Raw genomic sequence first — 57,671 nt, forward strand, 5'->3', positions numbered from 1 at the left:
AAAACGCTGGAAGAAGTGACCAATAATGCGGTCTTCCCTTCTGATAATGATGAAATGGTCTTGGTAAAGAATATCGAATTTTATTCGTTATGTGAGCATCATTTATTGCCTTTTCATGGTCGTGTACATATTGCCTATCTCCCTTCTGGCAATGTTTTAGGACTGTCTAAATTTGCCCGTATCACAGAAATGTTTGCTCGCCGTTTACAGATTCAAGAACAGTTGACCAAGCAAATTGCAGATGCAGTGGCTGAAGTTACTCAAGCACGTGGTGTTGCTGTGGTCATTGATTCAGCGCACATGTGTATGATGATGCGTGGTGTCAGCAAACAAGAATCGACCACACGTACCGTGTCATTTGTCGGTGATTTTAAAACAGATAAAGAAGCACGTCGTGAGTTTTTATCTGCCGTGCCTGAAGCACATTAAGACTAATCATTCAGCAAGTAATATAAATATCAAAGCCTCATTTTATTGAGGCTTTATTTTACGATAGGGTTTTACAATGTCTTTAATTTGGTTGGCAGGTCATGGTTTAACGAGCAGTGAAACCACTATCGATTATCCTCGTGCAGAGCGATTGATTAAAGGAAATCCAAAACGACTCACACAAAGTTTGTATGAACATCCCAATATGAATTGTGGTATTTGGCAATGCGAGGTCGGTGCATGGGATATTCAATTTGCAGACAATAAACAGGAATTTTTTCAGGTGATTGAAGGTTCTGTACGTTTGCATGATAAAAACACATCATCATTTGTAGAAATTAAAGCTGGTGAAGCAGGAATTATCCCACCTTCATTTATCGGTACATTTGAAGTGATTGAAGCAGTTAAAAAATATTTTGTTGTGGTTGAAGTTTGAGTCAGTAAAGTTTGTAATTATTTTTTGATGATCAGCGCATTCAAATATAAGCTTTTTTATATTTTTTGCTTTCCTATAGCTTATATTTGTAAAACATTCGCTTATTGTCCACTGAAAACTATATGATTTAAATTATCTCAGCCTTATACCATATTTTAAATGAAAAATTTACTGATCTTTATTTCAGCGTTAACTGCCACTAGCGCCTTTGCCGACAATCTAAATGCCAACGAATTAAAAGATGTGCAAAGTGTCATTAAATTATTTAAAAATAAAAATATCACCGCGATTTCAAACAACATTACCTATCCCTTACATCGTGAAGAACCCATCCCAAGTATTGCCAATGCAACCCAGATGAAACAACGCTTTAACCAAGTGTTTGATACTCAACTTATTCAAGAGATCGCCAACTCAAAACTATCACAATGGGAAAGCATGGGTTGGCGTGGTGTAATGCTCAATGGCGGCACAATATGGTTAGATGGTCATAAAATTAAAGCCATCAACTACAGTAGTGATGCTGAACAAAAATATAAAGCGCAATTGATTTCACAACAGAAAAATCAATTACATTCATCACTTAAAAATTTTAAAACACCTGAATTACAGTTTAAAACCGCCAAATTTCAAGTGCGTATAGATGCCATGCCCAATGGTAAATACCGTTATGCATCTTGGGGAACAAAACAGTCGCAAGCGACAAAACCTGATCTGATTTTAAATCAAGGTCGTGTTGAAATGGATGGTTCAGGCGGCAATCACCACTACATTTTTAACAGTGGTACATATCAATATGTAGTTTATCGTAATGTTTTAGGTGCAAGTGAAACACCAGATGTCACATTAGAAGTCACTCAAAAAGGCAAAAAGATCCTTTCTCAAGCAGGCAAATTATTTAAATAGTTTGTATCAATGATTGAACTGAATCATTTTTCTCAAGTTTTTTCTAATTCATACAGATTTAAAGCGAGTCGAGTAAATCACCATAATGATCTACTCGATAAGCTGTTCAAAATCATGTGCTGTACGATATATCACAAACACACAGCCAATCCTTTAAATATGATATTTGATTATTTTTTTTCAGCCAATTGATAAATCAATTGTTCCATTTGTTGCATGTATTGACGGTTCTCATGGTCCCACGGATGGAAGTTTGGACGGAAATAATCGATATAATTTCCCAATTGCTTTCTTAATACACCAATGCCGCCAAAGGTATAATGATAGGTCTTTTTCCAGCTGGATAAATCGCTTAACTTCCCTTCTCCTTTAACAATGGTCAAAAATACAGGAATCACTAAGCCCCAGAACACAATCGTTGCGACCACCAATCCAAAACTACGAACAGCATAGGCATAAGGACCATGCCCCATTGCAGTATTCCATACATCAAAAGCCACAGCTTTATGTTCTGTTTCTTCAAAAGCATGCCAACGCCAAATATTGGCATAATGTTCTTCAGCCCCTTCAAATAACTCAGGTGTCCGTAATACAGAATCTGCCAATAAAGCGGTAAAATGTTCTAATGCAATTGTTCCACTGAGCCAAAAATATGCAGGTAAATGCTGTTTAAGCAGACCAAAAATCTCTAAAACCAATGCTTCAAATTTTGGTGCAATCGGTGAGCGTGCAAATAAGGCTTGGTTATATTCTTCATGCTCACGTCCATGCATTGCTTCTTGACCAATAAAAGCCGTCACCGCTTTTTGTAATTCTGGGTCTTGGACTAAATCACGATGTGCCCTTACCGCATCAATAAAGAAGCGTTCGCCAATAGGCAAGACAATAGAAAACGTATTTAGCAATGCGGTAAAAATTGGACCTGCGGCGGTATGCCAATCTGCGATTCGCTCTGCGGGTAAATTAAATCTGACATCACGGCGAATAGGTAATGGCTCATGATACACACTCGATTTAATAAATTTTTTTAAAATGCCCATGGTTGATCCTGCCTCTGGCTGATTATCATTTTTTTAATTTAGCTGGTGCGCTTATTAGAATTTTACTTAACTGGGTATAATTCCATAGGTCATTTCGACTCATTTACATGTCATTGCATCTCTTTTTTTCTGATATTTCGATCGAATAAGTCTCTCGAAGTATGTCGATATATGCTTGCGATACCATCAACAGCATGATCTAAATTGTGTAAAAAGTGGATCGTCCAAATGCCTTTTTCAGTTCAAAAATAGACTTTGCTGATATGCCACATCAAGCATATTCAATAAAAACGCTGAGTTATGACTGGAATTAAATGTAGGATATTTCTGAGAAATACACTTGGTTTTTGATTTATTTTTTAAACTTAAAGGTTTTCACAACACTTAGGCTTGAATAAATACTCTAGTATTTACAAAGCAGTGTCTTAAGCATCAAGGTACTGCTTTGTTCAAGATATAAAAATTTAGCCGTTAGAATAATAATTTTTTGCGATGCTCATCGCTTTGTAATGGAACAACGTGGTCATCTTTTAAATCGACCCCTGAAAGTTGTAATTTAAATGAATTCCGCATCAACGCCATTAAACGCTGTGTGGCAATTTGAATACTCAGCCCTGCCGGTCGTACATTGGAAATACAGTTTCGGCTTGAATCCATACTGCCTTTTCGCGCTTTCCATGTGTAATACACTCCCATACTGTCAGGTGAGCTTAGACCAGGCCGTTCGCCAATCAACATAATCAATAAGGGTGCATTAAAACTTTGTGCAACTTCATCGCCTAATGCCACACGACTCCCAGTTGCAAGCACAATCGGCGCCAGTTTCCAGCCTTCAGCATCAATATGTTCACGTAAGGAATTGATATAGGCAATGGCATTCTCTTCTATTGCACGTGCTGATAAGCCATCACCAACCACGATACATACATCATATTGCTGTGGGTGCTGTTGCACATAAGTCGTGAGTTGAGTTTGGGCCTGTTCTGATAACTCACGGCCCAAATCAGGACGCTTTAAATATACTTCTTTGTCAGTTGCTTTACTTTCCACAATGAGACTTTCAAATTTTAAATCTCTAAGCCGAGCTTGCATATTTTCAGTATCTAATTGGTGAAAAACAGCATCTTTGGCCTGTGCATGCGAGAGTTGAAACTTAAGCAATTCCTGAGTTGGAATGCTACATCCTACTCTTCCCATCGCAATTCGGGCATCAGTATATTGTTTTAACTTATGCCAAGGATCTTCATGAAAACCATTTGGAAAAGTTTCAAGTTTTGAGAGCTTCATGGTTTACTCTCCTTTTTATGATAATAATTTAGCAAAGTTTTTTGGCATACTGCTTGGCCAATGAATTTGCCGTTGTTCTTGGTGCAAAATTCCTTGCTGATCTAACCAAGCCGAAAACTCAGGGGCCGGTTTTAATCCCATTAACTGACGTAAATATAAGGCATCATGGAAAGATGTGGTTTGATAATTCAACATCACATCATCCGAGCCTGGAATTCCCATGATAAAGTTAATTCCTGCAGCACCAAATAGCGTGAGTAACACATCCATATCATTTTGATCTGCGTCGGCATGGTTGGTATAACAAATATCACAACCCATAGGTACACCGAGTAATTTGCCACAGAAATGATCTTCTAAACCTGCACGAATAATCTGTTTCCCATCATACAAATACTCTGGACCGATAAACCCAACCACAGTATTGACCAATAATGGATTGTATTTACGTGCCACGGCATAGGCTCGTGCTTCAATGGTTTGCTGGTCCACACCATGATGCGCATTACTGGATAAGGCACTGCCCTGTCCAGTCTCAAAATACATCACATTTTGACCAATTGTGCCTCGGTTGAGTGCTAAAGTCGCCTCATAACCTTCCTGAAGTAAATCCAAGGTAACACCAAAGCCTTCATTGGCCAGTTGTGTGCCTGCAATGGATTGGAACATTAAATCAATTGGAATATTACGTTCTGCAAGTTGAATCCCTGAGCTGATATGGGTTAACACGCAGGATTGTGTTGGTATTTCATATTCTTGAATAATATGGTCGAGTAACTTCAATAACTCTGACAAATTATGTAAGTTGTCTGTGGCTGGATTAATCCCAATCACAGCATCACCATTACCATACATCAAGCCATCCAATAAGCTGGCCGAAATCCCCAATACATCATCGGTTGGATGATTTGGTTGTAAGCGGGTTGATAAATGACCTTTTAAACCAATCGTATTGCGAAATTGTGTCACCACTTCACATTTACTCGCAACCAGAATTAAATCCTGATTACGCATAATTTTACTCACAGCAGCAACCATCTCTGGCGTTAAACCCTTGGCTAAATTGGCCAATTTTTCAGAAGTTGCATCTTCACTCAGCAACCAATTGCGAAAATCACCTACAGTAAAGTGCGCAATTGGCGCAAATAAATCAGCACGATGTTCATCAATAATTAAACGCGTAATATCATCTTTGTCATAGTCGATGACTGTTTCATTTAAAAAAGTTTTTAACGGGACGTCAGCCAAGGCCATCTGTGCTGCCACACGTTCCGTTGCATTACTGGCTGCAACACCAGCCAACTCATCACCAGAACGTAATGGGGTTGCCTTAGCCATTAAGGTTTTTAAATCTTGGAAAATATATTGTTGCTGAGCAACGCTATAACGATAACTCATAATTATAATTCCTGTTCTGCTGCCTTAATGCTGGCAAATTCTTCTTCTGGTGTGCCTGAAATCAGATGATGACGACTATAAACAAGAAAATAAACAATGAAGACCACATAGATGCCCAAAGCGATAAACCAGACTTTAGGATCGACCAAGAAACCCGCAACCACGGCGACAATTGATAAGATCAACGCAATACTGGAAGTAAAAATACCACCAGGTGTTCGATATGGACGATATACATCAGGTTGTGAAATACGTAATTTGATATGCGCCATCATCATTAAAACATAAGAAATCGTCGCACCAAATACCGCAATCAAAATCAGTAAATCACCCTGTTTGGTCAATGACAATAAAAAGCCAATAATCCCCGGAATAATCACGGCTAAATATGGCGATTTATTTTTGTTGGTCAATGATAAAGACGTCGGTAAATAACCCGCACGAGAAAGTGCAAAAATTTGCCGCGAATAGGCATAGATAATCGAGAAGAAACTCGCGATTAAACCAGCTAAGCCAACAAAGTTTACAAAGTTCGCCAACATGCCGTGTCCATATACTTTAACCAGCGCATCCACCAAAGGTGCACCTGAATCTTTAAGTACACTTGCACCTGCTGCACCTGCACTCAATATTAAAATCAAGATGGCAAAAGCAGCCAAGATCAGCATTGCACCAATCAAACCGCGTGGTAATGATTGAGCCGGATCCTTGGCCTCTTCAGCAGCTAAAGGAACACCTTCTACAGCAAGGAAAAACCAGATTGCATACGGTACTGCTGCCCAGATCCCTATATAACCTTGGGGTAAAAAGCTACTCGCACCGGCTTTAGATGAGTCAACTGCAATATCGAATAGATTGGCACTGTTAAAGTGAGGAATCATCGCAACAAGGAACACCACCACTGCAACTACTGCGATCGCAGTAATCACAAACATGATTTTAAGTGCTTCACCTGCACCTTTTAAATGAATCCCCATAAAAACCAAATAACAGATTAAATAAATTAACCATCCGCCAACTCCAAATAAGGATTCACAATATGCACCAATAAAGGTCGCGATTGCTGCCGGAGCGATAGCGTATTCGATCAGAATCGCTGTTCCTGTTAGATAACCGCCAAATGGTCCAAAAGCCATACGGGCAAAACTATATCCACCACCTGCTGTAGGAAGCATGGTCGACATTTCTGACATTGAGAGGCATATACATAGATACATAATCGCAGCAAAAATCACTGCGACAAACATACCACCCCAACCGCCTTGTGCGATACCAAAGTTCCATCCAGCAAAGTCACCTGAAATCACATAGGCAATCCCTAAACCGACCAAGAGTAACCAGCCAACAGCACCCTTTTTTAATTCTCGTTGAGCAAAATATTCTTTGGAATCTTCTGTTTTTACGATAGTTGATTGTTCATTTCGAGCGTCCATCATCGTTCCTTTTTAATTTGCCTTCTTTTGTATAAGCAAAAAAAGTGCCTTTCCTTGGATGACGTCAATGTTTTTTGTTCAATCCCATGAACATAACGTCCTGTCAGTTGTTAAAAACTGCTTTTAAATGAATCTACCAAACAAAGGTAGGAGAAAAGTTGAATAGCCCACATGATAGAGAATCGGAAAAAGTTATTGAAAATTGAATAATTAAAAGAAAAATAATGAAATTTATATATTTTATTTACTTTGTTATTTGTTTATTTAATTTAAGATATTATTTAGTATATATGCATAAATGGATTATGCGATGGACTCAAAACCACATGCTAAAAAGCCAACAATCAAAAATGAAAATTTAACCTCTACTCAAGCAATCTCACGTTCCCAGCAAGCTTTACAATTAGCACTGATTCAATGTCAGCAGGATTTACTCAACACGGCGCTGCTCGCTGCTGTTGTTATACAAATCAGAGATCTGCAAAAAAATCTACTGTGGTGTTCAGCCAATACAGATCCATTCGCAGAATTCCAGCAAGATCAAGATTTAGAAACAAAGCCAGATCACTATATTTATAGTGCGCCTATTCTTGATTTAACATCAGGGGAAACATGTGGTGAAGTGGTTTTATTTCACAGTTTAAATCAAGCAAATATTTTTGGACAATTGGCCGTTACGCAATGCGCCGAGATCATTGCACAAAAATTATATACTCAGCCCTTTAATTGTTTAACTATCCATGCATTTTCAGTACCACAGAAAATAATGATCAATGATCAGTCGATCCTTTTAACGCCACGGCAGTTTGAAATCATCTGTATTTTGATTCTAAATCCTTTGGGCTTAACTCTAGAACAGCTACATATTTATCTCTATGGTGATGAACAGATCAGTTTAAATACGCTTAAATCTGAGATTTCTTATTTAAAAAATAAGGTGGGTGAATTAATCTGTGCAAGAACCTATCAGATACAGGCAGAAATTCACGCGGATTTTAAAGAGTTGGAAGATGCTGTCGATGCGGGTTATCTTGATACAGTCAAGCAACTGTACCAAGGTCATTTCTTTATAAAAACCAAAAGCCCTTTTCTAAACAATTGGCAGCAGATTCTAAGTATGAGGATCAATAATCTACTTGTATAAACATCATTGGCTTGCGATCGATTAATACTTATCTCAAAGGCTCATTCTCAAAGCCCTACTCTCGAAATAACATTCTAAAATCCGATTTGTCAGATCTACCTTTAAAAATAATGTACAAAGCCTAAACCAATTTTTTGCCAATCAAGTTGGTTTTGTTGTTGGTACTCCCAATTGACGTTTAATGAATTTTGACGATTGAGCGAATATTGCAGTGTGCTCTGGATACGCAAATTCCACTCACTTGAATCTTGCCAATAGGGTAATTCGACTTGAACAATACTGTTTAAACGATCAGACCATACATTTTGACAGCCCAATGTTGGTCCTAGTCCAACGCGCCAGCCTTTATCCAATGATGTACCTGCTTGAAGCTGTGTTTGCAATTCCGCATAACAAAGATGCTTACGATCATCATCTGCAAGGGTATAACCAGATTGGGCTTTTGCACTGACCACACCATGTTGTTGCTGGTCACTGAATTGTCCATTTTGAATGGCTTCTTGCTGCCAGCCCAAAGTAAAACCCCAAGTTATTGGCATTTTAAACGGGGTGATGGGGTTATAAGAGTTTACCGTTAATACATCGAGATGTTCCAGTTTAAGTCGATCATCTCTCCATTGCGCGGCACCGTCCAGAAACAACAATTGCGTGCCTGTACGGAAGCCGCCCTGCGGATCTTTTAGTTCGTGATAAGCCTGACGATGACCAATTTGTACAAATTTTTCACCCTGAACCTCACCTGCTTCCACGGACCACTTACGTGAATCATGTCCATTGACTGGATCAACTTTGGGACGCACAGGCGCTAAACGTTGTTTCTCTATAGGGATTTGACTACGTAAGCCTAGCAGTTGTCTAAAACGCGGTTGAGTAAAGCTTGCATCGACCTGACGAGCAACGAATTGTAAATATAAATCGTCATAGGCCATTTCTAATATTTTTGCACGATCTTGATCATCATAATCAGCGATAGCCGCTTGCATCTGTTGTGGTTCTAATACCGCAATTGCATGGGCTTTTTTTGCCAATGCATGACCATGTTGTTTGGCCTGCGAATTTAATTGTGTTTCTAACGCTGGACGATATACCGCTTCTCGTACTAATCCCTGTTGCTCTACGGCTTTAATAGTTTCAATCGGGATCGCTGCATATGTAAATTGCTTGCGTAAATTCGAGCTTGGACGGACTAAATCAATCAAACCCAATAAACGATAGGCACAATTATCATTGACAAAATAATAAGGAAAACTGACTTTTTGCATTTCCCAAATATGTTTTACCAAAAAAGCGGTCTCTTCAGGATTTAAATTCAGTTCATATTCCCAAAGATCACGGCTTTCAAAATCACCATATTCTTTCACCTTGCGATAATAAGGCATTAAAGAATATTCACCAGGATATTTCCCAACTAACCCTTTCCATGCATAAGACCAATTGTCATCGCTGTTTACTGTGGCTGCATAATTCACAGCATAAGAGACTAAGTTGAGCTGCTTTTGATCTTTAGGATCGAGACGAAGCAAGGTATGTCCAAACATTGAGCTTGGATTGCCCATAAAATCAGTCGCATAAATTAAGGTCACTTGGTAGGGTTTGATTTGTGCATACCATTGATCAAACTCAGGACAGGACACAACGGGTAATTGTTGTTGTGAAATATTTAGTTGTTGCATCAGCCATTGACTACGTGCAGGAAATTTACAACGAATGGATTGATTGGCAGCAGCGACTTGAAATAGTGCAGTGATATCTGCATTCATTTCATTTTGGATGTTCTGTCGACCATCTTGAGCAAAGAAATAGCCAGAATAACTGACTTCGCTTTGATTTGTGTTTTTGTGACTTGTGTTATTGTGATTTAAATCTTTAGCAGAAGCATCTTCTGCATAAAGTAAGCGTTTCCATGTGATATGACTGGCTAATTGTTTTTGTTGTGCCAGTTTTAACGCATTTTCTAATGCCTGCTGATTCTCTAAAAGTGATTCCGCATGCGAATGAACGGTAAACAATGAACTGAGTAAGCTTAAACTAAGTACTAAATATTTCATTCAATCATCAATTTATATAGATATATTATAAAACTGCGCAATTAAGAAATGTTGGTTCAATACAAGAGTTCGCCCAATGTTCACTCATGCTTGATTCATTTTTTAATAATATGTATTTGATAAAATTTAAAGAAAAAAACCCTGCAACAAGGCAGGGTTTTTGACGCAATTAAACGTAAGCTTTTAACACTTCGTCTTTTGCCATCACTTGTTGTAGTGACGCTAATACTTGTAGTGAATTTTGATTTTCTGCTGAATAAATACTTGCAAAGTTTGACTTCGCCACAGCATTGAAACGTGCTTTATCTGCATCTTTAACATTTAACAATGAAGCAAGTACATTTAGGCTTTCACCTTGTCCTACAGCCATATCACGAGCAAGTGCTTCTGAGTTTTCATTGGTAAAGGTCACAACTTGCGCAGTCACTTTACCATTGCCATTACAACCTAAAGTACCAAACGTAATACCTAATAATTGGTTAGTTAAAAGACCATTGGTGGTTGCCGCTAAAATCTTAGGTATTTTTCCAGATTGACCAGCCCAAACTTGCGAGCCTAAACCACAACCCACATCTGGATCAGCCATAGCAACACTTGAACCCGCAGCCAATACAGCAGCCAAAGCGATTTTTTTTAACATATAATTCTCCAGAATTTTCATATGCATTGTTTTAATTCAACATATGTAAATTGTTATTTTCCATTGTGTGTAAGTTTGATTACACCTATTTAGATTTATCACATAAATTCAGATATGCAAATCTAAATGTGACAATTACGAAATTATTTATTGTACTTTTTTAATGACCAATCACCATTTTTATTACGATTTCCAAGAATTTTAAGCACCAAAACCAGACTCAAAAGTAACAGTAAATACCACGAACCTAGCTTGCCCCACCCCACCATATGCCATGCATCCACTTGACTTGGATACAACCAAATTTTATTAAAAGTGCTAATATTTTCAGCAACCCAAATTATAAATGCCAAAACAACCAATACTGGTAACATCGGAAGCTGAAATTCATGCTGTTGTAATTTAAAGCGAATTTTTGTTTTCCAAAAAATTACTACACTCCAAATGAACAATACATTGCGAAAATCTGGAATAAAGAATTTGCTCATAAAATTGATATATGACAATACTGCCAGACTCAACATATTGGCAAAACTAGGCAAATTTAAAAAAGAAACCTGATACAAACGTAGTGAACGTGCAAAAAAACTACCAACTGCCGAATACATAAATCCTGCAAATAAAGGCACGGTCAAAAGTTTAAAAACGGCAGGTTGCGGATATTGCCAAGAAGCAATTTGCGGGTGTGTTAAAAATATTTCCATCCCCATGGCCATGATATGAAATAAAGCAATGACTTTCGCTTCTGCCCAGGATTCTAGTTTTAAATACAATAAGCAGGCTTGAATGATCAACGCATAAAACAATAAACAGTCATAACGAAACAAACCATAAAATTCATGACTGCCCATACGTGCCGTAATGACAAATGCAATCAACAATAAAATACCAAATAAGGCAGCCGATGCTGCCTTAAATAGAAATTCATATAATGCTTTAAAATAGATCATAAATGCATTTACAACAATAAGTTAACCTAAATATTTGGCACTGTATTGGTGTACAGTGTCAATAAATGCTTTTGGTTTTTCAGGGTCAACCCATTGAGTAATACCATGACCTAAGTTGGCAATATAACCGGTTTTCTCACCATTGGCATAAGCATCATCCAACATGGCTTTGGTTGCTTTTTCAATAGAATCAGCTGAACCATACAAGGTTGCTGGATCTAAATTTCCTTGTAGCGCTGCACGCCCATTGACGGTTTGGCGCGCCACGTTTAACGGGGTTGTCCAATCTAAGCCAAATGCATCTGCACCTGTTGCAATCATTGGCTCTAACCATTGACCACCGCCTTTGGTAAATAAGATCACAGGTACTTTGCGCCCTTCATGCTCTCGTTTTAATCCTGCAACAATTTTCTGCATATATTTGAGTGAAAATTCTAGATATTCACGATGCGCTAATGCGCCACCCCAGCTATCAAAAATTTGTACAGCTTGAGCACCAGCCTCAATTTGAGCATTTAAATAGTCAATTACAGCATCGGCTAAACGATCTAATAAAGCATGTAAAACTTCAGGTTGTGCATACATCATCTGTTTGGTAAAACGGAAGTCTTTGCTTGAACCACCTTCCACCATGTAGGTTGCCAAGGTCCACGGACTACCCGAAAAACCAATTAAAGGCACTTGACCACCCAAAGCTGAACGAATGGTTGAAACCGCATTCATCACATAAGCCAGATCAGATTTGGCATCGAATTTGGGTAAATTTGCCACATCCTGTTCAGTACGAACTGTTTTATGGAATTTAGGGCCTTCACCTGTTTCAAAATAAAGCCCTAAACCTAAAGCATCGGGAACAGTCAAAATGTCTGAAAATAGAATTGCGGCATCAAGCTCATAACGGCGCAAAGGCTGTAAAGTCACTTCACAAGCAAATTCTGTATTTTTACAAAGAGAAAGAAAATCACCTGCTTTCGCACGTGTTTCACGATATTCTGGTAAATAACGCCCAGCCTGACGCATCATCCAAACCGGAGTCGTATCTACAGGCTCACGCAATAAGGCACGTAGAAAACGATCATTTTTTAAGGTCGTCATTTACTTTCCCAATCAAAAATTAAATTCGCCCCATCATAGCAAAAAGGCCTGCTACATAACCATTTCTAGAAAATTTTTCTCAATAAAGTTTTATTTGCTTGCTTTGATTTAAATTTCGTTTGGTATACGAAAATAAAACAAAACCAGCTGACAGAGAAAATGTCTATAGAAAAAAATGATTAACACAAAACAAATACTGCAACACCTTATAATTTCTGCAATACTTATACAGATTTTTAGTCATAAATTATGAATAATTCTTAAGGTTGATCTACATGTTCGTTCGCTCAATTCTTGCTTTGAGTTTAAGCTGTTTATTAACAGGTACAGCTTTTGCTGCATCTACAGCTGAGCAACCTCTAACGCCTAAAAAAGTTGCTGCTCCCGTTGAAGATCCTATTGATCCACTTGCTATTGACAGTTCTGCTTCAAGTGTAGAAACACAGATAAGCCAGCAAGAGCAACAAGACTTAGACAAAGCTGCAAACACGCTACAAAATTTAGAAAAAACTGAGGATAAAAACTCAGGTACTGCTATTGCCCCATCGGCTCCACAGACCACGACTGCAAAAACGGCAAGCAATCCCAACGCGCCTAAAGCATCTTGGACTTTAGATGGAATCAACAATGCAGAATGGTACGAAAATATTGGCAAGGGTCAATTCCCTGTCTATGCTCGTGCCCATGTCATGTTAAATAATGCACATGCTTCACCTGGTGCAATTGATGGTTCAAGCGGTATGAATACGCTGAAAGCCATTGCTTCATTCCAACAAATGAATGGCATTAAACCAACGGGTGAGCTGACCAAAGAAACTTGGGATGCATTAATTTCTCAACAAGGCAATAAACCTGCTTTTGTGGAATACACGATAACTGCTGAAGATCTAAAAGGTCCTTATGCAAAATCAATTCCACGTGATTATGCTTTACAAGCAAAAATGCCAGGTTTGTATTACACCCGTGTCACCGAAATGCTGGGTGAAAAATTCCATATGGATGAAGAGTTCTTAAAGAAACTTAATCCTAAAGCAACATTTAACAAAGTTGGTGAAAAGATCGTTGTCACCAATATCCGTAACGAATTGCCTGAAAATATCCATTTAATTGTGGCGCATAAAGGCGCGAAACAATTGTATTTATTTAATGCGCAAAACCAAATGGTCGGCTCATTCCCTGCCACGATTGGTAGTTCTGATACACCATCGCCAACAGGAACGTATAAAGTTACCGGTGTTGCACGCAACCCTTGGTATAGTTACTCGCCAAGTAACTTTGTACAAGGCAAAAACTTGAAACCATTATCATTACCACCTGGTCCAAATGCCCCTGTAGGGAATATCTGGATTGGCTTGAGTAAGAAATCATTTGGTATTCATGGTACGCCAAACCCATCTGCTATTTCGAAAACAGCTTCACATGGTTGTATTCGTTTGACCAACTGGGATGCCAATGACTTAGGTAAAAAAGTTAAATCGGGTGTAACAGTTAAATTCTTAGAATAATCTTATACTTGATGAAATAAAAACCAGTGTGCATACACTGGTTTTTTTATTGCAAAAGATAAAAAACTGATCGTTCTAAAAATAAAACAATATGTTGCTATTTTGCTATTTCATCCTAATTACTTAAATATTAATATTCACTCATGTTAAAAAATAAAGAATTGGAGACTTGAGATGAATACTTTTTTACATCACAGTGAAAACCGTGGTCACGTAAAAATGGGTTGGTTAGACACCAAACATAGTTTCTCTTTTGGTAGCTGGTACGATCCTAAATATATGGGTGTTGGTTCTTTACGTGTAATCAATGATGATACCATTGCAGCACATAAAGGTTTCGGTACTCACCCACATGACAATATGGAAATTTTGACCTGTGTACTCAAAGGTACAATTTCACACAAAGACAGTATGGGAAATGAACGTCATATCCATGCCGGTGAATGGCAATTGATGAGTGCGGGTACAGGTGTACAACACAGTGAAATCAACCAAGGTGATGAAGCCGTTCATATGCTACAAATTTGGGTGATTCCAAATGTTCAAGATGCTGAACCGAATTATCAACAAATTGAACGTGATCCTAAAAAATCACCTAATGAATGGCAATTGATTGTGGGGCCAAATGACAATGCGCCGATGCATATTCGTCAAGATGCTGAAATTAAAGCGGCATATTTGGAAAAAGGTCACACACTTGAAGTGAAAGCAACCCAAAAATTTAACTATGTACATGTGATCGAAGGTGAGATTGATATTGCGGGTCAAGTCGTTAAAGCAGGTGATGCTTATTTATTTGACGAAGATTCAACACTTACTGCACATGAAGATAGCCAATTTATTTGGTTTGATTTAAACAGCTAATCCGTATGCAATAAAAAAACCTCCGTATGTAATATATGGAGGTTTTTTTATGTCGAGCTTATTGAATAAGTTAGCAGCAGTGTTTAAGCGCAATAATCTTTTTTCTGATCTTTAATCAATGATAAAGCAGCATTCCAAGCGGCCTGAATAATCGGTTCAGCAGCATCACTTTCAAATTGCTTGACCGTATATTCACATATTTGCTTACTTGGATAATGCAGTTTTGAGCTGCTCATGGCTTTGATCTGAACTTGACAAGCCCGTTCTAAAAAATAAATTTCATGAAATGCTCTTGCAATACTATTGCCAGTGGCGAGCAAACCATGATTACGTAAAATCATGCAACGATAATTGCCTAAATCCTCAACCAAACGCTCTCGCTCTGTGGTGGAAAAAGCGATGCCCTCATATTCATGATAAGCAATATTATTATAAAATTTCAGTGCATGTTGCGACAAAGGCAATAAACCTTTTTCTTGTGCAGACACCGCAATCCCATCTGCCGTATGGGTATGAATAACACAGTGAATATCATCTTTGGCATGGTGCAAGGCAGAATGAATAACGAAACCTGCAACATTGACCATTTTCCCTTGGTCATAATCGGCCACAATATTCCCTTCATGATCAATCTTCACCAAATCTGATGCTTTCATCTGATCAAATGTCACCCCATAGCGGTTAATCAGAAAATGATCAGGCTCATGCGGGACACGTAAACTGATATGGGTATCAATCAAATCGGTCATTCTATAGTGTGCAATTAAGCGATACAGTGCTGCCAACTGACAACGTGCTTCCCATTCAGCCTTATCAATATGCTTTGGACGTTTCATCCTAAAATCCTTTTTATTGCCAATGTATAAAACATCATTACTTTTAACGAGAGTTCAACAAATTAACAAGTTTTAATTCGTGAATGGCGACTAAAGCATCAATTTTGGGGTTACAGAATATAAAAAATCCAAACCAATAATTGAATATTGATTTGGATTAAAATTATTAATTATCATATTTTTTATTATTATTTATATTTATCAAATTATTATAATAAAGCTTTATCTTTTATTTGTTTTCATTAAAATAAAAATTAAATTATTATTTATTTTAATTCTTCATTATTGTTATAAAACGCCCTCATTCGTTGTTATAAAAAATAGATTTAAATACTGAGCTGATAGAGTAATTTCTTACCCTTAAAAGTTAAATCCTTAATAAAAACAATATCTCTATTATCCAAGTAAGAAATAGCATCATCAATTTCAATGTAGTCTTCATCAATCAACCATGAAATATCCAGTTCGTTTAAGTCGACCATACCGACTAAGTAAATAGCCTGATTTTTATTTTGTCGATTTTGAATGTTTTTTAAAATTTCGCGTATCTTAATCCAGTCTTTCATATTTTAAATCTCATCGTGCTTACAGATTCTATTATATTTATTGGAGAATTAAATGCTAGATAGAAAAATGCCCTATGCGACAAAATTTGTCGCATAGGGCATCACCATAAAAACCCGTAATATCTGTATAAATTTCACCCATGAATATGGATAAGAATTTCCCCAACAATCGCTTTAAAATTGCAATATTAAAGCTTGAATTCATCCCCTATATGCTGTTTTCGTACTTATAGCCAAACAAGGAAAAATCACCTCTGCTTGTAGCGCTTGTTACAAACTCACTGCTAGCGTCCCAATTTTTTGTGCATGTGATTGACCTTTGCAAAATCACGATTCCATATTTCACTCGTGTACAAAATTTTGCTCAATGAGATGTCATACGCAATCCCATTCCCCACAACCAATAAATGCCACCCTTTTCACGATAAAATCTGCTGTTTAATCATTTGAAGTCACAATCTTATCCCTTTGCCTTAAGAAGACTGCGATAAGGACTTTGCAGCATCACTTGATTCTAGCTTGATCTCATCGGGCTGTTTTTCTCCACGATTTAAAAATAGATTCAATAAAATTGCAGCCAAAGTTGCTGTACCAATTCCACCCAGATCAAATGATCCGATATGTACACTAAAATTACCGGCCCCCATGATCAAGCTGACCGCAGCAATAATTAAGCTACTGTTTTTAGTGAAATCAATTTTGTTATCAATCCAAATCTTTGCACCAGCCACTGTGATTAAACCAAACACCACAATCGAAGCACCACCTAAAAGCGCAACAGGAATAGTACTGATCACAGCTCCAAATTTAGGTGATAAGCCCAACAAAATGGCAAAGATCCCAGCAATCACAAAGACAGTGGTTGAATAAATTTTAGTGACAGCCATAACCCCAATATTTTCAGCATAGGTGGTCATGCCTGTCCCACCAACAGAAGCTGACAAACTGGTACATACACCATCGGCAAAAAAAGCACGTCCCATATAAGGTGATAAATCACGACCTGTCATCGCAGATACTGCTTTAAAGTGACCTAAATTTTCAGCGACCAGAATTATTGCCACAGGTGCAATTAACAGCATGGCATTGGCATTAAACGTCGGTGCAACAAAATGTGGTAGGCCTAACCATGCAGCATTGCTGATGACTGCAAAATCGATAGCTTTGCCAAAGCCCATTACATTGGCAAGGATAAAATATAAGACATATGCACAGACCAAACCCAACAACAATAATAAGCGACGCATCATGCCTCGGGTGAATACAGCAATCGCACTGATACACAGAATGGTTAGAATTGCCATCCAAGTATCAAATGAATTTGCTGAAACACTTTTAATGGTGACAGGTGCCAAATTTAGTCCAATGATCATCACGATTGCCCCTGTAACAATCGGTGGCATCAACTTTTCAATCCAACCCGTTCCAGTCTTCATGACAATTAAACCAATCGCGGCATACAGCAAACCACAAGCGATGGTCCCCCCCAAAGCCAAGGCAATATTCGGATTTGATCCCACACCTGCATAGCCCGTTGCAGCGGCAACAGCACCGATAAATGCAAAACTCGATCCGAGATAACTCGGCATTCTTCCACCCGTTATCAAGAAGAATAAAATCGTGCCGATACCCGTGATAAATATAGTTAAATTGGGATCAAAGCCCATCAGCAAAGGCGCGAGAACTGTTGCACCAAACATTGCAAAAGCATGTTGTAAGCCCAAAACGATACTTTTTCCGACAGGTAAATATTCATCAATTTGCACAGGGGTTTGATCTAAATTTCCTGTGTATGGTTTAAATGATGTAAACCATGGTTCTTTTGTCGCCATTTTCTAAGTCCCCATATTGAGAGATCAACATACATTTTGAGGTTCACAGTAACTGCGTTTGAAATATAGAAGTGCATTTAAACTTGGGTTGTGACGAATTGCTTTGACCTGACAAAACAATACATCGTGGCTGCCGACCACTTGACTGGATACCACTTCACAGTCAAATGAAATTAGGGCGTTATCTAATACGGGAGAACCCGTCACCAGCTCACTCCATTCAGCTTGCGCAAACCTCTGTTGCATCGGTGTTTTGCCACCAAAGAGATTTGATAATTCGGCTTGATTTGAACCCAATGTATTGACACATAAAACTTTATTTTCAGAAAAAATGCGATATACCGAAGCAGCCCGATTGAGACATACCAATAAGGTTGGAGGTGAATCCGTTACACTACACACTGCGGATGCGGTAAAACCTGCCTGCCCTGCATCGCCTTTGGTGGTGATCACATTGACCGCAGCACCTAGGTTAGACATACCTTGTCTAAAGATAGCTTGATCGATTTCTAAATGGACATTGGCTTCACACGGCGTGTTAAACTCAATTATTTCACCAGTAAGTGCACTTTCCTGTTTGATCATTTGCATCATGACGCTCCCACCTCAATGCGCAAATGTTCATCGAGGTTAAAATTCTTTTTGAAAAAAATGATTAAAACGCATAGGCAAATCTAGACATGCTCTATCCCACATGTGCTACAGATGCAATTTCTACTAAGGCTTCAGGTTTAACCAGTCCGACCTGTACACAATATCGAGCGGGTTTATCATTGGGAAAATATTCAGCATAGACCCCATTTACTGCAGCATAATCCGCCCAATCTTTGACGAATATTGAGTTAAAGGTAATATCATCCATTGTCCCACCTGCAGTTTCGATGATGCTTTTAATGGTTTCTAAAATATGCCGGGTTTGCCCTGCGGCATCACCGACATAGACCACATCATTATTTTCATCAAAAGCCAACGTACCTGAGACATAAACAATATTGTCTGCTTTGGTTGCTGGCACATAAGGTGCAAGGGGCTTAGCCGTACCTGCTGGGATCACAACTTGTTTCGACATTTTGAATTCCTTTATTTTTCCTGAAAGCATCTTCGCCATAGACTTCAGTACTAGAGATGGCACAAGACACTTAACCTGTTGAAAACCATTAAGCCGATTGACTGAAAGTCACAGAATTTGGCTGTGCCTGTTGAGTATTAAATGTCTTTATAAATGACGCTGTGTCAGACACCCATCCAAAAAAAGTTCGAATGTTATATAAGGCTGCCTCTTGCGCTGCTGGCGGACCCGCTTGATAACATGCATCTTTAAGCGCCACACCAAAGTATTCCAAGAAAAAACCATCTCTGAGGGTTGATTCCACACAAACATTGGTGGCGATCCCAACGAAAACTAAATTTCGGATCCCACGAGCACGTAAAATGCTGTCCAGTGCTGTATTAAAAAAACCGCTATAACGTGGTTTCTCGATCACAATGTCTTGAGCTTGAGGCCTTAACTCATCAATTAATGCAAAATCCCACCCCCCTTTTGCCAATAACTTGCCTTGTAAGTCAGGATTTTTACGCATGGTTTTTAAGGCATTGGATTTATGAAAGTTAGGAGAACCTAGGCCACCTGCTTCTACATATTGCTCATCCCATCCGTTTTGAAAATAGATCACTTGGATGCCCGCGGTATGTGCTGCATCAATGCTTTTTTTAATATTGGCGACCACAGGTTGAGTGGCTGAAACATCAAAACCAGCCAAATCTAAATAACCACCGATTGAGGTATAAGCATTTTGCATATCAATCACGATAAGCGCCGTTTGTTCTGGTGCAAGCTGAATTGATTCTGGTTCTGCTTTTAAGACTCTACCTGTTCCTGCATGTGCGGTAAAATCTGTACAGACCAGATGTTCTACAGCTTTAGCGTCATTCATCATAGTCATGCGCTTTTCTCCAAAACGGGTTGAGCTGGTTTTTGATAGCTTGCAACAACCTCTTTCCGGCAACTCATCAACGGTTGAATACGTTGTCCAAAATCCTCAACTCCTTGTATAAAATCATCAAAAGTTAAAAGAATCCCTTCTGTACCTTGAATTGTAGAAATTTCATCCAGCATCTTGGCTACATTTTCATAAGAACCAACGATTGTTCCCATGTTGATATTGACGGGTGAAACACTTGAAGCCATTTGACGAATATTGGTATCTGTACCCGATGTTTGATCTTTGCCGCCTTGGTTCATTAACCAATTAATCGCCTCTAAATCTGCGCCTTGGTTGTAGTTCTCCCATTTCTCCATGGCATGTTGATCTGTCTCTGCGGCAATCACCATAAACAGCACATAGGTTTGTACATCTCTTCCTGTTTGGTCGGTATGTGCTTTTAAACGGTAATTAATTTCAGCGTAGGCAGTTGGTGTATTTAACCCTTTGCCAAAGACAAAATTATAATCTGCATATTTTGCAGAGAACGCTAAGCCCGCATCAGACTGGCCTGCACAAATAATTTTCATATCAGCTTGTGGCTTAGGCTTTACTTGGCAATCCTCCATTTGGAAAAACTCACCTTTAAAATCAGATGTTCCTGTTGCCCAAAGTTCACGTAAAATTTCCACATATTCAGATAAATAATCATAACGTTTAGAGAAATAATCATTCCCTGGCCATAGCCCCATCTGAGTATATTCTGGTGGTTGCCAACCCGTCACAACATTTAACCCAAAACGTCCATTTGAAATTGAATCAATCGTAGATGCCATACGTGCCACGATGGCTGGTGGCATCACCAAAGTCGCAGCTGTCGCAAAAATTTTAATTTTGCTGGTGACTGCAGCTAAACCCGCCATTAATGTAAAAGTTTCTAAGTTATAATCCCAAAATTCAGTTTTACCACCGAAACCACGCAATTTAATCATCGACAATGCAAAGTCAAAACCATAATGTTCCGCACGTTGTACAATCTGTTTATTTAACTCAAATGTTGGCTTATATTGCGGTGCATTTTCTGAAAGCAACCAGCCATTATTTCCAATCGGACAAAACACACCAATTTTCATAGCTAAACCTCACTGGACAAAAAATATTCTAAAAAAGTCTGATTAAAAATTTAAAACTTCACTCAACTTATAATTATCAATAATGCATACTGCATGCCACTAAATTTAATATATTGTTTTTATTATCAAAATTTTAATAATTATTTTTTATTTTACCTTTTGGTAAAATTTATGATTTTCTTAAGCAAAAAAAATAAACTAAAATAGTGCATAAATGCATCATTTTAGATCATTAAAAATTCTATAATCAGATTTAAATAAAAATAAAAAACCGCATAAAAATGCGGTTAGATAGCATAGCAATTGGAGTTTAATAAACCTGTATTTTAATAAAACAAACAACCCAATAAAAATCAAAATTTAAACCGAAATTAAAACGATAACAAAATCAATATTTATAATATTTTATAAGCACCCTCAACAGCTAATCGAAGCAATCTTACATATATTTTTTATGACCATCATAGCCAATATTAATAATCCTATTAGCAGCTATCATAGTTTTTCCTAACTTTCATTTTCTAAAGAAAGCGCTGGCTTTCAGCCTACTTTGGCCTCAGATATCGTCAAAAAATAAATCGTACAGTACAACAATTGGCAGAAGTAGCTCCATTTTTAGATCAACATAAATCTACTGAACTTGTTCAGCGCTGATTGCTTTATCTCACCAGCCATTGTGGGTTATGACTGCTAAGTACAATTGTTCTAAATCCATATTTTGGTTGTGGTTTATAGTACCTCTTCTACTAAATTTTGAATTAAAACCTGATTGACTGTCTTACTCTCTGTTACAGAGGATGCATGTGCTCCTGTTTCCAACAGTGTTAATACACCATGTCCCAATGCTTTTTTAAGATCTATACTCTTTTGATAAGGCACTAAAAAATCATCTTTGTTGGCAATATAATACACATCAGTTTTTGCCAAAGCTGCGACATGTTCGGGTAAAATTTTAAAACTCATCAATGCATTCAAACGTACCAATACATTGTTGATGGGTGGAAAATCATCAAATCCAGAATTTTCAATCTCCTGAATTTTTTGGATATGTTTTGAAATATATGCAGGGGGATATAGAAATAAAGCTTGTACCCGTATATAGGCTTCAGCACCTACATTTTCTAACAAAGTAATACGTGCCTGAAAACACTTTTGTGTATGTGGATCAAGCGCATCCCAAGCATTAATAAAAGTAAGACTGGTTAATGATATATCTGTATTTTGAACCAAGACCGCCAATTCTGCCCCGATGACCGCGCCCAAAGCATGTCCAATAAAATGACATCGTTTGATCTGTTGTTGTTGCAGAATATCTAGAATTTGTTTGGCCATATTTTTGATTGAGTATGATGTTGGCAATGCATCAGAATCTGCATGACAACCTTCCTGATCATAAACAAGTACTTGAAAATATTGAGTTAACGTTTCAATTTGTGGCTGCCAAAATGAGGCGTGCCCACCTAAACCTGAAGATAAAACGACAATCTCAGCATCTTGCTGAGTAACACAAGGAAAAATTCGATAGCTCATTGTATTACCATTCTATTAATTTGTTGATTTAATAACAGCAAAAAATATGCCGAATACTTGTTATGTTTAGGTTGGTTTTTTTAAGGCTTTTGATGACGAATGTAAACGATAGGATTTTTATCCGACCATTACACAAAAACATAACAGCAGCATATTTTTGACATAAAACTAAAAAGACGCTTGATAAAATGAATCTTTTATTCAAAATAATTCGATATCATAAACATAGACCTACCCATTAAAATTTGGATATTGGATTAAATCTCTTAAATGTATCTTAAAAAAAAAGCAACATGAATGTTGCTTTAAAATAGCAAAGACATTCAGTCTTATCCGAATTGATTGTTTCAATCAACGCATCCGCTTTAAGTTATAAGTTACAACGCCCCAGATTTCAAATTCTTGCCCTTCTTCAATATAAATATTTTTAAATTCCGGATTCTCAGCCTTTAACCAAACTTTCGGTGGATCAAACTGCTTATCAATCATCAAGCGCTTCACAGTAAAATCATTATCAATACGGGCAATGACAATATCGCCAGATTTCGCAGAAATGCTACGATCTACAATCAAGGGGTCTTCAATATCTATGCCAACATCCAACATCGAAAGCGAATTTGCTTTAACAATAAAGGTAGAACTCTCATTTCGAATTAAATATTCATTCATATCCAATGATTGTTCTATGCTATCTTGAACAGAAAATGGCACGCCAGCAGCGACTCGTTCTGTCGCAAGCGGAATCTGATAAATCTTATCATTCTTAGGCTGAATGGTCTGGATATTTATGCTAGAGCTTAAATCACTGAGCTGGCCGTTTTTGAAATTTTTCAGTAACCAGTTTTTGATAAAATCTACTTGTGACTCTGGGACACGGATGACTTTGGTCGGCTCACTAAACTGTGCCTTACGCCCAGCATTGGCTCTCGCACCTCCGTGTTCAAATTCTACTTTCTTAGACATTATTTATCCTATATGCTTCATAAAAGCCTGTAAAATCAATATAGCTTGAAAAAGTTACAAATTCAAGTTGACGGCAAGTTTTTTTTGAATAACAATAACTCTATCGATCAGTTTTGATACATCTATTTGAACAAGGACGACAAAGATAATCAATATACTTATCATAAATCAATAATTTAGAATACAGACATCTTGTTAATTTATTGATATTTTTGAATAAGTTCTCTGATCCCACTTAAGCACTTAATTGATTGATTTTCTATGTGGAGACATAAAAATGGCGACTCAACGTGATGCAATTCTTGGTTATGCAGACGAACAACATGCTTACTATATTCGTTTGATTGAAGACAATAATGTGTTAGGCAGCCAGTATGGTTTATTTTGTGAAAATACCAATAGCGATATCGCTGAAAGTATCATGACCACATTATTTTTAAAGAAATCATTTTGGCTCAATGGTTCTGAATTTAGTGATATTGTTAAAGGTTTAGAACCTCTTCCACTTTAAGCGGATGCCAACCTGATAAAATTGGATCTGCTTAAATATTCAACTGAAGTTTATGATTTGATATGTATTTCGTGATTAAAATGTCGTTGTATTCCCCTCAATACAACGACGATTTAATTTTCAATTGATCATGCTGTCGATTGCATTTAGATGTTTGTCTTAAGCACTGAACTTTTGAATCAACCGCTTTCCGTCCATAATCTCTTGTTTGATTATTTCTTTTTCGTTATTCCTACTTTATCCATTTCTTAATTATCTTGCCCTTTTATTGAGTCTCTACTGAGCGCTTTATCAGTCACTTATAAAGATCATTGATCACCTCGTATTCGCGAACTGCTGAAATACTCAGATCAATCCAATCTCTCCTGTTTATTCATGGCACTTATTTTGCTTAATAGATATTACGTTTTTCAATAATCGTAATACTCAAGCTAAAATGAGGGCGGTAAATATGGGTTATGTCGCAAAGGAAATTCGTCAAAAGAACAAGCTATTACTGAGCTTGTGTTCTTTTCTGATCCCTATTTTGCTCTGGTGTTCGGTCAGTTATTTACCTTTTATTTGGCACCCTCAAGTGCAAATTACAAATTCTGGTAGTGTCTCGTATTTTCAAGTTGGCAGCCGTGTTGAAAAAAGTGTGTTCTATAGTGAGGCACAAAATGCAGTTGATCACCATTCTGCACCACCACAAGGTATTTTAGTTAATCCCATTTACTTACCTGCTCCACATGAAGTGGCTAAAGCCTTGGTCACTGCATTTACAACACCACCAGAACAACCAGATACTCCATGGTTTCATCAAAGCTTATGGCACAGTATTAAAATCGTTTTTTCTGCTTTTTTAATCTCTTCAATTTTTGGTATTCCGCTGGGGATCCTCTGTGGTTTCTCACAAAAAATATCGCTACTTACAGAACCTTTTGTTGAGTTTTTCCGTTATTTACCTGCACCTGCATTCGGTGCGCTTGCTGTTGCTATTCTCGGAATCAATGATGCGCCTAAGATTGCAATTATTGTAATTGGAACGCTATTTCAACAAATCCTAATTATTGCCAATACAACCCGTATGGTCGATAAAGGCTTAATTGAAGCGGGCTATACCCTTGGAACCAATAAGCTTAAAAGTCTATTCCATGTGGTGATTCCTGCGGCTTTTCCAGATATTTACCGTGATTTACGTGTCTTGTTGGGTTGGGCGTGGACCTATTTGATTGTCTCTGAATTGATTGGTACGACCTCGGGTATTACATGGTTTATTACCCAACAAGCACGCTATCAAAACTTTGACAATGTCTATGCTGCGATCTTGATTATCGGAGTGATTGGACTGGTGTGTGATGTGTTATTAATGAAATTGGGCGAGCGTATGTTCGCCTGGAAAGCAGGGGTAAAATAATGAATGACTCAACTTTTAATTCAGCTGAATATTTTCAAAAAATTTATGCACGCCCTGTCATCTTAGAGGCCAAACAACTCAGCCAAGTATTTAAACATGGTAAAACTGAACGAACCGTTTTAAATCAATTGGATCTTAAAATCCATAAGCGTGAATTTATTTGTGTGATCGGTCCATCAGGTTGCGGAAAATCAACCTTAAGCCGAGTGATTGCAGGTTTAGATCCATACCATAGTGGTGAGATCTTGGTCGATGGCGAAGCTATTACAGGCCCAAGCCCTGAACGTGGCATGGTATTTCAGGGCTATACCCTATTTCCTTGGAAAACGGTTAAAGAAAACGTCATGTTCGGCCCAAGAATGAAAGGTGCCAGCCAAATGACTGCGGAAGCCCATGCACGGGAATGGATCAATATTATTGGCTTAGACAAATACGAAAACCAATATCCACATCAACTTTCAGGTGGAATGAAACAGCGCGTTGCTATTGCACGAGCTTTGGTTAATGAACCTAAAATCTTATTGATGGATGAACCTTTTGGTGCGCTTGACCCGCATACCCGCCAGAAGATGCAAAAGCACTTAATGGATTTATGGCAAAACATTGATATCACCATTATTTTTGTTACGCATGATATGGATGAAGCCATCTTATTGGCTGACCGTATTGTCGCGTTAAAAGCCAATCCTGGTGAAATTAAAGAAATTATTGAAGTAGATTTACCGCGCCCGCGTTCATTAGATCTTATGACAACGCCCGCTTTTCAACATTTAAGAGCGCGAGTGGATCAGTTGGTCCATGCTCAGGAAGATGAGCTTGATCCATCACTACAAGATTTACCCAAAATACCGCGAATGACCCAAGTCAGTACAGATAAATAAGCAAACAGATTTTTAGGGCATTTAGGACGACCCAAATCGCTGAATTCTTTGTTGGACGGCCAACCTTGGTGATATTCATGTCAAACACATATGTTTTACCGCTGGTGGACATTTCTTTACTCTCCAGCCCTGAGCTTCAAGATCGACTCACGGTCGCACACGCTTTAGATCAGGCATGTAAAGATGTTGGTTTCTTATATTTAACGGGAAAACAATTTAACCCTGAATTATTTCAAAAGCTTTATAACACTGCCCAGCAATACTTTGCCCAAGATACTGCCATTAAGATGCAAAATTATATTGGCTTATCAGAAAATCATAGTGGTTATGTGCCAATCGGTGAAGAACGCTTTGTTGAAACAAGTTATGATCTCAAAGAGGCCTATGATGTCAACTATGATCACCAGAGCCAAGCAGATCGTCGCCCCTTGGTTGGCCCAACACAGTGGCCTGATGACCCGATATTTAAGCAGCAAGTCTCTGCCTATTATCAGCATATCAAAGCGGTTGGGCATGAAATTTTCCAAAGTTTTGCACTAGCACTTGGTCTAGATGAGCATTATTTTGATGCACATATTTCCAAAGCCCCCAGCCAACTTCGCCTGATTCATTATCCTTACCATCCTGAAATTCAGGATAAAGAAGGTATCGGTGCGCATACCGATTATGAATGTTTTACTTTGCTATTACCCACTGCGCCTGGACTACAAGTGCTTGATAAAACGGGGCAATGGATTGATATCCCCCTGCTTGAAAATACATTGGTCATGAATATTGGCGATATGATGGAAATTTTATCCAATGGTCGATATTTAGCAACCAAACATCGTGTTAAAAAAGTGGCTGAAGAACGCTATTCATTCCCGTTTTTCTTCTCTTGTGATTATGACTATGTAATTCAGCCTTTAATCAAAGATCAGCCTGCACAATATGCGCCTTTAAAAGGTGGTGAACATCTTTTTAATCAAACCGCACAAACCTTTCAATATCTCAAAGAAAAAGTGGCACGGGGCGAAATTCAACTTGAAAATGCCCGCCCGCTTTATTCATTTGGTTTAAGCCAAAATGAGGAGTCGAAATGAACTTATTAGACCTTTGTATGCAACTTAAACCAACAGATGATTCAACCTGCTTATTGCCCCAATATTTATTGGGTGCTTTTCGCCGTAAGAGCATTACCTTTGCCAATGGTTTAACCGATGAAAACACCCTCGTCTATTGGTTTCAATCCAAGACATTTACCATTGATTTACGCTTAAAAGATTCTCAATCAACACCCGTTTTAGAACGACAAGGTTGGGTTGGCGATACCCTTTGGGATGCTCAAAATCAATTGCTTTCATGGCATCTCAGCAGTAATTATCAAAATCATGTGCAATGGCCCGAACCCGCCAAATTGTATTCGATTGGCAATGCCATACTCGAGTTTTCACCGAGCCATGCTTATGTTGAGGATTGGCGTCAACAAGCGACGCGTGGCATTTATCTTGGCTTACGTTTATTTAAAATTGAAAATACTGAGTTAAATACCAGTTATCCTGCGGATGGCGGCTTGATCCTTTGTGATCATTTTATTGCCTTTGCCAAGTCTCGACATCCCGAAATACAACAGGTTTTTAAATCTGCTGAGACGTTAACAGACGCTATTTCAAAGCAACAGATCAGTCTAGAAGCTATCCAAGACTATGAAGTTTCGATCAGTTTTGATCAACAGATCATTGATCTTAGTACCATCACCAACAAAGTTGGAAGCAAGATTGATCTTGAAAACTTCCAACAGTTTGATCACAACACACTGCTACAACAGCGAATTATCGATGGTGAACTTTGCCGTTTATATTTCACACTCGATGTATTTCACCCAGATTTTTGTTTTACAACACTGACGGGCACTTCAACTGCTAGCAAAAGTTGGTTTGATCATGAAGAAAATCACCTTTTCCATCATGCAAAAATAGCCTTATAAGGAATATTTTCAAGCAATGTCTTTTTTATATTTAATCATTGCTATTGTGGCAGAAGTCATCGCGACCTCTGCCATGAAAGCCTCAGATGGTTTTAGTCAGTTGTCTGCATCGATCATCACCGTGATCGGATATGCGGTTGCCATTTATTTTTTATCACTGACCATGAAAACGATTCCTGTTGGTATTACTTATGCGCTTTGGTCGGGTGCAGGTATTATTTTAGTGTCTTTAGTCGGCTTTTTTTACTACAAACAACACTTAGATTTAGCTGCAATCATCGGTTTGGTATTTATGATTATTGGAATTTTAATTATTCATCTTTTTTCAAAAAGCACAGAAATATAATCAATAGATAATCCTCTTTTCATGTGATTGAAGTGATGCCCTTGTTAATTAATTTAAACTAACTTGCTAATTTCTTTATCAAATCTACTGAAGTGAAAATTTTAAGATTTGTTTAGTTTCTAATGCGGCTCTAGCATTCAAATCTGTTCAAAGTTTGTGACTAATCTCTATGCTCTATATAAAACTTTTGCAGCTAAAATAAAATAGCCCAAGACATGCTTAGGCTATTTTTCAAACTACCCGACTCTTTTAAAAACCGTTATTTCAACTCTTGTAACAATGTTGGATAAATCAGACCATCAACATTTTGTTCGGTTTTATAAATCCCATTTTCCACATTAAATTTATTGACGTGATACGACGAGCCATAGATCGAATCAAAGCCATTGCCTTTACTAAAGACTTTTTGATTGGCTTCTAAATCAAGCAAATGGGTACCATTCACCATTGTTTCGTATTGTTTTGGATCAACCCCAGAACGAATTGCCATAATTTTTACAGCATCTGCATGTGTCGCAGGATCATTGATGTATTTCACCGTCTTGTCCCACACTTGAAGGATCTTTTTCCATTCATCTTTATGTGCAGTTAAATGACTCATATTAACGGTCAGGGTGTCATAAATTAAACCGGGTTTATCCTTCGAGGTATAAATGATTTTTGATCCTGCAACCGCTTTCAATGCTTGACTGGCTACAGGTTGCCATACCGCAATCGCTGAAACATCGGGGCTGGATAGGACTTGCGGTAATTGATTGGTCGCAGAATTGACCAATTTGATTTCATTGATTGGGATTTTTTGATCTGACATTGCTGTTGCAAGGAGCAAGTGATCAACTAGACCTTTTTCAACGCCAACAGATTTACCTTTTAAATCCTGAATACTATTGATCCCATCTTTGGCAATAATCACATCATTGCCCGCAGAATAGTCCGTCGCCATAATCATCATGCCTTGGGTACCACCTGACGCCGTCACCAAGTTATCACCATTGGTGACAAATACTGCATCTAATTGATTGGCTGAAAAGGCTGAAAGTGATGCTGAATAATCAAACCATTTAAACTCAACATTGAGACCAGCTTCTTTTAGCCAGCCTTTTTCAATCGCAACCTGCCATGCCACAAAACCGGGCCAATCACTATAGCCAATGGTGATTGGTTTCGCATTTGCTGAAGCTTGAGTAGCTTCTTTCGCTTCTGGAATTTTTGCTGTGTTGTCACAACCAGCGAACAACATCGCAGACAATAGTGATACTGATAATAAAGATTTATGGATCATACAGAAACTCCCCCAGTTTTTTCGCCTTTAAATTGTGTATTGGTTTGATTTAGCGACTGTATATATGCACGCCATCCCCCAAAATGACTGATATCTATAGCGTCATTGATTGCATAGCCCTCGCAGATAAAACCTTTAACCCAACTACCATCTTCTAGTTGTAAATTACCAATTCCCAACGGCGCAGGAACCTCTGCAACGATTGCCCCAAAATTTGCCAATGGAATATCCCAAACCTCAACTTCAATAGACGTTCCTGTTGCATCAGATTGCAGACCGGGTTTTGCTGGACTGGTATTTTTTAAAGCAAATAATTTGTAATTTTTAGCGGTATAGGTTTTCTTCAATAAAGTCCCTTGGCGTGTAGTGAGCTGAAAATTAAGTGGCATCGCTGTTAAATGTGCGCCCACAACCGCTAACTTGACTGAATTTTTTGAAGTAATCTCAAGCATTTTTTGATAATGCTGCTGAGATTTCCCCAATGTAAGCGCAATCAGTGCTTGCCATTTTTGGGCAAAATTTGCCAAAGCTTGATCGTGCCAAGCAGGCGCGATAAAGGTCACTCCGCTGGGTAAACCATCTGCTCGAATTGTATTGGGCAATGCTATTGCAGCTAAATCGGCAAAATTAACAAAGTTGGTATAAGCCCCCATGTGTGAGTTCTTTATAATGGGATCAGCTTCAACATCAGCAATACGATAAATCGTGGGTGAGGTCGGTACCATCAATGCATCATAGCCTTGTAAAGCCAAATTAATTTTTCGAGCCAATACAGCGCGTTTATATTCAGCTTGAAGTGCATCGGTGGCGCTAAAGTTATCTGCTTGGGCAATGATTTCAGCGATAACAGGATGTGCTTGTTCACGTGTTACCACTTTTTCAACCGCTACAGTTCGTTCAGCAACCCAAGCCTCGTTATAGAGTGCTTTGGCAAGTGCATTGAAATCAGTAAAGTCAATGCTTTCAACTTCATAGCCGAGTGATCGAATTCTTTCTACAGCGATTGCGAAAGCTTTTTCAGTTTCGCTATCGCCATAAAACTCAAGCTGTGCGGGTATGGCAATTTTCCCTTTAGAAAACTGAGTCGGAACATTGGCGGGGTGAGTGCGTGAATATTCATCTGTTTCATCATAGCCTTGCATAACACTGGCAACCGTCCAAGCATCGTCACTGCTCAAAGCAAAGATAGAAATTACATCAATTGTTCTACAAGCAGGCATTAAGCCTGTGGTTGAAAACCAGCCTTTGGTCGGTTTAAGACCAACAATATTGTTATGCCCTGCTGGCACGCGACCCGAACCTGCTGTATCAGTCCCTAAGCTAAAGGGCACAGTACCATTTGCAACCGCAACCGATGAACCAGAGCTTGAACCACCGCTGATATATTCTGGATTAAAGCTATTTTTGACCGCGCCATAAGGTGAACGTACCCCGACCAATCCCGTTGCAAACTGGTCAAGGTTGGTTTTTCCAATTACCACAGCACCAGCTTTTTTTAACTTGGCAATCACCACTGCATCTATAGTTGCTAAATATTCAACGTCTTTACACGCGGCGGTGGTATGGAACCCTGCGACATCAATATTGTCTTTAACAGCAAATGGCACACCGTATAAAGGTAAATCAGCTATATCTTGCTGTTTTAACGCTTCGATTTGTGCCTGAATTTGCGTGGCAGATGCGATTTCAATCCAAGCATGATCGTCATTGTGAATGGTTTTAACATAATCGATTAAACCCTCAATCTTGATTTGCTGACTGGTATATGCCTTTTGCCAGTCTTGGATCGTCCATAAGTCTTGCATCACTCTACTCCCGATTTAATCATTTTGCAGAATTGGTGGCATCACAGCATCCATCAGCTCCAGATGCCCTTTGATCACACCCTTGAGTGCTGTAAATTGTTGGCTTATATGCCGAAGCTCAGAACTTGCCCCTTGCATCAGCATGACTTGTAAGATTTTTTGTTGATCAAGTTGAATATGCAGTGAACTGATCACTTGTGTTAAAAACTGTTGTTGTAAATCAATCAGTTGATTTCGAAGTGGCATTTGTCCTGCATCATAAAGAATGGTCAAAGTGCCGACCATGACTTCATTTGCCTGAGCCTGTTCCGCAATCAGGTGTTTATTAATCATGTCAACAATCGCTTGAGAGCGACTTTCGTAGTGCTGATCAACAATTTTCTGATCGAGTGCATTTAGCGTTGCTTCAGGTACAGTAATGCTGATTCGAGCCAACTTTTGTTTAGCCACAGACTTATCCTTTTAGCTTGTTGACAGAAGTGTTTTGTTTGATATACACGCCCGCACGTACACTGAATAAATCAACAAAAAATGCTTTAAGCGGATGTGTTTTTTTAACTGTTGTTTTGACCTGATTCATAGCACAACTCCATCTCAGTATTACCAAATTCAGTTTTTGTATTACTGATATAACAATGCAGAAAATGTGCCAGTTTTTAACCAAGTTTTTGCTGGTTTTAGCGTGTATTTATGGATGATTTTTGGGCAAAAATAAATTGAATGCACAAGCATAGCGCGAAGCGTTATATAGGTTTAACAGTAAAGTCTTTGCTATTTTAATTTTAATCGGCTAAGTCTTTATAACTTATGACACTTGATAGGATTATGGCTGTAAAGCAAATAGAAAAAAATAAATCTATATTTAAAACAGAAAAGGAGCATCATCACTGATGCTCCTGTGTTGATTTTTATCAGGCTACAGGTGCCAAGGTAAACAATACCTGTCCCGTCTTAACCGTCTGGCCTTTTTCAATGGTGATGGCTTCTACCTTCATCCGTTCAGGTGCAACAATCGGAATTTCAATTTTCATCGCTTCAATCACCGCAAGGGTTGCACCTTCTTCAACAATATCTCCAGAAGCACATTCGATTTTCCAAATTGAACCCGGCATATGGGATTCAACTGCACAACCACCTTCGGGAATACTGACCGCTTCACCATCCTCTACAGTATCTAAACTTTCAGATACATATTCTTGTAAACCTGCAGCATGCCAACGACGGCGCTCTGCTTCAAAATTGGCTTGTTGCGTCTGTTTAAAAGCCTGAATACTGTCCTGATTTGCAGCAAGGAAATCATTGTATTCTTTCAGATTGAGCACACCGTCTTCAATACGTAGTTGCAAACGCCCTGCTTTAAAATCTTCACGCATCTGTAGCAATTCTGCTTCTGAAACCTCATAAAATTTAACCTGATCAAAGAAGCGTAATAACCACGGCTTGCCTGCTTCAAAATTGGCATTTTTACGATAGCGACTCCACATTTGTGTAGTACGTCCCACAAATTGATAGCCTCCGGGACCTTCCATACCATAAACACACATATATGCTCCACCGATACCAACAGCATTTTCTGGTGTCCAAGTTCTTGCAGGGTTATATTTTGTTGTGACCAAACGCTGACGCGGATCAAGTGGTGTGGCAACCGGTGCACCTAAGTAGACATCACCCAATCCCATAACTAGATAATTGGCACTATAGACCACATCTTTTACCGCTTGCTTTGATGCTAGGCCATTGATACGACGAATAAACTCGATATTATCAGGGCACCACGGTGCATCAGGACGGACGATTTGTGTATAACGTTCAGTCGCCAATTGGGTTTGTGAATCTTCCCATGCCAGTGGTAAATACACGGTCCGTGAAGGCACTTGCATATTGTGTATATCAGGCAATTCCGCTTCCGCGTGTTGAAGTTTTTCCAATAGCTCAATTTGATCAATTTGAATTGAATCAAAATGAATTTGTAATGAACGAATCCCCGGAGTCAGATCAATAATTCCGTGGATATTCTGCTCTTTTACCCATTGCATCAAAGCATGAATACGGAAACGTAGATTTAAGTCTAAAACCAGATCACCATATTCAACTAATAAATAGCTATTCCCCGCAGGTCGATAAGTCACACTCGGTAAATCTGCTTGTGCTACGCTTGTGGCTAAAACAGCATTTTCTAATGTGTCATTTTCCGCGTGGAATACAGGATTAAAATTCACCGCATCTGTGTCAGAAGCAATAAGACTTTGATGATATGTTTGATCCAAGGATTTTGCTTGCGCATAACTAACAGGAATAAATTTAACTTTATCGCCTGCTTTAAGCTGACCAATTTTCCAAAGTTCAGAATGAATTACCACTGCTGGACAAACAAAACCACCTAAGCTTGGACCATCAGGCCCTAAGATGATCGGCATGTCGCCTGTAAAATCAATCGCACCAATTGCATAAGCATTGTCATGAATATTTGATGGATGTAAACCTGCTTCACCGCCATCTTCACGTGCCCACTCAGGTTTTGGGCCAATTAAACGGATACCGGTACGACTGGAATTATAGTGAATCTCAAACTGGTTGCTAAAGAATCTATCAATATCGTTTTTGGTAAAGAAATCTGGTGCGCCATGCGGACCATACATCACCGCAATTTCCCAATGACGCGCAAATTTAGGGATTTGATCTGCGGCTAAACTTTTGCTTTGATCAGATGAATATTCAGTAATCGCAAGCATATCCCCAATTAATAAATTACGCCCTGCATGCCCACCAAACTGCCCCAGAGTAAAGGTTGCTTTTGATCCTAAATATTCGGGAACATGGAAGCCACCCTTGATTCCAATATAGCTTCGGCATCCAGTGCTCATTGTTCCACACTTTAGCACCTGACCTTTTTTAACATTCACGGTTTGCCACATTGGAACCAGTACGCCATCCAGTTTAGATGGCATGTCACCGCCAGTAATCACAATTTGACTATCACAATGAAACTTTAAACTTGGCCCTTGTAAAGTACATTCCAACCCAGAAGTATTATATGGATTGCCTAAAAGTTGGTTGGCGACATTTAAACTTAAAGGATCAATTGCACCGGATGGTGGTACACCCACATCCCAATATCCTAAACGACCAGTAATATCCTGAATTGCGGTTTGAATGCCTGATTGTAAAACCTCAATTTTTTGGGTTTTCCATACAAAGCTATTTAAGAAGCGTGTGGTTTGTGTCCCTGAATTAAACACCTCACCCACAATAATATTTTGTAGGTATTCCAGATTGGTTTCGATTCCTGCAATCTGTGTATCTGCCAGACTAGATTGCATGGCTTGGATCGCTGCATCTCGATCTGACGCCGTCACAATGATTTTGGCAAGCATAGGATCATAAAATGAAGATACATTTGAACCGGTTTCGACCCATGTTTCGACCCGTGCATTTTGATCAAATTGCACATAGGTCAGTAAGCCTGCACTGGGTTGAAATTGTTTAATCGGATCTTCCGCATATAAACGAACTTGAATCGAATGTCCTTTTGACGCTAATTTTTCAGTGGGTGCTGTCCAATCGCCACTGGCCAAAGTCACCATCCATTCAACCAGATCTACAGCATAGACTTGTTCCGTCACACCATGCTCAACTTGCAGACGCGTATTCACCTCTAAGAAATAGAACTGCTCGGTTTCAGTATCCATCACAAACTCAACCGTACCTGCTGAACGATAATTCACAGATTGCATAAGTTGAATTGCAACAGTTTGAATATAGTCACGTTGCTCATCGGTTAAATGCGGTGCGGGTGTTTCCTCTATGACTTTTTGATTACGACGTTGTACAGAACAGTCGCGTTCTCCTAAAGCCAACACCTGCCCTTTTCCATCACCAAAAATTTGTACTTCAATATGTCGAGCATGCTGCACAAATTTTTCTAAGTACAAACCTGCATCTTTAAAGTTGGCTTGGGCCAAATACGAAACGGTTTGATAAGCGTCTTTGAGTTCAGCTTCATCCCAAACCAAACGCATACCGATACCACCACCACCCGCGGTACTTTTTAACATCACAGGATAGCCAATACGTGCTGCTTCGCTGATTGCTTCTGGTTCACCTGAAAGCAAAGAACTCCCCGGCAACAGTGGCACTTGGCTTTTAATCGCCAGTTCGCGCGCCGTATGTTTTAGACCAAAATCCAGCATTTGGCTTGAGGTTGGCCCAATAAAGGCAATACCCTGATTTTCACATAGGTCACAAAATTCCGCATTTTCAGACAAAAAACCATAACCCGGATGGATTGCTTCAGCGCCAGTTTGCTTGGCAATTTCTAGAATTTTTTCAATATTTAAATAACTTTGTTGTGCTGGTGCAGCACCAATACAAAATGCCTCGTCGGCTAAAGTCACATGTAAAGAATCCTGATCAGCTTCTGAATAAACAGCAACGGAAGCGATGCCAAGTTTTTTAAGTGTACGAATCACACGACAAGCGATTGCACCACGATTGGCAATAAGAACTTTATTAAACATATTTATGCTCCCATACCATTGTGTACCAGCAATTGAATTTTCGTTGGGTTATAGCCATTACATGGGTTATTTAATTGCGGGCAATTTGAAATCAGTACGATCAAATCCATCTCTGCTTGAATTTCCACATATTTTCCAGCGGCAGAAATACCATCAGCAAAGGTTAAATGGCCGTCCGAGCTGACAGGCACATTCATAAAGAAATTAATATTGGGGCCGATGTGCCGAACGTTTAACTGATGTTTTTGTGCAATCGGATGCTTGGCTAATGCATACATAAAATTATTACGGCAACTGTGCATTGGATAGGTGTCATGTGCATAGCGAACCGTATTACTTTCACATGAACAGGCACCGCCTAAGGTGTCATGACGACCGCAGTTATCATCGACAATCACCGCAATTGCACGGCCTAAATTACTGTATAAGGTTGTCCCTTTTTCAAGGTAAACATGTTGATTAATAGCCAAAGTATCCGTTGCGCTATAACGTTCTGCTGGGTTTTCTGCTGAAATAAATAAGGTATCGACGGCTTGATTGCCTTCTAAATCAACAATACGGAAATATTGGCCTTTTTTTACTTCACCCATCCATGCTTCACCCGCAGGACAAATTTCATTTAACAAGGCTTGATCTAAAATAGGTTTTTCGATTGAAGTTAAAATGCTCATGCTGATTGTCCTTAAATGCGTGTGTTGTGAGATGAACTCAGCGCGTAATAACGCTGGTTATTGTCAAATGCACGTTGATTTTGCGGACATGAGTCTCGACAAATATCCTTTTCTGTTAAGGGCAATGCGCTAAAAAGACCCATTTCTATATCAGCGGGGGCATATTGCGCTGAATGATCTAAGCCATGCGGTGCAGCAGATAAGAATACAAAGCAATCCATTTCAAAACGCAGCTCAATGATTTGCCCAGTATTGTCTGAGCCAACATAAGACAATGCACCCGCATCATCTGGGGTCACTTTTGAAAATAAATTCACTGTTGCGCTGAGGTCGATTTGCCCAAGTGAATATTTGCTCATTTCAATCAGCAAACCATCTAGACCATTTTGAATCATTTGATTTCGGGCATCTTGGAATGTCTTTATTCCAAAAGTAGCTTGGATTTGTTCTGGACGACTTGGACCACACAAAGCGTCATTCCAGCCATGATCATCATGAATAATTGAGGCCATAACCCGTCCCAAATCGGAATACAACACATGACCTTGAGTTAAAAAAGCAGTATGTTGCCCTTTTAAACTATCTGGCATATTAAAACGCTCAAGTCTGTCATGGGCATTCACGCAAAATAAAGAGACATTGGCATCGGCAGATAAAGCTTTAAATTGAAGTACGCTTCCTTTGGGAATGCGACCTGACCAGTGATGTCCACCGGGTAATTTTTCAGACCAAATGACCTGTTGATCATGATAATTTGTCGTATGCATAGCCACTCCTGTTCGGATAGTTTATTGACTTCCTCCCGGGCTTTTATCCCTCCGTGTAGTTCTTTCGAACCGCGAACTCTCGGTCCAGACATACTCTTTTAGACAAGTATCGGAACCCTAGATCACTTTTTATAATTTTATTTGATGCAAAGGATGTGCCAATTGAGTATTACGTTTCTAGGCTTTAGTAATACTAATTTTGTGCGATAAGAGTGCATTTCAGGTCATAGAAAGCAAAAATGAGTTATTAATGAGCTAAAAAATGGCAAAGGTGTTAAATAAAAACCCGTTCTAAATAAAACGGTCTCTAATTGAAAGCCATCTCTAATAAAATTCTTTTAAAAAAACGTGTCATAGAAACAACACGGCGCAAAAATATTTAAGCTCGTCGATTGGTTGACTTAGGGCATGGCAAACCTTGCGCTGCAAACAAAGCCAAGCTTTGTTTTTGCTCATATTCTGCTTAAGAAGATAATTCAGGGATATAGCGGAAACACCCGATAAAAAACACGCGCTCATTCAGGCCAAAACCAACCTGAGTCAGCGCGTGTTAAAATGATTCATCGTACTCAGCAAGTAGGTGCTACAGGATGGCTCATTAATAATACATTTTAGTAATACGTTGCTCTTTTTTTCGAGAATTTATCCAATTGCTTGAGAAAGCCATCAAAATAATCTTTTTCTTTTTCTTCTACACGATAACCTGCATATAAGGTTCGACGTAAACCTTCAGGCGCGACACAATCTAAACGGCGAGAAACCACCCAGCCCTTTTGCTCATATTCATTGACCACCCAATCAGGCAGTGCTGCGATACCATGACCACTTGCCACAAGTTGAATCAACATTTGAGTTAAGTCTGTGGTGCGAATATGTTTTGGCTGAATATTGGCAGGAATAAATAATCTCGACATGATATCCAGTCGATGCTTATCCACTGGATAGGTCACCAAGGTTTCTTCCGCCAACTCTTGCACCGTAATTTCTTTCATTCGCGCCAAAGGATGCGTGATTGAGAGCACCAATCTCGATTCATATTCAAAAATTGGAAAATACTCTACCCCTTTTAACGCAATTGGATCTGCTGTAATTAACAGATCAAACTCACCAGTTTGTAATAACTCATGCGGATTGGCTTCAAATCCTGAGGCAAAATCTAAATCTACATCTGGGTATTGTTGACGATACTGGTTTAGCAATGGCATAAGCCAATCAAAACAACTGTGGCATTCAGAAGAGAAAACGATTCGTCCCGTTTGCCCATGCACAATACGGGTAATATCAGACTGGGCAATTTGCACTTGTGGCAAAATATCATCAGCAAGTTTCAGTAATCGTTGACCAACATTAGAAAAACTCACTGGACGTGAGCGACGATTCACCACTTCGACACCAAACCATTGATCTAACTCTCGAAGCTGGTGTGATAAAGCAGAAGGTGTTAAACACAAATCTCCTGCTGCTGCAACCAATGAACCATGTTCACGTAAAGCAGTGAGTGTTTTTAGATGTCGAAGTTCTAACATTCCGTCATTACCAAATTAATATGTTAAAGGTGATCTGGCTATAGCATAACGGATTGATGGCGTTTATGTTTAATTATTTTCACTTAAATTTAAAATTTGTTATTTTTATTCATTTTTAAATAATAAGCAAAACATTGAAGATGCTCTTACTCATCCATACAATTAAATCACTCCATTATTGAATGAACGAAATCTGGCGATTTAAAATATCATCCTTAAAAACTTTCAGCATAGACTGAAAACATTTCAGTGAATTCAAACACCACAAGACGTTAAAACTTTTACAATAGAAGATTATTCATTTTTTATATTGTTTAGCATGACTCTGGAACGCCAAAAGCTCACACTCCCCCAAGGCCACGACAAATTGTTGCTGCATTCATGTTGCGCGCCGTGCTCAGGTGAAGTCATGGAAACCTTAATTGAATCAGGCATCGACTTTTCAATTTTTTTCTATAATCCAAATATTCATCCAGTCAAAGAATATTTAATTCGCAAAGAAGAAAATATTCGCTTTGCTGAGAAGCATAATATTCCATTTATTGACTGTGACTACGATACAGACAATTGGTTTGAACGTGCCAAAGGTATGGAAAATGAGCCTGAAAAAGGCATCCGTTGTACCATGTGTTTTGATATGCGTTTTGAAAGAACCGCACTCTACGCACACGAACATGGATTTAGTTTAATCAGCAGCTCATTGGGCATATCGCGTTGGAAAGATATGCAACAAATTAACGGCTGTGGAATCCGGGCTGCTGCACATTATCCACAAATTGAATATTGGGATTATAACTGGCGCAAAAGCGGCGGTGCACATCGTATGATCGAAATCAGCAAACGTGAAGAATTTTACCAACAAGAATACTGTGGCTGTGTTTATTCACTGCGAGATACCAATCGCTGGCGCATGAAAAATGGTCGTGACCGGATCAAATTAGGTGAAAAGTTTTATACCAATGTGATGGACGAGGAAAGTTAATTTATCCAGACACCTCCCCTTATCACTGCTTCACATACCAGTTTTTCCAAGAGCTGGTTCCACGTATTTCTATCGGTACAGTTGGAATCAGCTGCTTTTTTAATACCTGAATTTGATCGACCTCTTCAGCCAATCGAGCTTTGACAGAGTGTATACACTCTCGATCCCCAAACTCACAACGGTCTAAATGTGTGCCACCGCATGGCCCATTTGCCAGACCTTTGGGGCAAGTTTCAGGGCAAATATATAAGGTTTCAGCCAGCCTACACTGGCCACAACTCTCACACCCGACAATAAAATGTTTACTCAAATATTCCGCTTGTAACAGCAATTTTGCTGCAAGGGCTTTATTCCAAAAACCCGCACTAAAAATATAAGCACCCAGCCCTTTAACCAAATTGGAATTAAACATGGTACTGTGAATGGTATCTAAAAATTGATATTTCACTTTCTGATGCAAATTACTCAGCTTAGGCTTTTTTACAACAGCTGGACGTAATTCATTGCCAGTTTTAAGCTGCCATAATTGATCCCATAATTGTTGACATTGTTTAAGATCAAGATGTCGATACTGTTCAATATAACCCGTTAAAATCGCTTGCTCATCGGCTTTATGGCACGCAGAAAGATGCACGCCAGCATAACCAATATGCTGACAAATCAATATTTGTAAAGCACAACGTAAATAAGTATTTTCAGTTTGATCAGAATCATGTTCCTGAGCCAACACTTCAAGCATATGTGGTGTAATCACAATACCTGCAACATTATGTTTCAGCATAAATTTCGCACGTGCTAAAGTCAACGGCATCACACAAGCAAGAATTTTTTGTGTATAGTTTTCTTCAATTAAAAACTCATGCGCTTGTTTAAGTGCAACGAGGTCAAAGCCCAACTGGGTAATAATATAATCAGCACCTGCTTGTAGTTTTTTATGTAATTTTAAATACTGCGCTTGTTTTTCTGCTTGACTATATTTAAACGGATTCAAGGCAACGCCAATATGAAAACCACCTTGTTGTTTGGCAGCGATGACCGCATTCACCGATTCCAAATAGCGTGTTCGAGCATGGCTACCTTGTCCATCATGATGTTGTTTTAACTTATCGCCAGTCAGTAACAATAAATTTTGCTGTCCGTGTTGTTTGGCTTGCGTTAAAAACAGATTGAAATCATGAATATCTCGGCCTTTACCTGCATAGTGCAATACTTTTTCAATCTGCTGCGGATAAGATTGTGCGGCGATTAAGGGTGCAATATCTTCATCTGAACGTACTCGATCTGACAAAGTCATACATACAGGAAAGCCCGCCAGTTGTGTTGCTACAGGCAATAGCTCTTGCTTTGAAGGCAAATATTCCACCAAACAACAAAATTGGTTTTGAGCAAAGTATTGGGAAAGCTGAGACATAAAAAAATTTAGATAAATACAGCAAAATAAATAGGCCTGGATTATAGAATGTTTTAAATCGAATTGCTGTAATTGTAAAATGCTTTTCAAGCAGATCTCTGCATAATAGACATCATTCACTGCATCTTAATTTAAGCTTTTTAATCACTTCTCTGTAGGAGCAATGGTTTTTATTACGATGGTAGAAATTAGACATAGTATGATTCTAAATTGAATATCTTAAGGTTTTCACTCAATTCGCTAATATTCTAATAAATCTAAGTATGTCTCGTTCTAAGTATTTTGATCTTAAAAAAATGGGTATTGTCCTCAATACCCATAAAACTTATGTCTTAGCATTAAATTCAAATAGTGAAAACTATATCTAAACTAAGCTGCTGTTAATATTTAAATTTCACATTCAGACGAACCATCATAGGATCTCCCCAATTAACCAATTGCGCATTTGGTGTGGTCCCTGCCAGATACTCTCTATCAAATAAGTTTTTAATCGTTAAACCCGCACCCCAATTCTTGGCTTCATAACCCGCATTTACATCAAATAAGGCATAACTTGGTAAGTAGACAAAATCTGTATTACGTTGCGCTGTTCGAGAACCTTGATAACGAATCCCTGCACCAATATTCCAACCTAATTTATCTGGGCTAAAATAGTACTGGGTGGATAATGAACTGGCATTTTTAGGTACATGATTGGTCCGTTTACCAATATCACTGGCAATCACACTTTCAGTGACTTTTGCTGTTGGGATATAGCTATAGGTTGCTGTTGCATTCCATTGATCAGTTAATTCCGCTGCTATTTCTGCTTCAAAACCTTTGGTAACTTGTTCACCTGTTTGGATTGAGAATTTCTGAGAGATATCTGTTTCAGTCACATTTTTACGGGTCAGATCATAATAGGCAATATAGCCTTGTAGACGCTGATCCAGTGCTTGTAACTTGACCCCGACTTCGGCTTGTTTACCCTCTTCAGGATTCAGCAATTGGCCATTTTCACCAGCATCTGTTACAGGCATAAATGAGGTTGAATAACTGATATATGGTGCAAACATATCATTGATACGGTACATCACCGATCCACTGCCCGTAAAAGCATTGTCAGAGTTTTTGCTGTTACTATTTTTTAATACATCGTCAATTTCAACCTGAGTCCAGTCATGTCGACCAGACAATCCGATAATCCAGTGATCATCCACTTTAATTGTATTGCGTAGATAGAGACCCGTAAATTGGCTATAGGTTAATTGTTGTGTTGGCGTCCCCAGTTTGGTACTGGTGATTCCATAGACTGGATGGTCAGCATTAAAAGAATTGATGGTATCGTTTCTACGATAGTAATCACTACGCTCTCGCATCATATCGACACCCACCATCACATCGTAGTTGATCTTTCCAAAATCAAAATTACGTTGCAGGTTGCTGTCCAAGGTGTAGTTGGTATCTTGTTTATCTTGATTATTTACAGAACGTTTAATGATTGGCAATGTATTTGTACCTGATGCCAATATCGGATTGCCTTGGGTATCAGTTTTGGTAACCGCAAAGTTTTGTTTAAACACCCAAGCATTATCAAAGTAGTGCGCATAATTTGCACCAAGACGATAAACATCGACGTCATAACCATGATCAGGTTCACCAAAGAATAGACTTGAAGGGTATTTTTTATAATCGCCTTTACTAAAAGGAATGCCCTGTTGACGGATGTATTCACGGTGTTGATAGCTGGCAATGACGGATAAATCATCTTTATCACCTAGATCAAAATTGTAAGATGGAGCAATATATTGATTTTTAAAATAAACATGGTCAGTCGGGTCATCTTGATCAGAGACCCGTCCTACAATACGAAAAGCGCCTTTTGCACGATTATCAGGGGCATAATTTAGGTCAAATGTACCTTCTTTTAAACCATAGCTTCCATAACTTAATGTGCCTTTGTAAGCGGTTTCTGCTTGTGGGCGCTTGGTGGTTAAATTGACTAGGCCGCCTGGCAGCGCCAAACCGAAACCAACTGAGGTGGGACCTTTGACTACTTCAATAGACTCTAAGCCTGAAATATCTTCCGCTCTTAAAACATTATCCGATGCTTGGATACGCAACCCATCAATATAAGTTTGTGAACTGGATATTTGTCCGCGAATAATAAAGTCATCCCAGCCTCTTCGTCCATATTGACCAGAGGTCACGCCTGCCACACCTTCTAAGGCTTCTGCTACTGTTTTTGCTTGCTTTTGTTCAATTTGCTGATTGGTGATCGCACTAATCGACTGAGCTGTTTCAAATAAAGGCGCTTTAGATCGCAATACCGCACTTGCTGTTTTTGCTGCATAGGCTTTTTTATCACTGTCTGCTTGTACGATAATCGTTGGCAATTTATTGCTTACAGCATTTTGCGTTATATCTGATTCTGACTCAGCATGAGCGGTGGATAACATGATGGCAAAAACTGAAAATGCGAGGGAGGATTTATTAAACTGCATTAAACAATGACCTAAAAACTTGAAGCTTAATTATAATCATTTTCATTTATATTTATCACTATTTTTTTACGCTTTCCTTTTAATGATATAAGTTTGAAAAGAAACACTCTTTAAATAAAACGTGCTTTTTCTAATAATTCGACTGTATCAATCACATCACTGATAAGTTAGGCTTATTTTTTATAACGATTGGTCAAAAACAATAATGTATTTTATTTGGATGTTTTATTTTGCAGATGACTCATATATTGAGTCGGGCTTAAACCCAAAACGCGATGAAACATGGTGGTGAATGCAGCAGGATTTTTAAAGCCAAAATCATAAGCAATGTGCTGTATCGGCTGGTTTTGAATTAATTTTTCCAGACTTAACAATACACAAGCATGTTGTCGCCATTTTGAAAAAGACATCCCAACTTCACTTTTAAACAACCGACTAAAATGCCGCTCGCTGATATAAAGTTGTGTCGAAATTTCTTCGGGTGATAAATGAATATTGGGCTGCTTTAAGAACCTTTGGCAAATGTCTAAAATGGCTTTATTTTCTGGCAAAGGTAAATGCAGTTCAATTTTTTCAGAAATGGCTAGCTCAGTTAAAATCAATTCTTGAATCAGCTCATCATGTCTAGAAAGCGGTTCATTTAATGCTGGTGCTTTTAAAAGTAATTGTCGAAGCAAAGGCGAAATTGACAGCACTTCGCAACATTCAATCTGCCTCGGGACATCTTCAGGAAGGATATACAAACTACAGGTTTTAACATTAAACAAAGTCAGTTGATGCGGAACTTGCGGTGGAATCCAAACCGCCCTTTCAGGAGGAATGATCCAGTTTCCTTGTGGTGTTTCTACATGCATCACACCCTGAGCTGCATAGAGTAATTGTGCTCGTTTATGGCTGTGCATCTTCAACACATAATACTCAGCGTACTGCGTTTCTATCGCAATCATTTTATGTTTTAAATGCTCAACACTATGAATCGAGATTTGTTTCATACCCGTGTCTGATTTGAGTAATTAAATGCGGAATATAACAAATTTTACCGATCGAGAAGTCCTTAAACTGGTATTTATTTTCAAAGATCTCTGTGTATGGAACTCTATCTTATTTTATTGGTTGCAGGATTTGTCAGTGGCATACTCACCATATTATTTGGTTTTGCCGGTGGCTTTGTTGTTGTTCCTTTGGTTTATTCGACAATTCGTATGCAATATCCTATTCATTCTACCGCCTATGATTTAGCGTTTAAAAGTGCAGTTGCCACCTCATTATTGTTGATGGTGATCAACTCTGGATTGGCAACTTATCAGCAATATAAACAGCGAAAAATACACAAACAATACCTCTTCCCAATCGCATATTGGATAGGCGCTGGCGCAATTTTAGGCACTCTACTCGCCCTAAATATTTCATCACACCTATTAAAATGGGCTTTTGCGCTCTATTTGTGTATAACAATTTTAGATTGTATGATTCGTCAATTTAAACAGCCCCACTCAAATCCTCAATCCGTAAGATTACTCACCAAAACAGAACAAGGCCTAGGCGGCATCTTTATCGGCGGAATTGCATCAGCATTGGGTGTCGGAGGCAGTGTAATGACTGTCCCCCTGTTCCGGCGCTGTGGTTTGGATATGTCTTCAGCCGTTGCCCTTGCCAACCCTTTGAGTATGCCGGTTGCGATTGCAGGTTGTATCACCTTGATCATTGGGCAAATTATCCAACCACAACATCTAGGCTCGCATTTTATTGGCTATTTTTACTACCCTGCTTTAATTGCGTTAATTATAGGCGGCTTTTTAGGTATGAAATTGGCAATACAATGGACCGGAAAATTATCTAATCAAATGCATGAGCGTGGTTATATCCTATTACTCACGTTGGTTTTAATCAGTATTTTATTTCAATAATGGAGACAGGTGGCATACAGACTTGAGGCTTATGTCTTGCGCCCAAATGTTTTGGAGCTAGTGGGCGATATAACAGATGCACAGCCAAGAAAAATGATTCAAATGAACAGATCTTGCATTGCCTAGAAATGAACAGTTAATCACCCCCTAATACATATAAATTAATCTGCGGTTTTGTTTGTATTGTTTAATCATACATGGTGGTTCTATCGTGTGGCGACATGGATGTCGCCGTTGAGTGGGGGGTTATAGGACGTACCCCTCGCTCAAAATGAGCAAAAACAAAGCACTGCTTTGTTTGCAGCGCAAGGTTTGGCATCCCCTACGAAAAATGGGCATTGCCTACACAAAGCTATTTAAACTTTGAATGTAAGGTGTGGCATTGCAAGCTTTATAATCATACAAATCCATTTTTATAGAACGCTGATACTTTTAAATTTGATCTATGGCTTAATCAAGTAACATTTAAAAAAACGCTAGCTAATTTTAAACATGACTATCCGTGAAGAAGTTTTGAGTTTTGGCACAATTGACATTAGTGTCGTTAACATTAGCCCCATTCGACGCCAGCCATTAAATTGATTAAACAAATAAGTCCGCACATGTTTAAGTTTGGGATGCCATATTTCAATGTCTTTTTCATCATCCAAACCAAACTTAAATGTGGCTTTGGTTTTACTCACAGTATCGTGTAAAGCAGACTTAGTACTCATCCAAGCATTGAGCATGTCAAAATGAATTTCAGCACCTGAAAACCGCTCGGCTAAAGCGGTTAACACCTGTTGATTTTGAGCTTGATTGAAGTACATCAATACCCCTTCGATCACAAACATAAAATGACCATTGGGATGCGTTTCTTTTAATTGATCCATCCACGTGGTCGATAACATTGAACTTGCAATAAAGTGTTCATTTTTATGCGCGGGTATCAGTTGCTGACGTTGTTCAATCACTTCTGCAATATCCAATTGATAAAACTCAGCATGTTCAGCACTTTTACCGATACGTTGTATACGGCTATCTAAACCACAGCCTACAAATACAATAATCGGCTGATGATTAAGATAATGATGAAGCTGAATAAAGTCTTTAACCTTCTGATCAAAATGTGTTGAACGCAATGCAACTCCAACCGACGTGGCTTTCTTGTTTTTATATTTTGAAAAATCATAATCAATTTTTTCCACCAACTCACAGGCTGTTTGATCATTGATTAAGGGATTTTTTTTCTGCGTTTCAACGGATTTGGCATATAAGGTAATCAGTAGCGTGTCGGCAATCTCATCTTGCAAGTTAAGCGATATTTTTTTCATTACGCATTCCTCATGTCATTTAGATTTATTTTTTGCAAATAATGCTTTGGGTGATTTGCCATAAAAACGAGTAAACGCAACTGTAAAATTATTGGGATATTGATAGCCCACCTGCCACGCCACTTGAGCCACGTGTAAACCTGACTCAAGTAAGCTATGGGCTTTTCTCATCCTCAACTGCAATAAATATTCAGTCGGACTGACCCCATAAAGCTTGGTAAAACAGGCTTTGAATTTATATACATTCATACCGATCACACTGGCGATATACTGCATCGTCAATGCTTGATCTAATTGATTGATCATTAAAGCTTTGGCTTTTTCCAAATTTTGCACATCCTGCATACTCAAGTTTGCAGATGAGACTGCTGATTCATCAGGCGCAATGAACGGCAACTGTTCTGATAACAAACTCAGTGCATGAATATGTTGTTGTAAGCGATGTTGTGGTTGGTTGTTGCGCTGTACGAGAGAATGCGCCAATGCACAAGCATGGACTTTACAGGTCCTTGAAACAGGCTGAAAAGCGATTGGGTTGATATGGTTTGGGAGAAATAATGCCTTGAGCTGTTGTGAGCTTAGATATTTACTCAAAAATTCCGAAGTCATAATCAAGCGAAGCTGAGAAACCGTCTGTTGTTTTTGATAGTGACGTATTCCTTCAATGGATGGAAAAGTGTTGATACTGATATGCTCCGCTTTAAAACTGAGCTGCTCTGCATTTTTACTCTGATATTTTGAGCACCCTTGTAATCCAACCGTCAATACCATCACGGGGTTTGGGTGTGTTGCTTGGGTTTCTTCTTCTAATGCATATTGAGGGCAATAATGTAATTGGTTAATCAACAATCCATCTTCAATCTGTAAAGTGTCTGCATAGCAATAACCAAAATCTTCAGGCAAGCCAATACATTGTTGCCGTGAAGAGATCTCTTGAACCGAACGCGCTACATCAACCCGCACACGATGATGTAATTGTGTCATCACTCAATACTCCATCTAGCTGAAAACATCACTTCGCATAGTATTTTCTATAATCCGCATATAATAAATAATAATCATTCTCATTTATTGAGTCATCATATCGTATCTTTGGATCGAATGTCTAGACTGAATGTTCTCGGGATTCCATATGCAATTTTAAAAGGTGATTTTAATGAATCTTTCTCTAAATCAGGCTGTACACATACTGACTCAACCTCATCCTTTACATTCCATTTGGCAAATTTACCTGTCACAAATACAGGCACAAGCCTTAGATTTTTCAATTGAAAAAAAACTCTTTGCATCATTATTTCAATTTGAAGATGCCACGGTATTGGCAGATAAACATGCTTTGCATCCTCAAAATACCGATTATCTGTTACAGCTCTTGGCAAGTTTACAGCTGTTAGATACCCAGTTTGACCCAACCAGACAGGCTATGCTTTATCGTATTAAACCAGCACTTAAAGACTACTTTGATCCGATATCAGATCAGTATTGCGCTGATGCTCTGTTATATCGGCAACAAGTGATTCAGTCTGTTGCTGGTCAACTTTCTGTGTCTTTTTCTCGTGATTTTCAAGCCCAATCTCGAACACCAGAAACGATCGGATCTGCATGGGCACAAGCAGCTCAAATACAAATTGCCCAAGAACAAAACGCTGTCACAGTTCACATTGCAGATGTGCTTTCTGACGTAGTCCGTGAATTTAAAACAGCAAGACATTTTCTTGATGTCGGTGCTGGCGCTGGACGGATTGCAATGCATTTGGCTGAAAAGTTTACTCAACTTGAATGCACCCTTTTAGAACTTCCGCATGTCATCGAGGCAATTCGTCCCACTTTAGCAAACCATCCAGCACACCAACGCTTACATTGTTTAGCTGCTGACTTGCAAAGCTTAGACTTTCAAACTCTGGACTTTCAAACTTTAAAACCTCAACCTCAATACGACATTATTTGGTGTTCTTCTGTACTACATTTTGTTGGTGACTATGCTTTAATTTTACAAAGACTGCTTACAGCTCTATCACCCAATGGTGTATTGATTTGTTGTCATGCAGAAATTGACCCATCTCAATATGATGCAGGCATTCAAAGCTATTATCTCAATATGCGTATGCAAGGCAATTACGTTCCACAAAAGGACGATATTTATCGCAGCTTAAAACAACTGAGTTGTCAGCACATTGAAACGATCGAGAATGTGCAATTTCCTATTGCCCCAGTTGATGTGCTGATTGCACGGAAATAGGTTATGAATAAGCAGGAATCGTTATGGCAATTTGCTTTTTTGACTGGATAATTTTTTACTGGTAGCCCTATACAGTCATTTAATTTTGGACAAAGTTCATTGTTGTTCTAACTTTATACTTGCCTTTCACTCTTAAGTTATCAATGATTTCTAAATGAGGTTTTAAGCATGAGCGACCCCATGAGATTTTAAATAATACTCTGCACCACGAATGTTTTGATGATGAGTTTGGGGTTGATTTATCTCATTTGGCGTACCGAAAACTCTAGGCAGTCAACTTGGAAAAGCTTTCTGCCCTTTGATATTAGTACCTATAAATTCTTCGAACCATAGATTCACATCCCACTAAAAACAATGGGGACATAAGTAAAAATATTTGCAAAGATAATAGATGGTATTGAATTTTTGATTTCATGTTTAGATGCCTTTTATGCAAGTTCAGTTTCATAATTTTGTGAAGATCCAGAGTTTTCTTTCTTGGTGGTGTTAAGCAAAACCTTAGCAATACAATACAAAGTATTTTGTTGAACATCGATATGGTTATAGCTATCTGCATGAGAATAACCATTTATAGCAAATGTTTGTTTTAACTTGACACCTTTACGCTCCCTTGTTACATCTTTGGCAGATTCACTACAAACAGTTCCATCGCCATTAGATGTAGGTTTAACGGCAATATTAAAGCAAATTTTTTTACTAAAATTACCATTTATATCATTCTTGCCATCACTAATATAACGCTTACCATCCTTACTAAATAACCACTTATAATTTTTGTTAACTGGTGGCTTGGTTGAATTTTTCCCTTCAGCTATAGGTGTGAAATGTTTTTTACCCTCAGGAATCGGGTCATTTGTACCATTGAATAATAAAAGATCATTTTCACTATTTACATTCATTCGAGTCTCAGAAGTCCATGTCACCTCACTAAATGCTTTGAAGTTTTCATCATTTCCATAATGAGCATAACAATTTTCGTGATAAGAATCTGAAATAACCTCATGGAAACGCTTGACTTTCAAAATATTATCTTCATAAAAAGAAAAAACATCTGATTTATTCTCAATTGCCATTCTTTCTCCTAGCATATTAGCTGGATCAAGCCCATCTTCATTGATCATTCGCCACCAAACATCACGGTTCATGTAAATTTCATTATACGGATCGGTGGTTTTTGGTACATTTGCCAAAATAGTATTACCAACTAAATTTTGCGTTTTCATTCTCAACCATTCAGTTCCACCTTGATCGTTTCTAAAATTACCAAAAGGCAATAATTCTAGCGCACCGGGAGCATTCCCAAGAACAGACATCAATCGTGCTGAGTTATGGCCAAAAATTAAAGCACTAATTGAGTCGATTATGCTTCCTGTAGTAGCTTTACCATCCCATCCATTTGATAGACGTTGATAAACCGCTGGAGCACCTGAAGCAGGCATAACACCATGAACTACACCAAGAATATCTGAATTGATTTCTTTTTGAATCAGAGAGCGTGTTACAAGCCCCCCCATACTATGAGTAACAATGATGAATTTCTTAAATTCGGCACAAGGATATTCTTTCATTGCTTGTGGTTTGACTTTATTAATTAATCTTTTTTGAACATCAATAGCGGAATCCTCATTAGATTGGAGCCAATTATATCCAAGCGCAAAAACAGGAAATGCATAATCTGCCAGCTCACTATGCATTTCTCTAGATAGCAATTCTAAATTTGAATCGGAACCCCATTTTTTACTTAAATTAGCACCTTTTGTATTATCAGCTTCTTCACCAACCTGGGTGAATAATTTCCATTCTTCACCCCCTTGAAAAAGTTTTTTATCACCTTTTGACTCAACTAGAGACTGGTTTAGATGGTTTTCAAGATACATTAATATCTTTCCATAACCGGTCCACCAAACTGTGCCCCAACCTCTAAGTCTGGCTTTTTCTTCAGTGAATCCAGGTAAAAGCTTTTTTTTAATATTTATGTCACCATTATTACTTACACTTGTTTCGAGAGGATCTAGTTGTTCTTGTCTTGCCTTTGCTGTTCTAAAAATACCATAAATTAAGGCGCCAACAGCACTTAATCCATTTGGTGGAAACCACACTTCATCACCGTTGTTGTGAATAATATTCGAACCCATAATTCCGGGAATAAAAATAACGGGGCAAACATATTTGGGACCTTTAGTAACTGAGCATAATGTAGGTGTCGTACTTGGTGTAGTATTTGAAGTAAATTTGATTTCACCTTCAGATTTATAAGCATTATGTTCAAATGACATAAATTACTCCTGAAATTTTTTAATAGAATTTAATGTATAATCATATAGCTTCAAAGCGTCCTTCTCAGAAAGGCTAGAAGTTTTAGTAATTCTGTCGTTATAAGCTGAATCAAGCAAGAATACGATTGTCGGATCATTAGAATTTTTAGCAGTACCTGTATGTTCCCACGTTGCATCAATCCCACTTTTACCTTTCATAGGTGCTTCAACAACCAGTTCAACCCCTTTTAATGGGTTTGAAGTGTTGTTTTGATTTTTTTCTCCTTTACGAATTAATTTAAAACTCGATAGAAAAGATTGTAAGACACCTTGTTTCTCTAACTTGCTGGTTACTGAACTGATAATATTTTGCTCAGCTTTATATGTAGCCTCTACAGTGAACGCCAAACGTAGAGAAGGCAAATTGTTATATTGAAAGGAAATTATCTGTCTGCTAAATCTATATTTATCACCATTGTCTTTAATAAAGCCATTTAATATACACACGCCTTTTTCTATTGGAATGGTATTATTATTACGAGCTGTTAAATTAGTCACAACATTATTGATCGACTCAAAACTTTCATCTTTGTAAGCTTCTGAATAGCTACCTTTAATTTTGAATAAAATACCTTTGTCTAAGACAAATGCAATCACATGTGTTAAGCCTTTATTTGTGCTTTTATCTATATCCCCCCAGATAATTTTAGTAAGCTTTTGTTTTGATTCTTTAGGGGTTTCTGTTTCTTTGATAATTACGCTATTACCAACAGTATATTCTTTGTGGGTTACTTGAATTGAATTAAGAAAATCAATGTAAGTTGCCAATTCACTTTCAATCACAAATGAATCATATTTATCAGTAACACCAATAATTTCATGGTTTTTCGGTATTTCAAAAGAATATCGACCTGTACACCATTGTTGCTTTTTATCTAAAGAATTCAAGTTACCCTCGATAGTACTAGTGGCATTGCTCCAACAAGAAATACAAATAGTACTGACAAAAATTAATGATTTTAAAAATGTATTTATCATTAGTTATCCAAAATTTCTAAAACTGCTTTACCCATTGATAGCATCGTAACTTTCTGTGTTTTTCCTTCAGCATCAGTCACACCTGTAATGGTTTTTCCATCCTCAGTAGTGATTTTATATTTGGTATTGGGTTGAATTAAACCAGCACGGTTTCTAACAATGAATTGTTCATCATAATCCATTTGAAGTTGTGGCATTGCAGCTAAATCTGTACTTAAATTACTCCCTGACATAGTTCGTATTTGCCCAGCTTTTAAAGACATTGTCCCAGGGCAAACAATATCTATATTGCCGCCCTCAATTTTGATATAACCACCACCTGCTGCAAATAGAATGCCTTTGCCACTCTCAACTTTAACAAAATCATTGATTGCATATATATGCATTAACTCTTGTGAAGCAATTTTCATTGTGTCCGCTTGTGCTTCTATTTCTACAGGACCTTGCCCAGCTTTAATTTTAATGCCTGCCGCTTTAGCAAAGAGTGAAATTTTATCAAGTACATTGGCAAACAAACCTCTACCTGAAAAAATTTGAACATTACGCTCAGAACTAATATCTATATTTTCTTTAGCTTGTGCAACAATACCTTTATCTGCGTCAAGGATAATTGAATCTTTAGCATCAATTGCAATAAAAGGCGTTTTATCTGACGCATTCCAATATGGAAGTTCATTTTTTAGAGATTCTTGAAGTTCTAATTCAGGTTCGGTTGTTTGATGTCCTTTTGCTGCATCTTTTATTGCTGAATTTGTATCTAAAAATCTCTCAATATTCTGTTGTAAATTAGTTCGATCAAGTTGATTTCCACTGGCGTTAGTATCTATTTCCGTTGTGATCAAAATCCCTTTAGGCGCACGTATACTCCCCCACTGATCTGTCCTTAACTCAAACCCTTCACCACGACCGTCACTCTCAGCCTTTTCTTTAGGATGACTTAAATTCCCTAAATTTAACTGACTCGCACCATGGCTGGATTGTAGCTGTGTACTGAGTTGCCCAGTTGTATCATCAAATCTAAGCTGCCCAAAGCCTTCCCCTGAAACCTCTTTTGATCGAATACCACTCAGTTTTTTAGTATCAGGTAATTGTCCTTTTATATCAAACTTAGTTGGATTCCGTTGTGCTTCATGGATTCGACCAGTTACGAATGGGCGATCTATATTTCCGTCAAAAAAATCAATCACCACAATTTCATCTTTACGCGGTAAGAAACGTGCACCATAACCCTCACCAGCCCAAGGGGTAAGTACATCAACCCAAGCCGAGTCTGCATCATTATCATTTGAACCTGCACCACCATCATGACTATGGTCATCTGTACGTGTGAACAGGAAACGAACTTTGATACGTCCCCATTCGTCTACATGAATTTCTTCACCGTCCGTAGTGACTTTTGCTCGTTGTACATGGGCTACAGGTCGGTGTTCTAACGGATCGTATTCGGGCACTACAGCAATACTTCGACGCACGACCATCAATTCATTGGCTTGGCGTTCTTGCTCACTGTCTTTACTATTGTCCCAATGACTCAGCGTAAGCAACTTTTCTAGTTGATCTTTCATGTCTTTCGGGAGGTTATTCCGATTGTAATAGCGTTTATTGAGTATTAAGAACTCTCTCTCATTCAAACTATGATTTTTCTCAAGTTCAGGATGATCTACAAGTTGAAACCAATACCCGACTTGGGTATCTCGTACACTACTTTGTACTGTAAAGTATTTGGATTGTAAGGCCTGATATTGGTTCAGTTGCTTGTTAATCTTTTCTAATTGGCTATTGCCTGATTTTGTTGCCTGATCTTCACCTTTGAGATCACCGATCCATGCAGGGGAGATGGTCCATGCTTGTTCTAGGCTCAGACTTTCATTGTCTCTATTTGAACTGTGTTTATGAGTACTGAGTACTGATCCACTGGCATCTTCTTGACTTAAACTATCAGCTTGCCAACGCTGTAAGTGGATGGCTGTAGGCTGTAAGCTTCGTTGTGCGATAAAGCTGGTGATGCTGTCATACTGCTCTGTTGCATTCGACCTATGATAGCGTATGCTTCGGCGTTCAATTGCTTTAAATTGATTGTTATCATCAATTACTCTAAGCTTTTGTGGTTCAATGCTTTCGTTGCTACTTGAAACGATATATTTAGACTCATCAATCAACCAATTGATTGATTCTTCACGCATTAATCTAGTTAAATATGCATAGTCGCTTTCGTTCGACTGCATTGAGAATGGACGGATATCATAAGACTTAGTTAGACCACTAGTATCTAATTTTAGGCTTGAAGCAAATAGAGCACTTTTAGACTGCCATTCTTTGAAAATTACTTCAATAATTTCAACAACATTCTTATTCATAAACACACGACTATTGCGTCGTTTATGCCATAAACTTGTTGGGTCTTGCATCGTCAATCGATATAGACTCAAGGCTCCGTCAGATTGTCCCTGTGAAGCACCAGTAATAATGCCAGTCGTTCTAAATAACTTTCCTGAATCAGTTACCTGATCAATAGCGACTTGGCAACCAATGAATTGTTTTAACTCTATGAATGGGTTCGTTGATAGGCAGATCAGTTCTGCGGATAATCCTTCATTGATGCCATGAAAGCCATCAATGCGTTGCAACATAATTTGAGAATTGAGCTGTGAATTTGAAAATTGTGCATTGATGGCACGTTTTTGTGTTCCGAAGCCTAACTTATCTAAAATACCAAAAATATTATCTAACATTTTTATTTATAACCTTATTATTAATAGGGAAATATTAGCAGAATAGATATTTATGCTCAAATACTATTCGTTTTCATTTTGTTTCAATTCGATTAAAAGCTTTTTGTAGGATTTTACTACATGCGGACCAATATTATATTCTTCTTGTAGCTTCTCAATACTGAGGGTTTCTAAATCATGCCGATGATCAAGTACCCATTCATTTTTTTGGTCCTGTTTAGTGATACCTAAAAAATTTCTTAAAATCATTCTGTTTTTAACAATGTACTTTTCACTTCGATCTAGTATTTTGGCAATTTCAGGTATCGTTAGATGCAGAGAGAGCAAAACTTCCTGGTTATCTAATCGCCATGCTTGAACCACATCATTATGATGAGGGATATTGAGTAGCTTTTTAAGTGCACCACGTTTTCTATAGACTTGGCTTGGTTCAATATTTAATTTTTTTGCGGCTTCTTCTTTACTAAGTGTTAAATCAAGAAGAATATTGTGATTTGCGAATAACCAAGTTTGATTTTGGTCTTTCACTTTTGGCATTTTTAAAATTTCTCGTAATTTCGCTCTGGCTCTTCGGATTTGCCCTTCCGTTTTTTGAAAGTGTACAGCCAATTCTGCAATAGATTTACTATGATTTAATAATTGATCTTGGTGATCAAGTAACCATTGATGTTGAATTTGTTTACTATTTTTAAATTCATCAGAGAAATTTAATTCACCCAATTCATCTCGTATACGGTTGTAAGCTTTTTTGGCAATATAAAGACTAATATTATATTCAATGGCAATTTCCTGTACTGAAAGATGTAACATTTTTAGTTTATTTTCAACAAACCATCTTTCACGTAATTCATCAGATGGATTTTTTCTAATTTTTTCCCCGATTGGTATTTCAATAAGTTTTGATAACCATTCCTTATGCCGATAGACCTGATTCCGATTTAAACCATACTTACTCTTTAACGTTTCAAAACTGTCATGTAATAATTCATCTTGATGCTCTAAAAGCCATTGATCATTGCGATAGATAACTTTGTTTTGAATGTTAAGCCTCCGTCTGAATTTAGCAACAATACCATTACTTAAACCAAGTTGTTGCATAGTCTCAGTAATCGAATGTATTTTAATAAATTCTGCAATTTCAGGTGTTAAGATAAATGAAAATGTACCACCTATGCCATCTCTTGGCGTTAAGGCATAGGGCCATCCCTGATAAATCATAATGCCTGTTGAAGATTTTTGTTCTTCATAAACATCCCAGTCTTCACCATCCTCGTCTTTAATCGTTTTTATTTTAAAATATTTGTATTTTCCCATTTGTTACTTTGATTTATCCTCATTATCGTTGAACTTACTTGTTTGAGCCTTATTTGTATAACAGATTATTAGTAATTTCAACCAAGCAAATAATTTCATCAGATGAAAACTTTTTGAAAACCAATCGCACTTTATCTCAGCCTATCCCATTGAAGCCCAATATTATTTAAAAAGATTGCTAATAGTCGTAGTGGTACGTTGGGAACAGGAATAGGCGGTACATTAATATGCAAAATCATCACTGCTTCATCTTACATCAAGCGTTTATACATATTTTGTGTACGCGATGCCGCTCTTTTCGTAGGGGATGCCAAATCTTGCGCTAAGAACAAATCAGTGCTTTGTTCTTGCTCATGTTGAGCGAGGGGTACG

Annotated in this window: 49 protein-coding genes and 1 riboswitch (1 of these 50 cut by a window edge); of the genes, 15 read left to right on the forward strand and 34 right to left on the reverse strand. The window is 38.2% G+C overall.

What is annotated here, in order from left to right; genetic code table 11:
- From folE to M2R48_RS11915, 3 genes are all read left to right on the forward strand, one after another.
- Window positions 1–429, forward strand: partial view of a GTP cyclohydrolase I FolE gene (gene folE, locus M2R48_RS11905; protein ID WP_171064926.1) — the 3' portion only. 120 nt of this gene lie to the left of the window's left edge; the window shows 429 of its 549 coding nt (coding positions 121–549); its start codon lies off the left edge, out of view; it ends in the stop codon at window positions 427–429.
- Between the two features lie 76 nt (window positions 430–505).
- Window positions 506–865: a cupin domain-containing protein gene (locus M2R48_RS11910; protein WP_262086258.1), complete on the forward strand. Its 360-nt coding sequence runs from the start codon at window positions 506–508 to the stop codon at window positions 863–865.
- A gap of 159 nt (window positions 866–1,024) precedes the next feature.
- Window positions 1,025–1,771 carry a hypothetical protein gene (locus M2R48_RS11915; protein ID WP_262086259.1) on the forward strand — a complete coding sequence of 249 codons (747 nt, stop codon included), beginning with the start codon at window positions 1,025–1,027 and terminating at the stop codon, window positions 1,769–1,771.
- Between the two features lie 170 nt (window positions 1,772–1,941).
- Here the strand turns inward: M2R48_RS11915 and M2R48_RS11920 are convergent, their stop codons facing one another.
- From M2R48_RS11920 to eat, 4 genes are all read right to left on the reverse strand, one after another.
- Entirely contained in the window at window positions 1,942–2,811 is an 870-nt protein-coding gene (locus M2R48_RS11920; protein ID WP_004724615.1) for a metal-dependent hydrolase, read from the reverse strand.
- A gap of 471 nt (window positions 2,812–3,282) precedes the next feature.
- A complete protein-coding gene (eutC, locus tag M2R48_RS11925; protein WP_004822715.1) occupies window positions 3,283–4,098 on the reverse strand; it encodes an ethanolamine ammonia-lyase subunit EutC in 816 nt (271 codons plus the stop codon).
- A 15-nt stretch (window positions 4,099–4,113) separates the two neighbouring features.
- The gene (locus M2R48_RS11930; protein ID WP_262086260.1) at window positions 4,114–5,496 is read right to left on the reverse strand and encodes an ethanolamine ammonia-lyase subunit EutB; all 1,383 of its coding nucleotides are present in this window, start codon (window positions 5,494–5,496) and stop codon (window positions 4,114–4,116) included.
- A 2-nt stretch (window positions 5,497–5,498) separates the two neighbouring features.
- Window positions 5,499–6,929 (reverse strand): ethanolamine permease, encoded by a 1,431-nt coding sequence (eat, locus tag M2R48_RS11935; RefSeq protein ID WP_105714103.1) that lies wholly within the window; start codon window positions 6,927–6,929, stop codon window positions 5,499–5,501.
- A gap of 310 nt (window positions 6,930–7,239) precedes the next feature.
- Here eat and M2R48_RS11940 point away from each other — a divergent pair, with 310 nt between their 5' ends.
- On the forward strand, window positions 7,240–8,073 hold the full coding sequence (locus M2R48_RS11940) for a helix-turn-helix domain-containing protein (RefSeq protein ID WP_262086261.1): 834 nt from the start codon (window positions 7,240–7,242) through the stop codon (window positions 8,071–8,073).
- A 101-nt stretch (window positions 8,074–8,174) separates the two neighbouring features.
- On the opposite strand, the gene M2R48_RS11945 is transcribed toward M2R48_RS11940, so the two are convergent.
- The 4 genes from M2R48_RS11945 to hemE form a co-directional block, all read right to left on the reverse strand.
- Window positions 8,175–10,121 carry a DUF4105 domain-containing protein gene (locus M2R48_RS11945; protein WP_262086262.1) on the reverse strand — a complete coding sequence of 649 codons (1,947 nt, stop codon included), beginning with the start codon at window positions 10,119–10,121 and terminating at the stop codon, window positions 8,175–8,177.
- A 169-nt stretch (window positions 10,122–10,290) separates the two neighbouring features.
- The gene (locus tag M2R48_RS11950) at window positions 10,291–10,761 is read right to left on the reverse strand and encodes a DUF3015 family protein (RefSeq protein ID WP_004724626.1); all 471 of its coding nucleotides are present in this window, start codon (window positions 10,759–10,761) and stop codon (window positions 10,291–10,293) included.
- Window positions 10,762–10,904: 143 nt separating this feature from the next.
- A complete protein-coding gene (locus M2R48_RS11955; protein WP_262086263.1) occupies window positions 10,905–11,711 on the reverse strand; it encodes a DUF817 domain-containing protein in 807 nt (268 codons plus the stop codon).
- 21 nt (window positions 11,712–11,732) lie between these two features.
- The gene (gene hemE, locus M2R48_RS11960; RefSeq protein WP_034611784.1) at window positions 11,733–12,806 is read right to left on the reverse strand and encodes a uroporphyrinogen decarboxylase; all 1,074 of its coding nucleotides are present in this window, start codon (window positions 12,804–12,806) and stop codon (window positions 11,733–11,735) included.
- 275 nt (window positions 12,807–13,081) lie between these two features.
- On the opposite strand from hemE, the gene M2R48_RS11965 reads away from it, so the two are divergent.
- Together M2R48_RS11965 and M2R48_RS11970 are read left to right on the forward strand one after the other, a co-directional pair.
- On the forward strand, window positions 13,082–14,311 hold the full coding sequence (locus M2R48_RS11965; RefSeq protein WP_004724632.1) for a L,D-transpeptidase family protein: 1,230 nt from the start codon (window positions 13,082–13,084) through the stop codon (window positions 14,309–14,311).
- A 174-nt stretch (window positions 14,312–14,485) separates the two neighbouring features.
- Window positions 14,486–15,175 (forward strand): pirin family protein, encoded by a 690-nt coding sequence (locus M2R48_RS11970; protein WP_004724634.1) that lies wholly within the window; start codon window positions 14,486–14,488, stop codon window positions 15,173–15,175.
- 83 nt (window positions 15,176–15,258) lie between these two features.
- On the opposite strand, the gene M2R48_RS11975 is transcribed toward M2R48_RS11970, so the two are convergent.
- From M2R48_RS11975 to M2R48_RS12015, 9 genes are all read right to left on the reverse strand, one after another.
- A complete protein-coding gene (locus M2R48_RS11975) occupies window positions 15,259–16,011 on the reverse strand; it encodes a class II aldolase/adducin family protein (protein ID WP_262086264.1) in 753 nt (250 codons plus the stop codon).
- A 326-nt stretch (window positions 16,012–16,337) separates the two neighbouring features.
- Complete coding sequence (locus M2R48_RS11980) at window positions 16,338–16,577, reverse strand: hypothetical protein (protein WP_004724636.1); 240 nt, start codon at window positions 16,575–16,577, stop codon at window positions 16,338–16,340.
- 473 nt (window positions 16,578–17,050) lie between these two features.
- Entirely contained in the window at window positions 17,051–18,409 is a 1,359-nt protein-coding gene (gene rutG, locus M2R48_RS11985; RefSeq protein ID WP_262086265.1) for a pyrimidine utilization transport protein G, read from the reverse strand.
- Window positions 18,410–18,433: 24 nt separating this feature from the next.
- A complete protein-coding gene (gene rutF / locus M2R48_RS11990) occupies window positions 18,434–19,003 on the reverse strand; it encodes an NADH-dependent FMN reductase RutF (protein WP_410004161.1) in 570 nt (189 codons plus the stop codon).
- A gap of 91 nt (window positions 19,004–19,094) precedes the next feature.
- Entirely contained in the window at window positions 19,095–19,478 is a 384-nt protein-coding gene (gene rutC, locus M2R48_RS11995) for a pyrimidine utilization protein C (protein WP_262086266.1), read from the reverse strand.
- 88 nt (window positions 19,479–19,566) lie between these two features.
- A complete protein-coding gene (rutB, locus tag M2R48_RS12000) occupies window positions 19,567–20,343 on the reverse strand; it encodes a pyrimidine utilization protein B (RefSeq protein WP_262087489.1) in 777 nt (258 codons plus the stop codon).
- 5 nt (window positions 20,344–20,348) lie between these two features.
- Window positions 20,349–21,464, reverse strand: coding sequence for a pyrimidine utilization protein A (gene rutA / locus M2R48_RS12005; RefSeq protein ID WP_262086267.1), 1,116 nt, complete (start codon window positions 21,462–21,464; stop codon window positions 20,349–20,351).
- A gap of 729 nt (window positions 21,465–22,193) precedes the next feature.
- Window positions 22,194–22,994: a pyrimidine utilization protein D gene (rutD, locus tag M2R48_RS12010; RefSeq protein ID WP_262086268.1), complete on the reverse strand. Its 801-nt coding sequence runs from the start codon at window positions 22,992–22,994 to the stop codon at window positions 22,194–22,196.
- 351 nt (window positions 22,995–23,345) lie between these two features.
- On the reverse strand, window positions 23,346–23,957 hold the full coding sequence (locus tag M2R48_RS12015) for a LexA family protein (RefSeq protein ID WP_262086269.1): 612 nt from the start codon (window positions 23,955–23,957) through the stop codon (window positions 23,346–23,348).
- A gap of 277 nt (window positions 23,958–24,234) precedes the next feature.
- On the opposite strand from M2R48_RS12015, the gene M2R48_RS12020 reads away from it, so the two are divergent.
- The 6 genes from M2R48_RS12020 (at window position 24,235) to M2R48_RS12045 (ending at window position 29,057) form a co-directional block, all read left to right on the forward strand.
- Complete coding sequence (locus M2R48_RS12020; RefSeq protein ID WP_004724652.1) at window positions 24,235–24,468, forward strand: hypothetical protein; 234 nt, start codon at window positions 24,235–24,237, stop codon at window positions 24,466–24,468.
- 451 nt (window positions 24,469–24,919) lie between these two features.
- Entirely contained in the window at window positions 24,920–25,864 is a 945-nt protein-coding gene (locus M2R48_RS12025) for an ABC transporter permease (RefSeq protein ID WP_262086270.1), read from the forward strand.
- On the forward strand, window positions 25,864–26,745 hold the full coding sequence (locus tag M2R48_RS12030; protein ID WP_262086271.1) for an ABC transporter ATP-binding protein: 882 nt from the start codon (window positions 25,864–25,866) through the stop codon (window positions 26,743–26,745). Before M2R48_RS12025 ends, M2R48_RS12030 begins: the two co-directional genes overlap by 1 nt.
- A gap of 77 nt (window positions 26,746–26,822) precedes the next feature.
- Window positions 26,823–27,827 (forward strand): isopenicillin N synthase family dioxygenase, encoded by a 1,005-nt coding sequence (locus M2R48_RS12035; protein ID WP_262086272.1) that lies wholly within the window; start codon window positions 26,823–26,825, stop codon window positions 27,825–27,827.
- Window positions 27,824–28,711: a hypothetical protein gene (locus M2R48_RS12040; protein ID WP_262086273.1), complete on the forward strand. Its 888-nt coding sequence runs from the start codon at window positions 27,824–27,826 to the stop codon at window positions 28,709–28,711. Before M2R48_RS12035 ends, M2R48_RS12040 begins: the two co-directional genes overlap by 4 nt.
- 16 nt (window positions 28,712–28,727) lie before the next feature.
- The gene (locus M2R48_RS12045; RefSeq protein WP_004724663.1) at window positions 28,728–29,057 is read left to right on the forward strand and encodes a DMT family transporter; all 330 of its coding nucleotides are present in this window, start codon (window positions 28,728–28,730) and stop codon (window positions 29,055–29,057) included.
- A gap of 259 nt (window positions 29,058–29,316) precedes the next feature.
- Here M2R48_RS12045 and M2R48_RS12050 read toward each other — a convergent pair whose 3' ends face one another.
- From M2R48_RS12050 to M2R48_RS12085, 8 genes are all read right to left on the reverse strand, one after another.
- A complete protein-coding gene (locus M2R48_RS12050; RefSeq protein ID WP_262086274.1) occupies window positions 29,317–30,339 on the reverse strand; it encodes an ABC transporter substrate-binding protein in 1,023 nt (340 codons plus the stop codon).
- Entirely contained in the window at window positions 30,336–32,147 is a 1,812-nt protein-coding gene (gene atzF / locus M2R48_RS12055; protein ID WP_262086275.1) for an allophanate hydrolase, read from the reverse strand. Before atzF ends, M2R48_RS12050 begins: the two co-directional genes overlap by 4 nt.
- 12 nt (window positions 32,148–32,159) lie before the next feature.
- Window positions 32,160–32,594 (reverse strand): CopG family ribbon-helix-helix protein, encoded by a 435-nt coding sequence (locus M2R48_RS12060; RefSeq protein WP_004822751.1) that lies wholly within the window; start codon window positions 32,592–32,594, stop codon window positions 32,160–32,162.
- Window positions 32,595–32,598: 4 nt separating this feature from the next.
- Window positions 32,599–32,724: a hypothetical protein gene (locus M2R48_RS12065; protein WP_262086276.1), complete on the reverse strand. Its 126-nt coding sequence runs from the start codon at window positions 32,722–32,724 to the stop codon at window positions 32,599–32,601.
- A gap of 331 nt (window positions 32,725–33,055) precedes the next feature.
- A complete protein-coding gene (gene uca, locus M2R48_RS12070) occupies window positions 33,056–36,661 on the reverse strand; it encodes an urea carboxylase (RefSeq protein WP_262086277.1) in 3,606 nt (1,201 codons plus the stop codon).
- Between the two features lie 2 nt (window positions 36,662–36,663).
- The gene (locus tag M2R48_RS12075; protein WP_262086278.1) at window positions 36,664–37,332 is read right to left on the reverse strand and encodes an urea amidolyase associated protein UAAP2; all 669 of its coding nucleotides are present in this window, start codon (window positions 37,330–37,332) and stop codon (window positions 36,664–36,666) included.
- 11 nt (window positions 37,333–37,343) lie between these two features.
- Window positions 37,344–38,099 (reverse strand): urea amidolyase associated protein UAAP1, encoded by a 756-nt coding sequence (locus M2R48_RS12080; protein ID WP_262086279.1) that lies wholly within the window; start codon window positions 38,097–38,099, stop codon window positions 37,344–37,346.
- Between the two features lie 30 nt (window positions 38,100–38,129).
- Window positions 38,130–38,231: riboswitch (guanidine-I (ykkC/yxkD leader) on the reverse strand.
- Window positions 38,232–38,710: 479 nt separating this feature from the next.
- Entirely contained in the window at window positions 38,711–39,625 is a 915-nt protein-coding gene (locus M2R48_RS12085) for a LysR family transcriptional regulator (protein ID WP_004724679.1), read from the reverse strand.
- 319 nt (window positions 39,626–39,944) lie between these two features.
- Between M2R48_RS12085 and M2R48_RS12090 the strand changes: the two genes are divergently transcribed.
- On the forward strand, window positions 39,945–40,607 hold the full coding sequence (locus tag M2R48_RS12090; protein WP_262086280.1) for an epoxyqueuosine reductase QueH: 663 nt from the start codon (window positions 39,945–39,947) through the stop codon (window positions 40,605–40,607).
- A gap of 22 nt (window positions 40,608–40,629) precedes the next feature.
- On the opposite strand, the gene M2R48_RS12095 is transcribed toward M2R48_RS12090, so the two are convergent.
- The 3 genes from M2R48_RS12095 to M2R48_RS12105 all read right to left on the reverse strand — a co-directional run bounded on the left by M2R48_RS12095 (window position 40,630) and on the right by M2R48_RS12105 (window position 45,493).
- Complete coding sequence (locus M2R48_RS12095; RefSeq protein WP_262086281.1) at window positions 40,630–42,018, reverse strand: methylenetetrahydrofolate reductase C-terminal domain-containing protein; 1,389 nt, start codon at window positions 42,016–42,018, stop codon at window positions 40,630–40,632.
- 380 nt (window positions 42,019–42,398) lie between these two features.
- The gene (locus tag M2R48_RS12100) at window positions 42,399–44,501 is read right to left on the reverse strand and encodes a TonB-dependent siderophore receptor (protein ID WP_262086282.1); all 2,103 of its coding nucleotides are present in this window, start codon (window positions 44,499–44,501) and stop codon (window positions 42,399–42,401) included.
- 212 nt (window positions 44,502–44,713) lie between these two features.
- Window positions 44,714–45,493, reverse strand: coding sequence for an AraC family transcriptional regulator (locus M2R48_RS12105; RefSeq protein WP_262086283.1), 780 nt, complete (start codon window positions 45,491–45,493; stop codon window positions 44,714–44,716).
- Window positions 45,494–45,589: 96 nt separating this feature from the next.
- Here M2R48_RS12105 and M2R48_RS12110 point away from each other — a divergent pair, with 96 nt between their 5' ends.
- Complete coding sequence (locus M2R48_RS12110) at window positions 45,590–46,408, forward strand: sulfite exporter TauE/SafE family protein (protein ID WP_262086284.1); 819 nt, start codon at window positions 45,590–45,592, stop codon at window positions 46,406–46,408.
- A 476-nt stretch (window positions 46,409–46,884) separates the two neighbouring features.
- Here the strand turns inward: M2R48_RS12110 and M2R48_RS12115 are convergent, their stop codons facing one another.
- Both M2R48_RS12115 and M2R48_RS12120 read right to left on the reverse strand, forming a co-directional pair.
- Window positions 46,885–47,721 (reverse strand): class I SAM-dependent methyltransferase, encoded by an 837-nt coding sequence (locus M2R48_RS12115; RefSeq protein ID WP_262086285.1) that lies wholly within the window; start codon window positions 47,719–47,721, stop codon window positions 46,885–46,887.
- Window positions 47,722–47,736: 15 nt separating this feature from the next.
- Complete coding sequence (locus tag M2R48_RS12120; protein ID WP_262086286.1) at window positions 47,737–48,705, reverse strand: helix-turn-helix domain-containing protein; 969 nt, start codon at window positions 48,703–48,705, stop codon at window positions 47,737–47,739.
- Window positions 48,706–48,877: 172 nt separating this feature from the next.
- Here M2R48_RS12120 and M2R48_RS12125 point away from each other — a divergent pair, with 172 nt between their 5' ends.
- Window positions 48,878–49,960: a class I SAM-dependent methyltransferase gene (locus M2R48_RS12125; protein ID WP_262086287.1), complete on the forward strand. Its 1,083-nt coding sequence runs from the start codon at window positions 48,878–48,880 to the stop codon at window positions 49,958–49,960.
- 428 nt (window positions 49,961–50,388) lie between these two features.
- Here the strand turns inward: M2R48_RS12125 and M2R48_RS12130 are convergent, their stop codons facing one another.
- The 4 genes from M2R48_RS12130 to M2R48_RS12145 all read right to left on the reverse strand — a co-directional run bounded on the left by M2R48_RS12130 (window position 50,389) and on the right by M2R48_RS12145 (window position 57,299).
- Complete coding sequence (locus M2R48_RS12130) at window positions 50,389–52,236, reverse strand: esterase/lipase family protein (protein ID WP_262086288.1); 1,848 nt, start codon at window positions 52,234–52,236, stop codon at window positions 50,389–50,391.
- A 3-nt stretch (window positions 52,237–52,239) separates the two neighbouring features.
- On the reverse strand, window positions 52,240–53,163 hold the full coding sequence (locus M2R48_RS12135; protein ID WP_262086289.1) for a T6SS immunity protein Tli4 family protein: 924 nt from the start codon (window positions 53,161–53,163) through the stop codon (window positions 52,240–52,242).
- Window positions 53,164–53,252: 89 nt separating this feature from the next.
- Window positions 53,253–55,985: a type VI secretion system Vgr family protein gene (locus M2R48_RS12140; protein ID WP_262086290.1), complete on the reverse strand. Its 2,733-nt coding sequence runs from the start codon at window positions 55,983–55,985 to the stop codon at window positions 53,253–53,255.
- A 63-nt stretch (window positions 55,986–56,048) separates the two neighbouring features.
- Window positions 56,049–57,299, reverse strand: coding sequence for a hypothetical protein (locus tag M2R48_RS12145; RefSeq protein ID WP_262086291.1), 1,251 nt, complete (start codon window positions 57,297–57,299; stop codon window positions 56,049–56,051).
- Window positions 57,300–57,671 lie beyond the last annotated feature (372 nt).

The sequence above is a fragment of the Acinetobacter sp. I-MWF genome (assembly GCF_025433935.1).
Classification (GTDB): Bacteria; Pseudomonadota; Gammaproteobacteria; order Pseudomonadales; family Moraxellaceae; genus Acinetobacter; species Acinetobacter guillouiae.

Bases quoted from the DNA above. Each gene is read 5' to 3' on its own strand.
- rutA (WP_262086267.1), bottom strand. From the start codon at position 21,464: ATGAAAATTGGTGTGTTTTGTCCGATTGGAAATAATGGCTGGTTGCTT.
- M2R48_RS11965 (WP_004724632.1), top strand. From the start codon at position 13,082: ATGTTCGTTCGCTCAATTCTTGCTTTGAGTTTAAGCTGTTTATTAACA.
- rutD (WP_262086268.1), bottom strand. From the start codon at position 22,994: ATGAGCTATCGAATTTTTCCTTGTGTTACTCAGCAAGATGCTGAGATT.
- M2R48_RS12085 (WP_004724679.1), bottom strand. From the start codon at position 39,625: ATGTTAGAACTTCGACATCTAAAAACACTCACTGCTTTACGTGAACAT.
- M2R48_RS12015 (WP_262086269.1), bottom strand. From the start codon at position 23,957: ATGTCTAAGAAAGTAGAATTTGAACACGGAGGTGCGAGAGCCAATGCT.
- M2R48_RS11970 (WP_004724634.1), top strand. From the start codon at position 14,486: ATGAATACTTTTTTACATCACAGTGAAAACCGTGGTCACGTAAAAATG.
- M2R48_RS12105 (WP_262086283.1), bottom strand. From the start codon at position 45,493: ATGAAACAAATCTCGATTCATAGTGTTGAGCATTTAAAACATAAAATG.
- M2R48_RS12130 (WP_262086288.1), bottom strand. From the start codon at position 52,236: ATGTCATTTGAACATAATGCTTATAAATCTGAAGGTGAAATCAAATTT.
- M2R48_RS11915 (WP_262086259.1), top strand. From the start codon at position 1,025: ATGAAAAATTTACTGATCTTTATTTCAGCGTTAACTGCCACTAGCGCC.
- M2R48_RS12145 (WP_262086291.1), bottom strand. From the start codon at position 57,299: ATGGGAAAATACAAATATTTTAAAATAAAAACGATTAAAGACGAGGAT.
- hemE (WP_034611784.1), bottom strand. From the start codon at position 12,806: ATGACGACCTTAAAAAATGATCGTTTTCTACGTGCCTTATTGCGTGAG.
- M2R48_RS12035 (WP_262086272.1), top strand. From the start codon at position 26,823: ATGTCAAACACATATGTTTTACCGCTGGTGGACATTTCTTTACTCTCC.
- M2R48_RS12075 (WP_262086278.1), bottom strand. From the start codon at position 37,332: ATGAGCATTTTAACTTCAATCGAAAAACCTATTTTAGATCAAGCCTTG.
- M2R48_RS11945 (WP_262086262.1), bottom strand. From the start codon at position 10,121: ATGAAATATTTAGTACTTAGTTTAAGCTTACTCAGTTCATTGTTTACC.
- M2R48_RS12080 (WP_262086279.1), bottom strand. From the start codon at position 38,099: ATGCATACGACAAATTATCATGATCAACAGGTCATTTGGTCTGAAAAA.
- M2R48_RS11930 (WP_262086260.1), bottom strand. From the start codon at position 5,496: ATGAGTTATCGTTATAGCGTTGCTCAGCAACAATATATTTTCCAAGAT.
- M2R48_RS11975 (WP_262086264.1), bottom strand. From the start codon at position 16,011: ATGAAACGTCCAAAGCATATTGATAAGGCTGAATGGGAAGCACGTTGT.
- M2R48_RS12065 (WP_262086276.1), bottom strand. From the start codon at position 32,724: ATGAATCAGGTCAAAACAACAGTTAAAAAAACACATCCGCTTAAAGCA.
- rutC (WP_262086266.1), bottom strand. From the start codon at position 19,478: ATGTCGAAACAAGTTGTGATCCCAGCAGGTACGGCTAAGCCCCTTGCA.
- eat (WP_105714103.1), bottom strand. From the start codon at position 6,929: ATGGACGCTCGAAATGAACAATCAACTATCGTAAAAACAGAAGATTCC.
- M2R48_RS11940 (WP_262086261.1), top strand. From the start codon at position 7,240: ATGGACTCAAAACCACATGCTAAAAAGCCAACAATCAAAAATGAAAAT.
- M2R48_RS12095 (WP_262086281.1), bottom strand. From the start codon at position 42,018: ATGTCTCAGCTTTCCCAATACTTTGCTCAAAACCAATTTTGTTGTTTG.
- M2R48_RS12040 (WP_262086273.1), top strand. From the start codon at position 27,824: ATGAACTTATTAGACCTTTGTATGCAACTTAAACCAACAGATGATTCA.
- M2R48_RS12140 (WP_262086290.1), bottom strand. From the start codon at position 55,985: ATGTTAGATAATATTTTTGGTATTTTAGATAAGTTAGGCTTCGGAACA.
- M2R48_RS12030 (WP_262086271.1), top strand. From the start codon at position 25,864: ATGAATGACTCAACTTTTAATTCAGCTGAATATTTTCAAAAAATTTAT.
- rutF (WP_410004161.1), bottom strand. From the start codon at position 19,003: ATGATGCAAATGATCAAACAGGAAAGTGCACTTACTGGTGAAATAATT.
- M2R48_RS12120 (WP_262086286.1), bottom strand. From the start codon at position 48,705: ATGACACAATTACATCATCGTGTGCGGGTTGATGTAGCGCGTTCGGTT.
- M2R48_RS12045 (WP_004724663.1), top strand. From the start codon at position 28,728: ATGTCTTTTTTATATTTAATCATTGCTATTGTGGCAGAAGTCATCGCG.
- M2R48_RS11950 (WP_004724626.1), bottom strand. From the start codon at position 10,761: ATGTTAAAAAAAATCGCTTTGGCTGCTGTATTGGCTGCGGGTTCAAGT.
- rutG (WP_262086265.1), bottom strand. From the start codon at position 18,409: ATGGCGACAAAAGAACCATGGTTTACATCATTTAAACCATACACAGGA.
- M2R48_RS12100 (WP_262086282.1), bottom strand. From the start codon at position 44,501: ATGCAGTTTAATAAATCCTCCCTCGCATTTTCAGTTTTTGCCATCATG.
- M2R48_RS11910 (WP_262086258.1), top strand. From the start codon at position 506: ATGTCTTTAATTTGGTTGGCAGGTCATGGTTTAACGAGCAGTGAAACC.
- M2R48_RS12090 (WP_262086280.1), top strand. From the start codon at position 39,945: ATGACTCTGGAACGCCAAAAGCTCACACTCCCCCAAGGCCACGACAAA.
- eutC (WP_004822715.1), bottom strand. From the start codon at position 4,098: ATGAAGCTCTCAAAACTTGAAACTTTTCCAAATGGTTTTCATGAAGAT.
- M2R48_RS12025 (WP_262086270.1), top strand. From the start codon at position 24,920: ATGGGTTATGTCGCAAAGGAAATTCGTCAAAAGAACAAGCTATTACTG.
- M2R48_RS12115 (WP_262086285.1), bottom strand. From the start codon at position 47,721: ATGAAAAAAATATCGCTTAACTTGCAAGATGAGATTGCCGACACGCTA.
- M2R48_RS12125 (WP_262086287.1), top strand. From the start codon at position 48,878: ATGAATCTTTCTCTAAATCAGGCTGTACACATACTGACTCAACCTCAT.
- M2R48_RS12020 (WP_004724652.1), top strand. From the start codon at position 24,235: ATGGCGACTCAACGTGATGCAATTCTTGGTTATGCAGACGAACAACAT.
- uca (WP_262086277.1), bottom strand. From the start codon at position 36,661: ATGTTTAATAAAGTTCTTATTGCCAATCGTGGTGCAATCGCTTGTCGT.
- M2R48_RS11920 (WP_004724615.1), bottom strand. From the start codon at position 2,811: ATGGGCATTTTAAAAAAATTTATTAAATCGAGTGTGTATCATGAGCCA.
- M2R48_RS11955 (WP_262086263.1), bottom strand. From the start codon at position 11,711: ATGATCTATTTTAAAGCATTATATGAATTTCTATTTAAGGCAGCATCG.
- M2R48_RS12050 (WP_262086274.1), bottom strand. From the start codon at position 30,339: ATGATCCATAAATCTTTATTATCAGTATCACTATTGTCTGCGATGTTG.
- M2R48_RS12110 (WP_262086284.1), top strand. From the start codon at position 45,590: ATGGAACTCTATCTTATTTTATTGGTTGCAGGATTTGTCAGTGGCATA.
- M2R48_RS11980 (WP_004724636.1), bottom strand. From the start codon at position 16,577: ATGAAAGACTGGATTAAGATACGCGAAATTTTAAAAAACATTCAAAAT.
- rutB (WP_262087489.1), bottom strand. From the start codon at position 20,343: ATGAATGACGCTAAAGCTGTAGAACATCTGGTCTGTACAGATTTTACC.